Genomic DNA, 55,321 nt, shown 5'->3' on the forward strand with positions numbered 1-55,321 from the left:
GCTCACGGCGCCCGTGCAGCGTCCGCTCCAGGCGGTGTGGGGCAAGGCCCCGCTCGCGCTCCGCGACGCCTGGACGCGGCTGATCCTCGGGAAGGCGGCCCGCGAGGCGAGCGTCCTGGTGGGTCCGCACGACGACCTCGCCGCGCTCGGGCGCGAGGCGCTGGACCGCAAGATCGTCCTCACCTCGGCGGTGACGGACGAGGAGGTCGAGCGGCTCGGCGACCAGGGGGTGGACGTCGTCATCGACCGCACGCCGAAGCTGCTCGGGCGCGTCGTGGGCCTCAACGTGATCGAGGCCATGATCATCGCCGCGCTGGGCAGGCAGCACCGCGACGACGTCCTCCACGACGAGTACCTCGACATCTTCGGCGAGATGAAGCTCGCGCCGCGCATCCTGTTCCCCTCGGGCAAGCCCAGGCGCGTGAACCGGTTCGCCTTCGTCATCCACCCGCTGTCGCGCGAGTACCTGAAGGCGTCGAAGCCCGTCGAGCTGGCGTCGCGCATCGCCCCGTCGGTCGTGCTGCCGGTCGTCGAGAAGCTCATCGCGTACTCGCCGCCGTTCGTGTACTCGCGGGTCACCGGCATCCGGTCGCCGACCGGCACCGAGGCGGAGGGCTGGCTCATCACCGTGGGCGGCACGCCCAAGGAGCTCCTGGCGCACAGCCCGGAGTTCACGTACCGGCGGCTGCTCGCCGCCGCCAAGATCGCCGAGGGGCTCGGCGCCCAGATCATGGGCCTCGGCGCGTTCACCAAGGTGGTGGGCGACGCGGGCGTGACGGTCGCGAAGCGCGCCGGCATCCCCATCACCACCGGGAACAGCTACAGCGCGTCCGCGGCGCTCTGGGCCGCCGCGGACGCGGTGAAGCGCCTCGGGCTCCTCTCCCGGAGCGAGGACGGCAAGGTCGCCGGCAAGGCGATGGTGGTGGGGGCGACGGGCGCGATCGGCGCCGCGTGCGCGCGCCTGCTCGCGATGTCCTTCGACGACGTCTTCCTCGTGTCGCCGGAGATCGGGAAGCTGCTCACGTTGCGGGAGACGATCCTCGCGGACACGCCCGACGCGGTCCTGCACCTGTCGAGCAAGGCGGACGAGAACCTGCGCGACATGGACCTCGTGGTCACGGCCACCTCCGGCGCCGGCAAGAAGATCCTCGACATCATGAAGGTGAAGCCCGGCTGCGTGATCACCGACGTGGCGCGCCCGCTCGACCTGCCGCCGTCCGAGGTGGCGAAGCGGCCCGACGTGCTCGTCATCGAGTCGGGCGAGATCCAGCTGCCCGGCGGCGCGCGCATGCGCGACATCGGCCTCCCGGACGGCGTCGTGTACGCCTGCCTGGCCGAGACGATCGTCCTCGCGCTGGAGGGCCGGTTCGAGAGCTACACCGTCGGTCGGAACATCGAATGGGAGAAGGTGAAGGAGATCTACAAGCTCGGGCTCAAGCACGGCATGCGGCTGGCGGCCATCTCCGGGGTGAACGGGCCGTTCACCGACGAGGACATCGGCCGCGTTCGCGCGCTCGCGCTCGCGGCGCGGACGCGCTGGCCGGGCGGGGCGCCGTCGCGCGCGGCCGTGCGCGAGCCTGCGCGGCCGGCCGCGGAGCGCCCGGAGCAGCACGCGGGGGCCTGAGCCACCTTCCCCAGCCGGACGCGCGACCGGGAAGGGTCACCGGTCCGCGTGCACGACGTAGAAGCAGTTCTGGATGTCGTGCGGCAGCGTGTGAACCGAGACCTCGCCGAACCCAGCCTCGGCGAGCATCGCCCGCGCGCGCTCCTCGCCCCACATCGTCCCGAGCCCGGCCCCGCCCTGCGCGAGCGAGACGGTCATGCAGTGCATGACGGACACCGCGTACAGGAAGGGTGCGAGCGGATGTTCGACGTTCCGTTCGAGGGCGCTCGACGCGCGGATGTCCTGCATCAGGAAGATGCCGTCCGGCGCGAGGCGCTGGCGGATGCCGCGGAGCACGGCGGCCGGATCCGCCTGGTCGTGGATCGCGTCGAACGCGGTGATGAGGTCGTACCGCGCCTCGCCGACCGGACCGGCGGCGTCCCGCACGTCGAACTCGACGTTCGTGAGCCGGTGCTCGGCGGCGACGTTGCGCGCCGCGCGTATCGCCTCCTCGGAGAAGTCGTGCCCCGTGAACCGGCTTCGCGGGTAGGCGCGCGCGAGCGCGGTCAGCGCGCGCCCCGAGCCGCAGCCAACGTCGAGCACGGAGATCCCGTCCAGCAGGTCGTGCTCGAGCCCCGGCACGAGGGCGACGATCGCGTCGAGCGCCCCCACCACGCTCTGGCCACTGTCCTCCGCCATCACCTCGTGGAAGCGGTGGAACGCGGAGTACGGGACGCCGCTCCCGCTGCGGAAGCACTCGACGATCCGGTCCTCGACCGCCCCGAGCAGCGCGACGTACTGCGCGTAGACCGCGAAGTTGTTGGGCGTCGCGGCGCGCGTGAGGAGCGAGGCGTGGTGCGCGGGCAGGCGGTACTGGCCGCCGCGCGGGTCGTACTCGACGACCCTCGAGGTCGTCATCGCGCCGAGCCACTCACGCACGTAGCGCTCGTCGAGGCCCGCCTCGTGCGCGAGCTCCGCTGCCGTCGCGGGCGGCAGGCGCGCCATCGCGTCGAAGAGGCCCGTGCGGTGGCCGACCGAGATCATGAGCGCAGCCCCGGCCTCGTCGAGCATGCCGACCAGCCGGTTCCCGAACGCATCCACCGCGTCGGCGTTCGGAGCCGCTCGCGCGGGTTCCATCGCATGCGGGTGTTCCATGGTTCGCCCCCCTCGAAAACCAGGCTCTAGGCGCGGCGTGAGGCCGCGGCCACAACCTCTTGGATCCGCCGGATCTCACAGAGATATGCCCGGTGAGGCACGGACCCGCTGATCGGATCGATCGCGGCGTTCCCGATCAGGAGGTTGAAGTTCGCGCCGTCAGGGCCGAACGGATCGTAGCCGGGTGCTCCAACCTCCGGGCACGGCTGCCACCACCCGTGCTGCCCGGAGACCACGTCCGGCTGCAACGTGTCGTTCAGCCGCGCCCGCGCGCGCACGCTGCCGTCGGGCGTCTCGATGCGGACCCAGTCGCCCGTCGCGATGCCGCGTTCCGCCGCAGCCGCGGGGTGCAGCTCGACCTCGGGGTCCATCGCCTTCCGCCGCAGGCTGGGGAGCGCGCGGTGCTGGGTCTCGCAGAAGAGGGTGTGCTTCGTGCACGTGAGGACGAGCGGATAGCGCTCCGCGAGGTCGGGGCGGGAGACCGGACCGACGAGTGGCTCCTGGTACTCGGGCAGCGGCGGGTGGCCGTGGGCGAGCAGCGTCTCGGAGTACAGCTCGATCTTGCGCGTGGGCGTGTCGAAGCCTCGCGGGATCCCGCCGGCCTCCTCCGCGAACTTGCGGTAGCGCGTCTCGAGCGCGACGCGCGCACCCGCGGGGTGCTCGCGCAGCCACTCGAGCGAGAGCCCCGAGGGCCCGAGCTGGTGGCGATAGGCGGCGTCGACGTCCCCGTTCCAGAAGTGCTCCCCGAGCCCGAGCGCGACGGCGAGGCCGAAGACGAGCTCGGTGTCGGAGCGCGCCTCGCCAGGGGGCGCGGCCACGGGCCGCCGCAGCTGCACGAGCGACTGCGCCTCGGGGCTCACCTCGAAGCCGAGCTTGAGCGCCTCGCGCTCGAAGCCGCTCGCCACCGGCAGGACCAGGTCGGCGAGCTCCGCGGTGGGGTTCATGAAGAGGTCCGCGTGGACGTAGAAGTCGAGCGCGCGGAGCGCCTCGCGCCCGCGCGGGACGTCGCCGTGCGACAGCAGGAGGTTGGAGCCGAAGCCGACGAGACCGCGGACCGCGTACGGCCTTCGTTCGAGGATGGCGCGGTACAGCTCGTCGGTGGTCGCGAACCCCCACCGCGCCGGGCCGAGCGGACGGTCGGCGACGCCGAGCCCGACGGCGGAGTGCTCCGGCCGCGGTGGCACCTCGGTGCCGACGGCGGGGGAAGGGACCGAGGGGAAGAGCACGTTGCCGCCCCGTGCATCGAAGCTGCCCGTCAGCACGGAGAGCTGCGCGATCGCTCGCGCGATCTGCGTCGAGCTGGTCTGCATCTCGACCCCGCTCCACGCGTAGTAGGCGAGGGGCCTCGCCTCCCACAGGAGCCGCGCGGCGCGCTCGACCTCGCCCCGCGGGACGCCGGTGATCGCCTCCACGCGCTCCGGCGAGTACGCCCGGCAGCGCGCGGCGGCGAGCTCGAAGGCGGTCTGGCAGTGCACGCTTCCCTTCGGCGTCTCCAGCGTGTGCTCGCCGAACAGGGCGAGGTCGACCGCGCCGGTCTCGTACCGCACGCACCGGGGGTCGTAGAGCACGGGGCGGTCAGAGGTCCGGTCCCAGGCCACGAAGGATCCCGGGTCGCCGCCCTCGAGGTCCGCGCCCGTCAGGAGGCGGCCCGTGTCGGAGCGGACGAGCAGCGGGCCGTTCGTCCACTCACGCACGAACGGCTCGTCGAACCACCCGCGCTCGATCATCACGCCGGCGATCCCGAGCGCGAGCGCGCCGTCCGTCCCCGGGCGCACCCGCAGCCACGCGTCGGCGCGCCGGGCGGGCTCGGTGCGCCGGGGATCGACCACGACGAGGCGCGCCCCGCGCTTCTGCGCGGCGATCGTGGCGGTCGCGTGGGCGAGCCGCGCGTGGTTGGGGTTGTAGCCCCAGAACAGGATGCAGCCGGCGTGCTCGAGGTCGGGCAGGTAGCGTCCGGGAACCGGCGCACCGAAGGTGAACGTCGTCGCGAAGTGCCGTCCCCAGCCGCACAGCTCCATGGCGACGACGAGGTTCGGGCTGCCGAACGTGCGCGTCAGCCGCTCGACCCAGGCCATCGAGTCGTCCGAGGCCGAGGTGGACGGTGACACCAGGCTGAACGCGACGCTCTCGGGCCCGGACTCCGTGGCGAGCTGGCGGAGCCGCGACGCGGTGATCGACAGCGCTTCGTCCCAGCCGATCCGCTTCCAGCCGGGTTCGGGATCGCCCTTCGGGCGCGTGCGCAGCAACGGGAACTCGAGACGGCCAGGGTGGTAGACGAGCTCCGGCCCCGCCCGGCCCTTCGCGCAGAGCGCCTGGCCGGTGGGATGTGACGGGTCGGGATCGAGCCGGACGAACCGGCCATCCTCGATCGTCGCGATGGCGCCGCAGCGCGAGACGCACAGCGCGCAGTATATGGGGATGCGCTCCGAGGTCGCCTTGGCGGCCGGCATGCTCCGTGCCGTTGGGGCGCCATGGCGGCGGTGGCCGATCCATCTTGGGCCCGAGCCCCGAACGGATTGGGACGGACGTGCGGTCGCTCAATGGCCCGGCCCCTCCAGCATCGGCGGACCCGTCAGCTCGACCAGGTAGCCCACGAGCCAGACGTCCCAGCGCTCCTCGAAGCGGATGTTGAGGGGGTCGCGACCGTGGTGGTACCGCACGAACGGACCCCCGCTGCCGCCGTGCTCGAAGCGCGTGAGGTACGCGAGGTCGAAGGGGGCGTCGCCGTAAGGTGAGTGGCCTTGCCCGAGACCCAGGTGGACGGCGCCGGAGGCCGTGAGCCGGAGCCGCGCGTCGGAGGCCTCGCGGGCGCGGAAGGGGATGGCCCGGTGGTGGCCGGCGGCCAGGAGCTCTCCCGAGGCCAGCCATCGGATCGCGCTCTCTCCGTAGCGTCGACGCATCGCCGGCTCGATGCACCCGGAGAACGTGCAGGGCACGTTCCAGTCGACCCCGTGCTTGCCGGTGGCACCGCCACGGGATGCGCCGCCGTCCACCGGAAAGGAGAGCCAGCGGAGGAGGAGCTCGGCGCCGAGGAGGTGTTCCGTGAAGCTCCCGCTGTCGAGGTTCAGCTCGCCGGACCGCGGCACACCGGGTGGCCATCCGCAGTCGAAGTCCGACGTGGCGCCGGGCAGCAGCGCACCGTCGCGGAGCGCGCAGCCCTTCTGCCCGTTGGAGTGGTGCGCAGCCATCACCCCGAGCGAGACCAGCAGCCGATCGGCGTGGCTCGCGCTGCGCCAGGCGAGCGGGAGGACGTCGACGAGCTGCAGCCGCAGGCGCGGCAGGTATGACGGCGGCCGGATCGGCGTGGACTGCGAGGTCTCCATGCGCAGCGTGGCGATGAACGAGAAAGCCGGGGCCACGCCGAACCCGCCGTCGTTCATGAGCCGTGGATGCTCCAGACCGTCGTGGAGGAAGAAGTGCAGCGGCAGCTGCGCCTCGAACAGCTGATTCCTGGCGAACGGGACCCCGATGGTGATCGGCTCAAGATCGAGGGTCGGCTCCTCGACCCTCGGGAAGTGGGCTGCGCAGGCCGTGAGCGCGAGCAGAACGTTCAACGGCGCACGTCGCACGGCTGGCGTCCGCCAGCCGGCGGCTCGGCCGCTGCGCGATCGCGAGCGCGCCCGCCCGGCAGGTGCGAGGCTCCGATCCCGGATGGCGTTCACCCCCCTCGGACGAGACGTGTGGCTCACGCTCAGTGCAGCATCGCCGGGACTTGCGGGGCCACCCGACCGGCGGCGGTCCAAGGGGGCGAGCGTGCCTCGCGGCGGCGCTGCACGGATGGTATGATTCCTCGCGTGGGCCGCGCGAAGACCACCGTGCTCGTCCTCGGCATCTGCGCCGTCGTGACCGGCGCGATGATGCTGCCGTTCCCCGTCACCAACCCGAAGGTCTTCACGCAGAGCTTCTTCGCGCTGGTCGCGAGCACCGGCGCGTTCGCTCGGCCTGGCTTCGTCGTGATCCTGGGCGGCCTCGGCTGTCTCGCCGTCGCGGCGTTGCTGCCCTCGGACCGGTGGTGACCCGGCCGCCGGGCCTCGCAGCCCTACAGGTACCGCCCGGCCTCGATGTCCTGGATGAGCCCGGGGTGCGTCGGCCTCCAGCCCATTCGCTCTTGCGTCAGCGCGCTGGAGGCCGGCTGGTCGACGGCGACGAACCCGCCGAGCCAGCCGAAGTGGTCGCTCGCGGCCTCGGGAGCGACAGAGGCCACGGGGAGCTTCAGCTGCGTCGCGATGGCCTCGGCGATGGTGCGGAGGGTCACCGCCTCCTCCCCGACCGCGTGCAGGACGCTGCCGGCGGGCGCGCTCTCGAGAGCGAGGCGGAACAACCGGGCCGCGTCCAGCCGGTGGACCGCGTTCCAGCGGTTCGAGCCGTCGCCGGGGTACCCCGAAACGCCCTTCTCCCGGGCGATCTCGACGAGCCGCCTCACGAAGCCGTGGTCGCCCTCGCCGTGCACGCTGGGCGCGAGGCGCACCGCGGCGCTGCGGACGCCCCGGTCCTTCAGGCTCAGCGCGACGAGGGCGTTCGCGAGGCGGGGGTGTCCCTTCGCGTCGAAGGGGATCAGCTCGGTGGCCACGCGGCCCGGGGCGATGCCCAGCGTGCCCGAGGCGATCACGAGCGGCCGCCCCGAGCCCTCGAGCACGGCGCCCAGCGTCTCGATCGCGTTCCGGTCGGAGCGGATCGATGCGTCGAAGCGCTCGAAGTCGTGGATGAAGCCGAGGTGGATGACTCCGTCGGCTCCGTCGGCGCCCGCCCGCAGGCTGTCGGGATCCTCGAGGTCCCCCCGGTGGACCTCGGCGCCAGCCGCGGCGAGCGCTCGCGCCGAGGTGTCGGAGCGGGCGAGCCCCACGACCTGGTGGCCTGCCGCCAGGAGCTCGGGAACGACGGCAGAGCCGATGAAGCCGGACGCACCGGTGACGAACACGCGCATGGGATCCTCCTGGGCAAATGCCGTGATGTCAGGCACTGCCATCGCCTCGAATCTGGCCTCGATGTCAGTTACTGTCAAGGGCAGGATGTCAGAAGCTGACGTATGGTGGTCGCGATGGCCCGATGGGAACCCGACGCGCGCGGCAGGCTGGAGCGGGCCGCGATGGAGCTCTACCGCGAGCGCGGCTACGACCAGACGACAGTCGCGGAGATCGCCGCGCGCGCGGGGCTGACCGAGCGCACGTTCTTCCGGCACTTCGCCGACAAGCGCGAGGTCCTGTTCTGGGGCGCCGCGGGGCTGCAGCAGCTCATCACCGACGGCATCGCCGGCGCGCCGCCGCACGCTGCGCCGCTCGACGCGGTCGCCGCCGCGCTCGAGTCCACCGCGCCCGTGTTCGAGCAGCGCCGCGCGTTCGCGCGCCAGCGCCAGGCCCTCATCGCGGCCCACCCCGAGCTGCAGGAGCGGGAGGTGATGAAGCTCACGCTGCTCGCCGCGGCCGCCGCCGAGGCGCTGCGCGCGCGTGGCGTCCCCGAGCCGGCGGCGAGCCTGGCCGCGGAGGCCGGGATCGCGGTGTTCAAGGTCGCGTTCGAGGGCTGGATCCGCGACGAGAAGGGGCGGGGCCTGCCGCACCACCTCCGGGCGGCGCTGGGCGAGCTCGGTGCAGTCCTCGGGAGGAGGCCTGGCTCCGCAGCCCCGACGCGGGCGGCGAGGCCGAGACGCGGGTAGAGCCCCCGACAGCCCTGCTCGTCGGCCTCGCTCACCTCCAGGGTGCTGCCCGACCGTGCTTCAGGGCAGCCGGTACTCCTTCACGAAGTCCCAGATGACCTCGTGCGCGTCGATGTCGTCGGTCTGGTAGCCCCACCACCAGTTGACGTCCGGATCCATCTCGTACAGGTCGAAGTCTGAGCCCGGCCAGTTGTGACCGCCGCCGAACACCGTGCACAGCTCCGCCTTCGCGTCGGCCTTGCACGCCCGGTACTGCTCGCACAGCACGTCCGTGCTGGAGAACGTGACCTGCTTGTGGGTCTCCAGCGCGCAGCCGTTGTTGGCGGCCCAGAACACGACGGTCCCGGGAGCGCCGCGCGTGTAGTTGCCGAAGATGGGCCCGTAGCCTTCCGGGTAGGGGCTGAGCCAGTCGGCGTCGCCGTGGATCTCGATGACCGGCACGGGCCGGCCGGGCGCGCATTCCTCCTCACCCATGCCGCCCGCGATGGACCCGATGGCGGCGATCAGGTCGGGCCGCTCGCAGGCGAGGCGGTACGCCATCCCACCGCCGTTCGAGATGCCGCTGGCGTAGACGCGGGCGCGGTCGAGGCGGTGGTTGGCGGCGACGTCCTCGATGAGGTCGGCGATGAACTGGACGTCGTCGACGCCGGTGACGTTGGCCGGCGGGCAGCAGCCGTAGGCGTTCCAGGAGAGGCCGATGCCTTCCGGGACCACCAGGATGACGTGGTTCGCGAGCGCGAACGGCTCGAGGCCGACCGGCACCGTCGCCTCGGGCGAGAAGCTCCAGCCGTGCATCACGATCAGCATGGGGAGCTTGGGGTCGCCGTCCACCTCCGGCGCGAGGATCAGGTACCTGCGCTCGATCTCGCTCGAAACGAGCGTCCTCACCTCGATCTGCGGCGTCCCGCTCGACGAGATCGCCTGCGTCGCCGGGGCCGCGAGGCCCGATGCCGGGTCCGCGGTCGAGACGCCGCACGCGATCGACGCCGCCATGCCGAGCAATGCCACGCACCATGACAGTGATCGTCTCATCGCGTCCTCCCAGTGGCCGATGACGCGCTCGAGCCGCCGTCCGCGGGCGAGAGCGCGAGGCGATCGTTGGACGGCGAACGACGGGCGGTGTCCGGCAGGCCGGGGTGACGCGCAGGCGGTGACTCGCCGGGCCGTGCGCCCTCTCGCGATTCCCCGCGGTGTCGCGGCTGCCGCGCCCCGCGTTGGCGGGGCGCCGGCATCATGGGCTGAGGCCGCCGGGCGCACCACCTGCGCGCTACCGCTGCCGTCCCGCCGCGCCTCGGGCACTGGCGCCACGTTCACGAAGCGGCCGGGCCCGGTCGCCGCCCCAGGGTCGCGGGCCGAAGCGACGGAACCGCCGGGGTGGGCTGGGCGCGAGCCGCTCCCTGACGTCGGCTTCTTCCCGGCGTGCGTGCCGCTCGCCGGCAGCGCGAGCGCGCACGGTGTACCACGTCACTCGCCCATCAGCTCGTGCAGCCGCGCCGTGGTGTTCCAGTTCCGGATCGTCATCTGCTTGTAGACGGGCGTCCCGACGATGCGGCTCATGCGGCTCTGCGAGGCCTTCGGGATGAGCCGCGAGTAATAGAGGACCCCGGGGCCGGCGGTGACCTCGTCGACCTCCGGGTTCACCGGGACGCGCTCGAGCGCCTGGGCGGGCGACAGCGGGGGCTTCAGGAAGATGGCGTCGTAGCGGAAGCGCTCGGGCCGCGTCCCGAAGCCGTCGGGTGCGTGCTCCACCACCCGGCGCAGCTGCGCGCGGGAGAGCACGACGACGCTGGCGGCGTAGCCGAAGGCGTCCGAGAGCATCGCCTCGATGCGCGGGACGAGCGCGGGGCCACGCTCGGGGGAGGAGACGAGCACGTTGCCGCTCTGGATGTACGTCACGACGTCGTCGAAGCCCTGGGCCTCGAAGGCAGCCTTCAAGGCGGGCATGCCGATGAGGTTCTTGCCGCCGACGTTGATCCCGCGAAGCAGCACCAGATAACGGCTCATGCGCCTCCCCGTGCGGCCGTTCTCGTAGCGTGCGATCGCTTCAACCGCAAGGGCTTGGCGCGCCCCGGCGGAACCGGGGCGGCGGCGCGTGCAGGGGGAGCGGGCGGAACCGGTACCGCTCGAGCCCGGCCTCCGAGAACCAGAGCAGGACGATGCCCTTCGTCTCGCCGGCCTCGGCCGACGAGGTCCGCTCGGTGGACCCGGCATAGATGACGGGCGGCACACCGTCCGCGCGGAGGACCTGGTGCCGGTGCACGTGGCCGCAGAGGACCGCCGCGAAGCCGGTCGGCAGGGCAGAGCGCGGGATCACGTCGGGCCCGTCGCGGAAGGTGAAGTCGGTGGGCCCGACGGTGGCGCCCTCGACGCAGTGGTGGAGGCAGAGGACCCGCACGTCTCCGGACGGCGCCCCGGCGGTCGCCGCGTCGAGGAGGGCCGCGAAGCGGCCCCGCACCTCGCGCGCGTACGGGAACCCGGCGAACGCGACCCGAACGCCGCCGGCCTCCAGCACGACGGTGCGCGGGCGGTCGAACACGTGGAGGTTGCGGTGGCACGCGAGGAGCGGGTGGGGGAGCTGTCCGCGTTCGTGGTTGCCGGGGAGCAGCAGCACCGGGATCCCCGCGTCGGCGACGGCGCGGAGGGGCGCCAGCGCCGCGTCCGAGAGCCACGCCGGCACCCGGCTCCGGTACAGGAGGTCGCCGGCGTGCAGCACCGCATCCACCTCGCCGGCGCGGGCGGGCGCGAGCGCCGCCTCGAAGCTCTCGAAGAACTCGGCCCCGCGCCGCGGCCGCGACGTGCGGGGACGCGCGGGCAGGTCGTGGCCGAGGTGCGTGTCGGAGAGGAAGAGGAGTCGCATGGCCGCCGGCCTCGCGTGCGAGACGGAACGGATGTACAGGCTCCGTCTGACAGCCGAGGCGGGTCGGCGATCGCCGTGGCGCGCGTCAGCTGCCGCGCAACGGCCGGAAGCTCTCCCGGAGGTCCTGCACCAGCAGCTCGGGCTCCTCCAGCGCGGGGAAGTGGCCGCCGCGCGGCATGTTGGTCCAGCGGCGGACGTGGTAGCAGCGCTCCGCCCATTCGCGCGGGACGAGGAGGTCGCGCTCGCCGGGGAACATGGCGATGGAAGCGGGCGCCTCGATGCGCTCCCCGGGCCGCAGCGGCGGCTGCGGATCGTGGCGCACCTCGTAGTAGCGGCGCATCGAGGAGTTGATCGTCTGCGTCGCCCAGTACACGACGACGTTGGTGAGGAGCGTGTCCTTGGAGAACCGGCGCTCCACCTCGCCGCCGCAGTCGCTCCAGGCGCGGTACTTCTCCACGATCCAGGCCGCGAGCGCGGCGGGCGAGTCGTTGAGGCCGTACGCGGCGGTCTGCGGCGTGGTGGCCTGGAGCTCGCCGTACGCCCCCTGCTCCTTCTCCCAGCGCGCGCAGCGCGCCACGTAGTCCCGCTCCGCGGCGGTCATGCTCGCCGCGTCGGGCGGCGGGTCGGGCCACTCGAGATCCACGGAGCCGAGGTGGATCCCGCGCACCACGTCCGCCTGGAACCGCCCGAGCGCGCTCGTCACGCGCGCGCCGACGTCGGTCCCGTGCGCCACGAACCAGGGGTAGCCGAGGACCTGGGTCATCAGCTTGCGCCAGAGCCGGTCCACCCGGACGAACCCCCGGGCCGTGGGCCGATCGGAGAAACCGAAGCCGGGCATGGAGGGGATCACCACGTCGAACGCGTCGCGCGCATCGCCGCCGTGGCTGGCGGGGTCAGCGAGCGGGCCGGCGACGGCCTCGAGCTCGATGAACGAGCTCGGCCAGCCATGTGTGAGCACGAGCGGGATGGGGGCCGGTCCGCGCCCGCGGACGTGCACGAAGTGGATGCCGAGGCCGTCGACCCGCGCGCGGAACTGGGGGAGCTGGTTCAGGCGGCGCTCCTGCGCGCGCCAGTCGAACCGGTCGACCCAGTACGCCACCAGCTCCTGCATGTACGCGAGGTCCGCGCCGTAGTCCCAGCCGGCGCCCTCGACGGCGTCGGGCCAGCGCGTCGCGCGGAGCCTCTCGCGCAAGTCGTGCAGGACGGCCTCGGGAACGTCGATGGCGAAGGGCTCCACGCGGCCTCCAGGCTGCGCCCGCGGCTTCGCGCCGCCAGCGCATCGAGGCCCCTCTGGTAGTGCCGGCGCCGCCCTGCCGCATGCTACCGGTTCGGGTTCGGCCGATGTGAGCGGCATCTCACCGTTCGCGGCCGCGCGTCACGCCGCCGCTCCTCGTCGAGGCCGTGACCCTCGGCCCGATTGACGCGCCGGCGCCGTCGCGGGGGAATGGCTCCGCGCGCATGCGCGAGGAGGGCGCCATGGCGGGTTCGATCGCGGCGTCGCTGAGGGCGCACGGCAGGTTGCGGGCACAGGAGCTCCGCGTCGCTGGCCTGGTCCGTCCGGGCTTCGAGGCGGTGCGGCAGGCGTTCGAGGAGAACTTCGAGCGGCGCGGCGAGCTGGGCGCTGCCTGCGCGGTCTACCTGCGCGGCGAGAAGGTCGTGGACCTCTGGGGCGGCGTCCGCGACGCGGCGACCTGCGAGCCGTGGCGGGAGGACACCATGGCCCTGGTGTTCTCCGCGACGAAGGGCCTGGCGAGCCTCGCCATCGCGCTCGCCCATTCCCGCGGGCTGATCGACTTCGACGAGCGGGTGAGCACGTACTGGCCGGAGTTCGCGCAGGCGGGGAAGGGCGCCATCACGGTCCGGCAGCTGCTCGCGCACCAGGCCGGCCTGTTCGCGCTCGACGAGCGGCCGGACGCAAGGCTCGTCGCGGATCCGGAGCGGCTGGCCGCGGTCCTCGCCCGGCAGAAGCCGGCCTGGCCCGCCGGGACGCGGCAGGCGTACCACGCGATCACCGTGGGCCTCTACCAGGGCGAGCTGCTGCGCCGGGTCGACCCGGCGCGCCGGACGCTGGGCCGCTTCTTCCAGGAGGAGCTGGCGACGCCGCTCGGGCTCGAGTTCTACATCCGGCTCCCGCCGTCGATCCCGGACGCGAGGCTCGCGCCGCTGTTCCGATCCGGGCGCATGCCGCTCCGCATGCTCCTCACCATGCCCCCCGCGCTCGCGATCGCCGGCATGAACCCGCGCTCGCGCCTGCGCCGCGCGCTGCAGGGCTCCGAGCTGCCGGAGCAGTGCGCACGCGGCGTCTACGCGCGCGACCTGGAGATCCCGGCGGGCGGCGGGGTGGGGACGGCGCGCGCCATGGCGCGGGCGTACGGGGTGTTCGCGGCCGGCGGGAAGGAACTCGGCCTGCGAGAGGAGACGCTGCGGCAGCTCATGGCGCCCCCGGTGCGGCCGGTGCGCGGGTTCCGGGACGCGTGCCTGAAGGTGGAGATCGCCTACGCGCTGGGGTTCGCGAAGCCGAGCGCCGGGTACCCGTGGGGCCACCCGAGCGCGTTCGGCGCGCCGGGCGCGGGCGGGTCCTTCGGCTTCGCGGATCCGCACGCCGGGATCGGCTTCGGCTACGTCCCCAACCGGATGGGCATGCACCTCGACGATCCGAGGGCGGCCGCGCTGCGGCGCGCGGTGTACGGATCGATCGGCGTCGAGGACCCGTACCGCGGCTGAGGGGGCTCGAGGAAGCGCATGCGCACCGAGCTGGAGAAGATGCTGGCGGGGGAGTCGTACGCCCCGCCCGGCGTGAGGGTCGGCGCGAGGAGCGTCATCGGCGCGGCAGCGTGGTCACGCGGGACGTCCCCGAGGGTGGCGTCGCCGCCGGCAATCCCTGCCGCGTCATCCGGCCGATCGGCGCCTGAGGCCGCGCGTGGTCAACGTATCCGCGGGGGCCGCGTGACGAGGAGTCCGGACGGAGCGATGGCCGGGGCGCCACCAGGCGCCGTGCGGGCGCGGCTGCGCGCCGCCGGCGAGGCGCCGCGGCCGGTGGCGGGCTGGCAGCGCTGGGAGGAGATCCTGTTCCTGCACTGGTCCGTGGACCCGGCAGCCCTCCGGCCGCTCGTGGACGAGCGGCTGGAGCTCGACCTGGCGGACGGGCGCGCGTGGGTCTCCCTCACGCCGTTCACCATGCGTGACGCCCGCGTCCGCGGCCTCCCGCACCTGCCGCTCCTCACCACCTTCCACGAGGTGAACCTCCGCACCTACGTGCGCCTCGGCGGCGTGCCCGGCATCTGGTTCTTCAGCCTGGACGCGGCGAGCGCCCCGGCGGCCGCGCTCGCCCGCGCCACGCTCGGGCTGCCGTACGAGTGGGCGGACGTGGACCGCGGCCTGGAGGCCGGGCGCCGCTGGTACCGGAGCCGCCGCCGGGGGCTGGGCGGGCGCGCCGCGGTGCTCGAGGCCGGGTGGGGCGACGGCGACGCGATGCCGGATCCGCCGGGCGCGCTCGACGAGTTCCTCGCCGATCGCCACGCGCTCTACTCGACGCTCGCGGGCGCGCTGATCCGCGTGCGGGTCCGGCACGCGCCCTGGCGGCTGCGCCAGGTCCGGCTCGACGCGCTCGCGCAGACGGTCACGCGCGCCGCCGGCGTCGAGGTGGCGGAGCGGCCGGCCCTGGCGCGCGCCTCGGACGGCGTGGACGTGCAGGTGCTCGCGCCGGAGCTCGTCCTCGCGCGGCGCGCGGCCGCCCGGAGGACGCCGGCCGCCGCGCCGCGCTGAGAGCACGCGAACCCATCCCCTCCCGTCGCCGCGGCGGGCCGATCCGCGTCGCATCGCGTCGTTGCTCCTCCCTCACATGCCTCGGGGCATGCTCGGTCGTCGCGCCTCGCGCTGCTCGCGTCTCGACCGCCTGGCTCGGTCCGGGGATGGATTCACGCGCTCTGACCGCCGAGCAGGGCGCGGCCGCGCTCGGAATCGCGCCGCACTTGTCACTCCCTGCCGCCGGACCCCGCCGCCTACAGAAGGCGAGGCGCGGGGCGAGGTCCCCGGCGCGAGAGGAGCACGACAATGCCGGACATCATTCACAGGATCGCAATCCGGGCACCCGCCGCGAAGGTCTACGAGGCCCTCGCCACGGTGGAGGGGGTCGGGGGCTGGTGGACGCGGGACGCGAAGGGGCGCTCCGCGCCCGGCGGGACGCTGCAGTTCATGTTCCACCGGCCGGACGGGACCGAGCTCGGCGCGATGGAGTTCGAGGTGCTCGAGCTGAAGCCGGAGCGCGAGGTGCGCTGGCGCTGCACGGGCGGGCCGCCGGAGTGGATCGGCACGGAGGTGGCGTTCCGGCTCTCCCGCGAGGACGAGCAGACGGTGATCGCGTTCGGTCACCGGGGCTGGCGCGAGGTGTCGGAGTTCACGGCCCACTGCTCCATGAAGTGGGCCACGTTCCTGCTGAGCCTCAGGGCGTTCGTCGAGACCGGCAAGGGCAGGCCGGCCCCCGACGACCTCAAGATCGACACCTGGAACTGACGGCCGCGCCGAGGCCGTTCTCCCCGCCTCGACCCACCAGGACCGGTGGGCCGGGGCGGCCGCCTCGGCTACGGTGGCGCGTCCCGGGCGCTGACCGCGGACGGGAGGTCCAGGTGAGGCACGCATCCCGATGGCTCCTCCTCGCCGCCGCGGGCATCGCCGCCGCGTGCGGCGGGGGCGGCGGCGGCAACGACGGCGCGCCTCCGCCGGCGCGCAGCTTCCAGCTCCGGAGCCCGGACCAGGTGGTCGGCGCGGGGCAGGAGCTGGCGTCCTGCTGGTACTTCCGCACGCCGAACGCGCAGGATCTCGTGGTGCGCACGTTCACCTCGCGCCTGCCCGCGGGGGCGGTGAGCGTCGCGATGATGCTCACGCCCGACGACGTGCAGCCGCCGGGGACGCAGTCCTCCGCCGGCTGCGCCTGGGCGCCGGCGAGCGGCCCGGTGCCGGCGTACCTGGGATCTTCCGGCACCAGCTCGCTCTCGTTCCCGGCGGACGACGGGACCGGCAAGGCCATCGGCGTCCGCATCCCGGCGGGCCAGGCGGGCTACCTGCGCGTGCACTGGGCGAACGCCTCCGACCAGGCCATCACCGCGCACGTCGAGCTGGACGTGCAGGGGTGGCGGGACGGGACCGCGACCACGCTCGCGAGCCCGTACGTGTCGGTGGCGGGCTCGTTCAGCATCCCGGCGTCCGGGTCGGCGACGGCGGAGACCACCTGCGAGGTGCCGGCGGGCGTGCGCTTCGTGGCCCTGACCACGCGCACCTACAAACACTCGGTCGCGACCTCGATCGCGGACGGGGGCACGAACGTCTTCGAGAGCGCGGACTGGTCCGCGCCGGGCTTCGCGCGCCGGGACGCGCCGCCGTTCCTCGCCTTCGCGAGCGGGGCGCTCACCACGCGCTGCGAGTACCTGAACACGACCCCGAGCACCGTCCAGCCGGGCGACGACCCGGCGAACGACGAGCTCTGCGCGGGCATCGGCTGGTACTTCCCGGCCACGCGGGCGCGGCTCTGCTACGACGGCACGCTGCTGCCGTGAGCGCCGGGAGCGCGTCTGCCAGCGCGGGCGCGAGCGCTCCCCCGTCCGAGTGGTGCAAGGCCGGTCGATCCGTGCCAGAGGTGGCGCGAGCGCGGGCCCTCGGAGATCGAGCCCCGGCGCCGCAGGACCGCCGCCCGGCCGGGCGGCCCCTCGCCCCTTTCAAACGCCACGTGAGCCCAGCCGTGTTCGCCACCGTCGCACCCCTCGTCGTCGTCGCCGCCGCCGGAACCGTCATCGTCGTCCACAAGCTTCGCGAGCGGCGGCGCTGGGCCAACGTGAAGGCGTCGGGCGGGCGGAAGTCGCTCGTCCTGAACCTGTTCGACCGCCCGTAGCGGACGGACGGTCGCAGGCGGTCCCTCCGCCTTTCGGGGGGATGCGCCGAAAAAGCCTGCCACGAGCGAGGGTTCCGGGCGCACGCGCGGCCGGGCTGGGCGTCGGCTTGCATATCGACGCGGGTTTGTGCGAGGGTGCGCGCCGCTCGCGGCCGTGGATGTGGGTGGACGGCGCGGGCTTTGTCGCATCCGGGGCCGGCTCGCGTGAATGAACGCGCGCCGAAACGGGTTCGAGACAGCGGCTCCCAAGCTCCGCCGGCGGGACTGGCGAGCGACGCCGCGCAAACCGATTCGCCCATGCAGCTCGGTCCGCCCCCGCGGGTGGAGGTAAGACGTGTACACGGATTTCTCGAAGCTCCGGAACATCGGGATCTCGGCCCACATCGACAGCGGTAAGACCACGCTGACGGAGCGGATCCTCTTCTATACGAAGCGCATCCACGCCATCCACGAGGTGAAGGGCAAGGACGGCGTCGGCGCGACGATGGACTCGATGGAGCTCGAGCGCGAGCGCGGCATCACCATCGCCTCGGCCGCGACGCACTGCGAGTGGAAGGGGCTCCACCTCAACATCATCGACACCCCCGGCCACGTGGACTTCACCATCGAGGTGGAGCGGTCGCTGCGCGTCCTCGACGGCGCCATCCTCGTGCTCTGCTCGGTGGCCGGCGTCCAGAGCCAGTCGCTCACCGTGGACCGCCAGATGCGGCGCTACAACGTGCCGCGCCTCGCGTTCGTCAACAAGTGCGATCGCTCCGGCGCGAACCCGCTCCGCGTGAAGGATCAGCTCCGCGAGAAGCTCCAGCACAACCCGGTGCTGATGCAGCTCCCCATCGGCCTCGAGGACAAGTTCGAGGGCGTCGTCGACCTCGTGAAGATGAAGGCGTTCCGCTTCAGCGGCGACGACGGCGAGGTCATCACCGAGTCCGAGATCCCGGCCGACATGCAGGCCGACGCGGCCAAGGCGCGCGAGGAGCTGCTCGACGCGGCGTCGATGTTCTCCGACGAGCTCACCGAGGCGATCCTCGAGGAGCGCGTCACCGAGGACCTGATCAAGGCGGCCGTCCGCAAGGGCACGCTCTCGCTCAAGCTCACCCCGGTGTTCATGGGCTCGGCCTACAAGAACAAGGCCGTCCAGAAGCTGCTCGACGGCGTGGTGGACTACCTCCCGGATCCGACCGAGGTGGTGAACGAGGCCCACGACCTCACCAAGGACGAGGAGAAGGTCGCCCTCACCATCGACAACGGCAAGCCGACGGTCGCGCTGGCGTTCAAGCTCGAGGACGGGCGCTACGGCCAGCTCACCTACCTGCGCATCTACCAGGGCAAGCTCTCGCGCGACATGTTCATCACGAACATGCGCACCAAGAAGGACCACCGCATCGGCCGGCTGGTGCGCATGCACTCCGACCAGATGGAGGACATCGACGCCGCCGGCTCCGGCGACATCGTCGCGATGTTCGGCGTGGACTGCAACTCGGGCGACACGTTCACCGACGGCACGGTCAAGCTGAACATGACCTCGATGCACGTGCCCGAGCCGGTGATCGCGCTCTCCATCAAGCCGGTCGACTCGAAGAGCGAGACCAACATGGGCAAGGCGCTCCGGCGCTTCACCCGCGAGGACCCGACCTTCCGCGCCGGCCTGGACGAGGAGAGCGGCGAGACCATCATCCGCGGCATGGGCGAGCTGCACCTCGAGGTCTACATCGAGCGCATGAAGCGCGAGTACAACTGCATCGTCGAGGTGTCGCCGCCGCAGGTGGCGTACCGCGAGACGGTCAGCCAGCGCGCCGACTTCGCCTACACGCACAAGAAGCAGACCGGCGGCTCCGGCCAGTTCGGCCGCGTGTGCGGCTACATCGAGCCGTGCGAGCAGCAGTTCGAGTTCGTGGACGACGTGGTGGGCGGCGCGATCCCGCGCGAGTTCATCTCCGCGGTGGAGAAGGGCTTCCGCTCGATGCTCGCGAAGGGCCGCCTGCTCGGGTTCCCGGTGGTGAACACGCGCGTCGTCATCAACGACGGCGCCAGCCACGCCGTGGACTCGTCGGACATCGCGTTCCAGGAGGCCGCCCGCGGCGCCTGGCGCGAGGGCTTCGACCGCGCCAAGCCGCGCCTCCTCGAGCCCATCATGCGGGTGGTGTGCGAGGGCCCGGCGGAGTTCTCCGGCGGCATCCTGGGCACGCTCATGCAGCGGCGCGCCATGATCGTCGGCTCGCAGGACGACGGCGGTCTGGCCCGCATCGAGGCCGAGGTGCCGCTCGCCGAGATGTTCGGCTACTCGACGACCCTCCGGTCGGCGACGCAGGGCAAGGCCGAGTTCAGCATGGAGTTCTCGCGCTACCTGCCGGTCCCGGCGGCCATGGCCGAGGAGCTCATGTCGAAGGCGGCCAAGGCGAAGGCCGAGGGCGGGAAGAAGTAGCGATGCCTGCGGCGCCATGATCCGCCAGGAAGCGATCCTCCAGAGCCCGCTGCGGATCCTCGACCGGAGGCTCCACGGCGGCCTGGGGAGGGGTCGCCTCGGCGTGATCGTGGCGCCCGCCGGCGTCGGCAAGTCCGCGGTCCTGGTGCAGCTCGGGCTGGACGCGCTGCTGCGCGGCCGCCCGGTGCTGCACGTCGCGCTCGGGCAGTCGATCGAGCACGTCGCGGCCCGCTACGACGCGTTCTTCGAGGAGCTGGCGGATCGCGTGGACCTGGCGGATCGCCGGGGCGTCCACGAGATGGTCGCGCGCCAGCGCCTGATCTGGTCGTCGATGGACGGCGGCCCGGGCGTCCGCACGCTGGACGAGGCGCTCGCCGCGTTCGAGGCGCACCTCGGCCGGACCCCCGCAACCGTGCTCGTGGACGGCTTCCCCTGGACCGGGGCCGGCGTGAGCGCGACGCTCGCCGGCCTGAAGGCGAGCGCGGCGCGGGCGGGCGCCGAGCTGTGGATGACCGCCCGGTCCGCCCCGGGGTGCGCGCCGTGCGAGGCCGACCCGGACCAGGCGGCGCCGCCCGAGCGCTGCGGTGCGCAGGTGGACGTGATCCTCGCGCTCCTGGCGCAGGGGCGCGGCGCGCGGGTGCGGCTGGTGCGCGACCTGGACGGCTCGGACGAGGCCGACCTGCCGCTCGTGCTGGTGGGCGGCTCGCTGCGCTGGGCGGGCGGCGAGGACGAGGGCGGTGGCGACCCCCGCGGCCCGGAGGCGTTCACGCTGCTCGCGGGCGGGTTCGCCGGCGCCGAGGAGGCGTTCGGCGCGTTCGCGGAGCGCTGGGGCGTGCAGGAGGTGAACTTCACCTTCGCCGGCCGCCCCGGGCTGGCCCGGACCCGCGGGCTCATCGAGCTGACCGAGGCCGAGCTGCGCCTCGGCGAGGTCGGCGAGGCCTATCTGAAGGCGCACCTGCCCGGCGCGCTCGCGGCGTCGCCGGAGCTCCGGCGCGTGCTCCAGCTCATCTGGCACCAGGTCGGCACCGCGGGCGAGGTGTTCGCGGTCGGCGCGCTCAGCCCCGACGACAGCGCCCAGGGCGGCACGGGCTGGGCGGTCGAGCTGGCGCGGCACTGGGGGAAGCCGGTCCACCTCTTCGACCAGGACCGCGACGGCTGGTTCCGCTGGGACGGGCGGGCCTGGGCCCCCGAGGCGCCGCCCGCCGTCACGCACCCGCGCTTCGCCGGCGCCGGGACCCGCGCGCTCTCGGAGTCGGGGCGCGCCGCGATCCGCGCGCTCTTCGAGCGGTCCTTCGGGGCTGCGCCGGAGTAGCGCCGCCCGCGCGCGCGCGATGCGCGGTGCGTGAACCTGCACCGCGAGGCGTGGCGCCCGGCGAACCCGGGTCTGCTCGTGTTCCCTTGAGCGGGGGTTGACGCGGGGGCGCCGGCACGCGAAGGCTGGGCCCGATGCAGCCGCTCCTCGCGCTCCTCCTCGCCACGGTGCCGCTCCTCGAGCCCGCCGCCGGCGGCGCCGACGTCCTCGGCGTGCTCGGCACGCGGATCGTGAAGCAGGGCGACTCCCTCATCGAGCTCGCCCGCGCGCACGACGTGGGCTTCAACGCCATGGAGTCCGCGAACCCGGGGCTCGACGCCTACGTGCCGACGCCCGGCGCGGCGCTGGTGGTGCCGGCGGCCTGGATCCTGCCGCCGTCCGCGGCGCCCGGATCGATCGTGGTGAACCTCTCGGAGATGCGGCTCTACCTGCTCCCGGGCGGCGGCGCCGCGCCCGTCACCTACCCGGTGGGCATCGGCAAGGATCGCGCGAAGACGCCGCTGGGATCCTTCACCGTCATCGGCAAGACCGTCGCGCCCACCTGGTACCCGCCGGCGTCGATGCGCCGCGACGACCCCACGCTCCCGGATCGCGTCCCGCCCGGCCCGGACAATCCGCTCGGCACGCACGCGCTGCGCCTCTCGGCGGGCAGCATCCTCATCCACGGCACCGACGAGCCGTTCGGCATCGGCCGGAAGTTCAGCCACGGCTGCGTCCGGCTCTACCCCGAGGACATCCCGCGCCTGTTCGAGGTGGTGCCGCTGAAGACGCCGGTCCGGATGGTCCGCGAGCCGGTCAAGATCGGCGTGCGCGGGAGCCGCGTGGTCGTGGAGGCCCACGACGATCCGGACGCGCGGGTGGACCTCCGCGCCGAGGCGCAGCGCCAGCTCGAGCGGCGCGGCCTCGCGGCGCGCGTGGACGCGGGCAAGCTCGCGGCCGCGCTCGAGGCGCGGCGCGGCATCCCGGTGGACGTCTCGATCGACGTGTTCTGAGGCGCTACGGGATCGGGTCGGGGATGGGCAGCTCGGCCCGGATCCGCCAGCGCCCGTCCTTCCCGCGCCGCCACACGGCCAGGTAGCGTCCCGTCACCGTCATGGGCGCGCGGTCGCCCTGCTGTACGAGCAGGCGGTTCGTCCCCGCCTCCCAGGCGAGATCGCCCGAGACCTCGAGCTGCACGGTGGTGATGGTGGCCTCCAGATACCGGAGCGCCCGCACGCGCCGCGCGTCGTACGCCTCGAGCTCGCCGCGGCCGGAGACGAAGCCGCGCTGCATGGCGGGGATGACCAGGGCGTCCTCGGTGAACACGGCCGCCATCGCGCGCGCGTCGCCGGCGACGAGCGCGCGGACGAACGCGTCGTTCGCGGCGGCGATGGCGGCGCGGAGCTCCGCGTCGGGCTCGGCGCGGCCGCCCGGCGAGTGCGCGCAGGCGCTGGCCCCCAGCGCGGCGGCGACGAGGAGGGCACGGGCGAGGTTGGCCATCCGCGAAGGAGACCGCGCCTTCACGCGCGGCGCGCGCGGCATCCTGTCCGACGCGTCCGGGGTAGGGCGAGCGTGGCGCGGTGGCGTCGCGGCGGCCCGCGAGATCGCCCGCTCGGGGTTCGAGCGCCGCCGCGCCGTGCGCGATGATGGCGCGACACGCGAGGAGGTCCGGCCATGAACGCCGAGCACGCGGTGACGCTACAGGCACCGGCCGCCGACTGGGAGCGCTCGGAGCGCGAGGCGCGGCAGGCCGCGGCCTACGTCGCCGCGTTCGTCGGCGTCCCTGCCGTCGTCGCCGCGGCGGCCGCGCTCGCGCTGTTCGCCCTCACCGCGCTCGTGCTGCTCGCGCCGCTCGTCGCGTGCGTGCTGACCTGGGCGGCGTGGCGGTACGGCCGGCCCGAGCGCCGCGGCGCGCGCCGCGCCTGAGAGCCAGTCGGCGCGCGGCGCGCTTCACGCTCGCCCCACGCGTGGCGCACGAAACGTGAAGCAGGGCCCCGCGCATGTCTCGACGCTGCGCGTCACCCACACCCGCAGTCGATGCGTCACCTCGCGTGAAGGCCGTCAAGCCCCACTCAGGACGGAGACGACGACTATTCGTTCTCTTACAGCCCACGCGTGCCATCCAAGACCGCCCGCATCCTCCGGGCTCCTGAGAATTTCCTCACCCAAGAGCAGATCACCGAGGTCGCCGCCGGACGGCGGAGCTTCCTGCGGAGCGCGTTCCTCGCGGCGGGCGGGATCGCCGCCGGCGCGGTCGCCGTTCGCGCCGGCGCGGCCCCGGCTCCTCGCGGCGCTCCGGCCGGCGATCCGGCGATCCTCGAGCGCCAGCCGTGGAACACCTCGCTTGGCAAGCCCGTCGCCGCGCGGGGCTACGGCCTGCCGTCGCCGTACGAGGCGAACCTCCAGCGCCGCGAGAGCCCCGGCCTGACCCGCGTGAACGCGGCGTCGGTCTCGTTCGCGCCGCTGCAGGGGCTGTTCGGGATCATCACGCCGAGCGGCCTGCACTTCGAGCGCCACCACCAGGGCTGGCAGGACGTCGATCCCGCGAAGCACCGGCTGATGGTCCACGGGCTGGTGCGGACGGCCAAGGTCTACACGATGGACGACCTGATGCGCCTGCCGTCCGTCTCGCGCATCCACTTCATCGAGTGCGGCGCCAACACCGGCATGGAGTGGGGGAACGTGGCGGTGCCCACGGTCCAGTACACCCACGGCATGCTGTCCTGCAGCGAGTTCACCGGCGTCCGGCTGTCCACGCTGCTCGACGACTGCGGCTTCGACCGGGCGAAGGGCCGGTACGTGCTCGCCGAGGGCGCCGATGGCTCGGGCATGACCCGGACCGTCGCCATCGACCGCGCGCTCGACGACGTGCTCGTCGCGTGGGGCCAGAACGGCGAGATGCTGCGGCCCGAGAACGGCTACCCGCTCCGCCTGGTGGTGCCCGGCGTCCAGGGCGTCTCCTGGGTGAAGTGGCTCCGCCGCATCGAGGTGGGCGACCAGCCCTGGGCGGCGAAGGACGAGGCCATCCACTACGTGGACCTCATGCCGGACGGCCGTCACCGGCAGTACACGTCGATCCAGGAGGCGAAGTCGGTCATCACCACGCCCTCCGGCGGCCAGGTGCTGGTGCAGCAGGGCGCCTGCGAGGTGACCGGCCTGGCCTGGTCGGGCCGCGGGAAGATCAAGCGCGTGGACGTGTCGCTCGACGGCGGCCGGAGCTGGACGCCGGCGCGGCTGGAGACGCCGGTGCTCTCGAAGGCGCTGACCCGGTTCAGCCTGAGCTGGCGCTGGGACGGCCGCGCCGCGCTGCTGCAGAGCCGCGCGGTGGACGACACCGGCTACGTGCAGCCGACCACGCGGCTGCTGCGCGAGGTGCGCGGGACGAAGTCCATCTACCACAACAACGCGATCCAGACCTGGCGCGTCGACCCCAACGGCGAGGTGTCCAATGTACAGCTGGCGTGAGCCGCTCGTCCTCGCGGCGCTGCTCGCCGCCGGCGCCGCGCACGCGGGAGAGGGCGTCGGGCGCCCGGCGACGCCGGCCGAGGTCCGGGCCTGGGACATCGACGTGCGGCCCGACTTCCAGGGCCTGCCGCGCGGCTCCGGCTCGGTCCTGCGCGGGCAGGAGGTCTGGGACGCGAAGTGCGCCTCGTGCCACGGCACGTTCGGCGAGAGCAACGAGGTCTTCACGCCGCTGGTCGGCGGGACCACCGCCGAGGACCAGGCGCGCGGCCGCGTGGCGGCGCTCACCGGCAACGGCCACCCGCAGCGCACCACGCTCATGAAGGTGGCCACGGTCTCGACGCTGTTCGACTACATCCGCCGCGCCATGCCGTGGGACGCGCCGCGGACGCTCACCGACGACGACACCTACGCGGTGCTCGCATACCTCCTGAACCTCGGCGACGTCGTCCCGTCCGACTTCGTGCTCGACCAGGACTCGATCCGCGCGGTGCAGCAGCGCCTGCCCAACCGGAACGGCATGAACCGCGCGCACGGCCTGTGGGACGTGAAGGGCAGGCCGGACGTGCGCGCGATCGCGTGCATGAAGGACTGCGGGCCGGAGCCGCGCGTCGCCTCGACGCTCCCGGACTTCGCCCGCAACGCGCACGGGAACCTGGCCGAGCAGAACCGGACGTTCGGCCCGGTGCGCGGCGCGGACACCACCCGGCCCGCCGGCGCGGCCCCGACCGGCGCGCCCGCGGCGGCCCCGGCCGCGCCGAAGCTGGCCGCCGGGCTGGCGCTGGCGCGGGCCAACGGCTGCCTCGCCTGCCACGACGTCGAGGCGAAGCGGCTCGGCCCGAGCTTCCGCGACCTGAAGGCGCGGTACGCCGCCGACGCGGACGCGGCGGCGAAGCTGGCCGCCCGGGTGCGCGGCGGCAGCCAGGGCGCGTGGGGGCCGGTGCCGATGCCGCCCCAGCGCCAGGTGGCGGAGGGCGACGTGGACACGATCGTGAAGTGGGTGCTCGAGGGAGCACGCTGAGGCGCTCGCGGCGCGGCGACCGTCGCCGCGCGCGGCAGAACCCGTAGAGGAGAGCGGAATGAGAGAGGTAGAGCAGACGGGCATCGGGAGGCGGCGGTTCCTCGAGACGACCGGCGGGGCGACGCTCCTCGGCATGCTGGTCGCCGCGGGCATCCTGAAGCCGAGCTGGGGCCGCGCGGCCGACTGGAACAAGGCGGCGTTCGAGGCCCGGACCATGAAGGAGGCGCTGGACGCGCTCGGCGCCGGCGCGCCGGCCGACTCGAAGGACATCGCCGTCACCGCACCCGACATCGCCGAGAACGGCGCCGTGGTGCCCATCACCGCGACCAGCAACCTGCCCGACACCGAGTCGATCGCGTTCCTGGTCGAGGCCAACCCGAACATGCTCGCCGCGTCGTTCCTCCTGACCCCGGCCTCGCTGCCGGTCGTCTCCACGCGGGTCAAGATGGCCCGGACGTCGAACGTGTCGGTGCTGGTGAAGGCCGGCGGCAAGTTCTACGTGGCGACGAAGGAGATCAAGGTCACCCTGGGCGGTTGCGGCGGGTAGGGAGCGAGGAGACAGCCATGGCAGATCCGATGAAGATCCGCGCGAGCCTCCAGGGCGACGTCGTGGAGGTGAAGGTGCTGATGAGCCACGAGATGGAGACGGGCCAGCGCAAGGACGCGAGCGGCGCGCTCGTCCCGGCCCACTTCATCAGCTCGGTCCAGGCGGAGTGCAACGGCAAGGCCGTGCTCACCGCGCACTGGGGCCCGGCGGTGTCGAAGAACCCGTACCTCGCCTTCAAGTTCAAGGGCGCGGCCAAGGGCGACAAGGTCAAGGTGACCTGGGTGGACAACAAGGGCGAGACCCGCACCGACGAAGGGACCATCGCCTGAGCGCGCCGTCCGCCAGCCACGCGGCGCGGGCGGCGGGGAGGGGGGCCCGGTGGCTCCTCGTCCTCGCCGCCGGCCTCGCGGCCGCCCCGGCGGCCCGGGCCGCGCCGCCCTCCGCGCGCGCCGCCGCCCAGAAGGCGGCGCCGATCAAGGTCGTGTACCACCTGACCGAGGGGATCGAGGAGGCGGTGCGCGCCCTGCGCAACGTCCGCAACCACCTCGACGCGGATCCCACCGCGAGGATCGTGGTGGTGGCGAACGGCGCCGGCATCGACTTCCTGCTCGACGGCGCCATGGACAAGAACGGCAACCCGTTCGACGCCATCGTGCAGGACCTCGTCACCCGTCACGTCGAGTTCCGGGCGTGCCGCAACACGCTCGTCACCCGCAGCATCGATCCCTCGAAGCTCCTGCCGGAGGCGACGCTGGTCCAGTCCGGCGTGGCGGAGGCGGCGCGCCTCCAGGCGCGCGAGGGCTTCGCCTACCTCAGGCCCTGAGCTTCACGAACCGTTCCCTGGAAGGAGATTCGGATGACCCGTCGATCGATCGGGCCGGCGCTGCTCCTCGCGGCCGCGGCCCTGGCCCCGGCCGCCCACCGCGCGCAGGAGGAGGACGCCACCGCCGCCATCGCGCGCTACCGCGAGCTGCTCCAGGACGGCAACCCCGCCGACCTGTGGGAGGCGCGCGGCGAGGCGCTGTGGCAGGAGAAGCGCGGGCCGAAGGGCGCGTCGCTGGAGGCCTGCGACCTGGGCAAGGGGCCGGGCGTGGTGCAGGGCGCGTACGCCGAGCTGCCGCGGTACTTCGCCGACGGCGACCGCGTCATGGACCTGGAGACGCGCCTGGTGCACTGCATGGGCACGCTGCAGGGGATCGGCGCCGGGGAGGCCACGAAGCAGAAGTTCGGCGCGGGCGACAAGCGCTCCGACCTCGAGGCGCTCGCCGCCTGGATCGTGGCGCAGTCGCGCGGCATGCCGGTGCGGGTGGCGCTGAAGCACCCGAAGGAGAAGGCCGCCTACGCGCTGGGCGAGCGGATCTTCTTCTACCGCGGCGGGCCGCACGACTTCTCCTGCGCGACCTGCCACGCGCAGAGCGGCAAGCGCATCCGCCTGCAGGAGCTGCCCAACCTCACCACGCCCGCCGACGCGAAGCGCGCCTTCGCGACCTGGCCGGCCTACCGCGTCTCGCAGGGCGAGGTGCGCACCATGCAGTGGCGCATGAACGACTGCCTGCGCCAGCAGCGGTTCCCGGAGCTGGTGTTCGGCTCGGAGGGCTCGGTCGCCCTCATCACCTACCTGGCCCGCCAGGCCAACGGCGCGGGGATGGACGCCCCCGCCATCAAGCGCTGAGGAGAAGCCGATGCCGTTCGCTCGAACCGTAGCCGTCACGCTCGCCGGCCTCGCGCTCGCGGGCCTCGCGCAGGCCGCCCAGCCGCAGAAGGGCGCGAAGGACGAGGCGCGCGCCCGCGAGGTCATCCGCGCGTCCTTCAAGGAGAAGGGCCAGGCGGGCCTGGATCGCCTGGAGCAGGACGAGGTCCAGGCGGCCTGCAGCCGCGCCCCGGCCCAGGGGCCGCTGCCGGACGCCGCCGCGAAGAAGCTGGTCGCCGCGCAGCAGGCCACGCTCGTCTACCCGGCCGACGGCAAGCTCATGGGCGACTGGAAGAAGGGCGAGCAGATCGCGCAGAGCGGCGTCGGCAAGCAGTTCTCCGACGATCCCGCGAAGCCGTCCGGCGGCAACTGCTACGCGTGCCACCGCCTCTCGAAGCAGGAGGTGTCGTTCGGCACGCTCGGCCCGAGCCTGTACCAGTACGGCAAGGTGCGCGGGCAGGGCGAGGCCATGCAGCGCTACACCTACGCGAAAATCTTCAACCCGCAGGCGTTCACGGCGTGCTCCACCATGCCGCGCTTCGGGCACCACGCCATCCTCACCGAGGAGCAGATCAGGGATCTGGTCGCGCTGCTCCTCGATCCCGCCTCCCCGGTGAACCAGTAGCGCGGAGCGAGCGAGCCCATGGATCGCAGGGAGTTCATGCGGATGCTGGCGGCGGCCGCCGCCGGCGGGATGACCCTTCGCGCGCGCGCGGCGGGTCCGGAGGGCGCGGGGCTGTACGACCTGCCGCGCCACGGCAACGTGAGCCTGCTGCACTTCACCGACGTGCACGCGCAGCTCATGCCGCTCCACTACCGGGAGCCGGCGGTGAACCTGGGCGCCGGGCCGGCCCGGGGCCGCCCGCCGCACCTGGTCGGGAAGGCGCTCCTCTCGCACTTCGGGATCCGGCCCGGGACGCGCGAGGCGCACGCGCTCACGTTCCTCGACTTCGAGGCGGCGGCGCGGCGGTACGGCAAGGTCGGCGGCTTCGCGCACCTCGCCACGCTGGTGAAGCGCCTCCGGGCCAGCCGCCCCGGCGCGCTGCTGCTCGACGGCGGCGACACCTGGCAGGGCTCGGCCACGGCGCTGTGGACCGACGGCCAGGACATGATCGACGCGGCCAAGCTGCTCGGCGTGGACGTGATGACCGGCCACTGGGAGTTCACGCTCGGCGCCGACCGGGTGAAGCGCGCGGTCGAGAAGGACCTCGCCGGCAAGATCTCGTTCGTCGCCCAGAACGTGCACACCGCCGACTTCGGCGACCCGGTGTTCGAGCCCTGGGTGATGCGCGAGGTGAACGGCGTACCGGTGGCCGTGATCGGGCAGGCGTTCCCGTACACCCCCATCGCGAACCCGCGGTACCTCGTGCCCGACTGGACGTTCGGGATCGACGAGGAGAACCTCCAGCGCACCGTGGACGAGGCGCGGGCGAAGGGCGCGCGCGTGGTGGTGCTGCTCTCGCACGACGGCATGGACGTGGACCTGAAGCTCGCGTCCCGCGTGAGCGGCATCGACGCGATCCTGGGCGGCCACACGCACGACGGCGTCCCGCGCCCGGTCGCGGTGAAGAACCGCTCCGGCCAGACGCTGGTCACGAACGCGGGCTCGAACGGCAAGTTCCTGGGCGTGCTCGATCTGGACGTCCGCGGTGGGAAGGTGGCGAGCCACCGCTACCGGCTGCTCCCGGTGTTCTCGAACCTGCTCCCGGCCGACCCGGAGATGGCCGCGCACATCGAGCGCGTCCGCGCGCCGTTCCGCGAGAAGCTCGCCGCCCCGCTGGCGGTCACCGAGGGCGTGCTCTACCGGCGCGGCAACTTCAACGGAACGTACGATCAGCTCATCCTGGACGCGCTCATGGCCGAGAAGGACGCCGAGATCGCGTTCTCGCCCGGCTTCCGCTGGGGCGCCTCGCTCCTGCCCGGCGACACCATCACGCAGGAGGACCTGCTCGCGGCCACCGCCATCAGCTACCCGAACGTCGGCGTCAACGACATGACCGGCGCGACGGTGAGGGCGGTGCTCGAGGACGTCTGCGACAACATCTTCAACCCGGACCCCTACTACCAGCAGGGCGGCGACATGGTCCGGGTCGGCGGGCTCGAGTACGCGTGCCACCCCGGCGCGCGGAGCGGGGAGCGCATCCAGGACCTGCGCCTGCGCGGGAAGCCGCTGGAGGCGTCGAAGACGTACCGCGTCGCCACCTGGGCCTCGGTGAGCGAGGCGGCGCGCGACGCCGGCGGCGAGCCGGTCTGGGACGTGGTGGGCCGCTGGCTGCGCGCCCAGAAGACGATCACGCCGCGCACGCCGAACCTGCCGCGCCTGGTCGGCGTGGGCCGGGATCCGGGGATGTCCACCTGATGGCGCCCGCGCTCGCCACGCTGCTCGCGGCGCTCGCCGCGGCCGCCCCCGCGCCGGCCCGCGCGGCCGATCCCGTCCTCGAGCCGGTCCGGCTCGCGCCGCGGGTCTGGCTGGTGCAAGGCGACCCGGGCGTCGCCTCGGCGGCGAACCGCGGCTTCAACTCCAACGCGGCGTTCGTCGTGACCGGCGACGGCGTGGTGGTGATCGACGCCCTCGGCACGCCGGCGCTGGGCCGCGCGCTGGTGCGCGCCATCCGCAAGGTGACCCGCCAGCCGATCCGGCGGGTGATCCTGACGCACTACCACGCCGACCACGTCTACGGCCTCGGCGCGCTGAAGGCGGCGGGGGCCGAGGTCTGGGCGAGCGCGGAGGGCAGGGCGTACCTCGAGGGCGAGGAGGCGGCGAAGCGGCTCGAGCAGCGCCGGAAGGAGCTGGCGCCGTGGTTCGACGCCGGAAACCCGCTGCTCCCCGCGGACCGCTGGCTCGACGGGGACGCCGCCTTCGAGCTGGGGGGCGCGCGCTTCGAGGTGGTCCGGCTCGGACCGGCGCACTCGCCCGAGGACCTGATGGTGGTCCTGCCGGACGACGGCGTGGTCTTCTCCGGCGACGTCATCTTCGCCGGCCGCATCCCGTTCGTCGGCGAGGCCGACAGCCGCCGCTGGCTGGCGGCGATCGACCGGCTCCTGGAGCGCCGCCCGAAGCTGCTCGTCGCGGGCCACGGCCCCGCGTCGCGGGACCCGGCCACCCACCTCGCCCTGACCCGCGACTACCTCCGCCACCTCCGCGCGGTGATGGGGGCGGCGGTCCAGGACCTCGTCCCGTTCGAGGAGGCGTACGCCGCCGCCGACTGGAGCGCGTACGCGAAGCTCCCCGCGTTCGAGCCGGCGAACCGCATCAACGCCTACGGGACCTACCTCACCATGGAGCGCGAGATGCTCGAGGCGGGCCGGCAGTGAGCCGGCCGCGCGGAGAGCGCGACGCTCCCGTTCAACCCCGCAACCGGAGGAACCCCACATGAAGAAGTCGATCGCGATGTCCCTCGCCGCCGCCGCCATCCTCTCCGCCGCCGGCGCCCGCGCCGCCGGCCCGGCCCCGAAGAAGACCCCCGAGCTCGTCGCCAAGGGGAAGGCGTCCTACGCGACGAACTGCGCCGCCTGCCACGGCGACAAGGGCCTGGGCGACGGCGCCGCCGCGGCCGCGCTGGATCCCAAGCCGCGCAACCTGGTGACCGGCGCCTACCGGAACGGCACCACCGCCGACCAGGTGTTCGCGACGCTCGAGCAGGGCATCCCCGGCACCACCATGACCGCCTTCGGCCACCTGCCGGCCGAGGAGCGCTGGGCGCTCACCTACTACGTGCTCGACCTGCGCGGCGCCAAGTCCGCCAAGGCCAAGAAGTAGCGCCACCCTCGTCCCCTCCTCCCGTGACCTCCCTCCCGCGAACCCTCGCGCTCGCGGCGGCCGCCCTCGTCCTCGAGGCCGGCGCCGCCCGCGCGCAGACGCCCGAGCAGCTCCGCCGCGAGCTCGCCGCCATCGGCGTGGTGGAGCGGCTCGGCGCCGAGGTGCCCCGCGACCTCGCCTTCACCGGCGAGGACGGGCGCCCGGTGACGCTCCGGGCGCTGGCCGGCCGCCCGGTGCTGCTCTCGTTCAACTACACGAGCTGCGCGAAGCTCTGCAGCCTGCAGCTCGCCGGCCTCGCCCGGGCGCTCCGCGACGCGGGCTGGAAGGGCGAGGACTTCTCGGTCTTCACCCTGAGCATCGACCCCGCCGAGACCCTGCCGCAGATCCGCAAGTACGAGGAGACCTTCGTGCAGCAGGCCGGCGGCGGGGAGGGCGTCACCCGCGCCTGGCACTTCGCCACCGGCGCGAAGCCGGCCATCGACGCGCTCGCCGAGGCGGTGGGCTTCCGCTACCGCTACGATCCCAAGACCGGCGAGTTCGCGCACCAGGCCACGCTGGTGGTGCTCACCGGCGACGGCCGGGTCTCCGGCTACCTGCACGGCGTGAGCTACGAGCCGGACGCGCTGCGCACCGCCGTGCGCCGCGCCGCCGACGGGCGGGTGGCCACCGCCGCCGAGCAGAAGGCGCTCGGCGGGTTCCTCCTCTCCTGCATCGGGTTCTCCCCCGACGATCCGCTCCCGCTGGCGCTCAAGGTGATGCGCGCGGCGGGCGGGGTGGTCGGGCTCTTCCTCGTCTCCTTCGTCGGCGTCCACGTCGCGCGCGATCGTCGGCGCCGAATCAGGAACGCACCGTGACCGAGCTGCCCATCCGCACCCTCCACCTCCTCGCCGGGGCAGGCCCCGGCTACCTCCCCGCGCGCGCGTCCAGCGTGGCGGACGGGGTGGACCAGGTCTTCCTGTTCCTCTTCTGGGTGAGCGCCTTCTTCCTCGCGCTCATCATCCTCCTCACCATCGTCTTCGTGCTGCGGTACCGCCGCCGCCCGGCGCGGCTGCACCCGGAGCCCTCGCCGGCGCACAGCACGCGGCTCGAGCTGGTGTGGACCATCATCCCGCTGGCGCTCGTCATGGCGCTGTTCGTCATGTCCACCCGCACCTGGATCCAGATGACCTCGGCGGACCCCGGGGCGGATCCGGTGCGCGTGCAGGTGACCGGGCGCAAGTGGTCGTGGTGGTTCGACCACCCGGGTGGCAAGGGCGCGAACGAGCTGCACGTGGTGGCCGGGCGGCCGGTGGAGCTGGTCCTCTCCGCCACCGACGTGATCCACTCGCTGTACGTCCCGGAGTTCCGCCTGAAGCAGGACGCGGTCCCCGGGCGTTTCACCCGGCTCGCCTTCACGCCCACCGTGCCGGGCAGCTACCCCATCCTCTGCGCCGAGTACTGCGGCACCGACCACTCCCGCATGCTGTCCACCGTGGTGGTCCACGCCGACCAGGCCTCGTTCGACGCCTGGGCCAGGGAGGGCCTCCCGGCCGACGCCACGCTCGCCGACCTCGGCAAGCAGGTGTTCGCGGAGAAGGGCTGCGCCGCCTGCCACAGCGTGGACGGGGCGCGGGGCGTCGGCCCGTCGGTCCGCGGGCTGTGGAAGCGCCACGAGAAGCTGGCGGACGGCACCACCGCGCTGGTGGACGAGGAGTACCTGCGCGAGTCGCTGGTGAAGCCGGGCGCGAAGGTGGTCGCCGGATACCCGAACATCATGCCGCCCATGCCGCTGGAGGAGCGCGAGCTGAAGGCCGTCGCCGCGTACCTCGAGACGCTCGCCGTCGAGGGCGGCGCGCCGGCGAAGGGCGAGGAGACGAAGCGATGAGCAGCACCGCGGCAGTGGCCGTGCGCGCGCCGGCGCACGAGACCGGGAGCTACCTCGAGCACGGGCGCGGCGTCCGCTCCTGGCTCTTCACCCTGGACCACAAGCGCATCGGGATCATGTACCTGGTCGCGATCTCCGCCTGCCTGCTGCTGGGCGGCGTGTTCGCGCTGGCGCTCCGGATGCACCTCTGGAATCCGCAGGGCGCGCTGGTCTCGAACGACGCCTACAACAAGCTGTTCACGCTGCACGGCGCGGTGATGATCTTCCTGTTCATCATCCCCGGCATCCCCGCGGCGCTCGGCAACTTCGTGCTGCCGCTCCAGCTCGGCGCGAAGGACATGGCCTTCCCGCGCGTCAACCTGCTCAGCTTCTGGCTGTTCGTGGCGGGCGCGATCTTCTTCGTGGTGGTGCTGGTGGTGGGCGGGGTGGACACCGGCTGGACGCTGTACCCGCCCTACAGCCTGGAGAGCGCGCGCGGCCTCGGGATCCTGCTGGCGCTGTCGGCGGTGGTGCTCACCGGCTTCAGCTCGATCCTCACCGGCGTGAACTTCATCGCCACCATCCACCGCATGCGGCCGCCGGGGATGGGCTGGTTCGACATGCCGCTGTTCCTGTGGGCGCTCTACGCCACCGGCGTCATCCAGATCATCTCCACGCCGGTGCTGGGCATCACCGCGGCGATGGGCTTCCTGGAGCGGATCTTCCACCTCGGGCTGTTCATGCCGGAGTACGGCGGCGATCCCATCCTGTTCCAGCACTTCTTCTGGTTCTACTCGCACCCCGCCGTCTACATCATGATCCTGCCGGCCATGGGCGTGGTGTCGGAGGTGGTCTCGGTCTTCAGCCGCAAGCCCATCTTCGGCTACCGCTTCATCGCGGTGAGCTCGATGGCCATCGCGATCATCGGCTTCCTGGTGTGGGGGCACCACATGTTCGTCTCGGGCCAGTCGCGCTGGGCGAGCCTGGCCTTCAGCTTCCTCACCATGCTGGTGTCGATCCCGTCGGCCATCAAGACGTTCAACTGGATCGCCACCATGTACAAGGGCGCCATCGTCCTGAAGACGCCCATGGTGTACGTGCTCACGTTCTTCGCCATCTTCGGCGTGGGCGGGCTCACCGGCCTGTTCCTCGGCCTGCTCGCCACCGACATCCCGCTGCACGACACCTACTTCGTGGTGGCGCACTTCCACTTCGTGATGGTCGGCGCGGTGATGATCGCGTTCCTGGCCGGCCTGCACTACTGGTGGCCGAAGATGACCGGCCGCATGTACCACGAGGGCGTGGGCGTGACGTCTGCGTGGCTGGTGTTCCTCGGCTTCAACCTCACGTTCGTGCCGCAGTTCCTGGCCGGCGTGCTGGGCATGCCGCGCCGGTATGCCACGTACGCGCCGCAGTTCACCGCGCACAACCGGCTCTCCACCGTGGGCGCGTTCGTGCTCGCCCTCGGCCTGGCGCTGGCGCTCGCCGGGCTGCTCCACTCGCTGCGGCGCGGCCGCCGCGCGCCGCCCAACCCGTGGGGCGCGGCGTCGCTGGAGTGGACCGTCGCCTCGCCGCCCACCCACCACAACTTCGACGCAACGCCGCGCGCCCGCGGCCCGTACGACTACTCGGGGCTGCACGAGGTCTCCGAGGACGCGGGCTGGGTGCGCGAGGAGGGACGCTAGATGGACGCGACCGCCCAGCCCGCCGCCGCCCGCCCGGAGCGCGGCCGGTTCCTGGCCGTGCAGTTCGAGGACATGCCCGCCCAGCTCGCCACCGGCAAGCTCGGGATCTGGCTGTTCCTCGCGAACGAGGTGCTGTTCTTCTCGGCGCTGTTCGTCTCGTACGGCGTCTACCGCGCCCACCACCCGGAGCTGTTCCGGTACGCCAGCCAGTTCCTCGACTGGCGCATGGGCGCGACGAACACCCTCGTGCTCATCAGCAGCAGCCTCGCCGCGGCCTGGTCGGTGCGGGCGGCGCAGCTCGGGAACCAGCGCACGCTGATCCGGTCGCTGGTGCTGACGGTGGTGCTCGCCGCCACGTTCATGGTCGTGAAGTACTTCGAGTACAGCCACAAGCTGCACAACGGGGTGGGGTGGGGGACGGCGTGCAACCCGTCGCCGGAGCTGCTCGCGAGCCTGCCCGCCGCCGTCCGCGCGCTGCCCGTCCCCGAGCACCTCGGCACCTTCTTCAGCCTCTACTACCTGATGACCGGCCTGCACGGGATCCACGTGGTCATCGGCATCGGGCTGTACGTGTGGCTGATCGTGCGCGCGCGGCGGGGCCACTTCGGCCCCGGCTACTACGGGCCGGTGGACGCGGTGGCGCTCTACTGGCACCTCGTGGACCTGGTGTGGATCTTCCTCTTCCCGCTGCTCTACCTGATCTGAGGCCGGCTCCATGAACGTCGTCGAGAACGCGTCCTCCGACCGCGCGCACGGGGACGGCGCGCACGCCGGGCCGCACGTGCTCCCGCCCTCGGTGCTGCTCGGCACCGCCGCGGCGCTGGGCGTCCTCACCGTGCTGACGGTGGCCGTCGCCCGCGTCCACCTCGGGGCCGCGAACGTGCCGGTGGCCCTCGCCATCGCCACCGTGAAGGCCTCGCTGGTGGCGCTGTTCTTCATGCACCTCAAGTACGAGCACCGGTTCCACCTGGTGATCCTGGTGGGCGCGGTGCTGTTCGCGGTGCTGTTCGGCAGCTTCGTCATGTTCGACGCCTCCGAGTACCGGCCGGACGTGCGCGCGCACGAGCAGGCGGTGCGGGCGAAGGCCGCCGAGCCCGCGCGCTGAGGGGCGTGCCCCCGGCGCGGCGCGCCCGCGCCCGCCGGGGACGCGCCGCCGCGCCGGGGCGGTGCTATGGTCCGCGGCCCGGAGGCCGCACATGTCCGACGAAGCCAGGCTGGCGAGCACGACCGCGAACGCGATCCTCGGGATCGACACGCTCTGGGGAGGCGACGTGATGAGCGCCTCCGGGACCGGCCGGTACATCGCCGACTCGTGGTTCTCGGACGAGCCGCTGCCGCCGGCGTACGCGCTGCCCGCGGCGGCGCGGCTCCGCGCGATGGGCGGGGTGGCGGCGCCCGCTCCGGACCTCGCCGCCATCGACGCGTACCTCGCCGCCGTGGACGTCCCGGGCGCCATCGACGCGCTCGCCGCGCTCGGACGCGGGGTCGGCGGGATCCGCGGTGCCTACCTGGCGGCGCAGGGTGAGTCGCTGCGCGTCATGTGGGCGCTCGCCGAGGAGCTGCTCGGGCGCGGGCCGAAGGTTCCGTACGAGCGCTGCGTGGTCGCCTCGACCGGCCGGGCGCCGGAGCCGTCGCGACCGGAGGCGAAGCGCGAGCGCCTGGCCGAGCTGCTCGGGGTGCGCGCCGAGGCGGAGCCGCTGCTCGCGGCGGTGGACGCGTGGCGCGGCGAGCGGCTCGTCCCGCGCAAGGCCATCAAGCTGCTCGCGGACGCCTGCATCGCCCAGCTCGACGAGGGCACGCGCCGGCACGTGGTGCCGCACCTGCCGGCCTCGCTCCACGGGATCCCGCGCGCGAACATCGAGTTCCTGCCCATCGAGAACGCCTGGTTCTCCGGGTCGATGAACTACGTCGGGCGGGCCCGCGGGCCCGACGGCTCGCCGCGGTACGAGGCGACCTACGAGATCAACGCGGCCCTCCAGATCTCGGTCCCGGAGTTCCTCGACCTGGTGGCGCACGAGGTGGTCCCCGGGCACGTCACGAACTTCGCGCTCGCCCAGGCGCTCCACGTGCAGGGGCGGCTCGGGTTCGAGGGCACCGTCCTCACCATGAACACGCGCGGCGCGGCGCTCTCGGAGGGCCTCGCCAACAACGCCATGATGATGGCGCTCGGCGTCACCGAGGTGGAGCAGCTGCCCGACCCCGACCTGCAGATCGGGAAGCTCCTGGTGCTCCTGCAGGACGACGCGAAGAACCAGGCGTCCTGGCTCACCTGGGCCGAGGGCCGGCCGCAGGACGAGGTCGCCACGGCGCTGCGGCGCGAGTACCTGCTCTCCGAGGAGCGCGCCGCCAAGATCTCCGGCGCCTGGGCGCGCCACCCGCTGAACGGCCGCATGTACCTGCCGTGCTACCGGGCCGGCACCGAGAAGGTCGCCGAGCTGCTCCGGCGCCACGCGCCGGAGCAGGTCATCCCGGCGCTCTACCAGGTGCGCGGCCTGGTGGACGTCGTGACCATCGACCAGGTGCTGGAGGGCGTGGCGGCCGCCGGCGGCGCCGCCGGTCAGGCCGGGTAGAGGCCGCGCACGCGCGCGTGCAGCCGGGCCAGCCCGAGCAGCGTGTCGATGCGCGGCGTCGGCTCGCCGACCCGCGCGCCGATCTCCCGCACCGCCGACACGAGCGCGTCCAGCTCCACCGCCCGGCCCGCCTCCACGTCCTGCAGCATCGACGTCTTGAACGCGCCCAGCTTGCGCGTGACCGCCATGCGGTCCTCGCCGCTCTCGGAGATGGGGCACCCGATGGCCGCGCCGATGCGCGCCGCCTCGCCCATGACGTCCAGGCAGAAGCGGTACACCTGCGGATCGTCGAGGATCCGGTCGCAGGTGGCGCCGGTGATCGCCGAGACCGGGTTCATGGTCATGTTGCCCCAGAGCTTGTACCAGACGTCCGCCTGGATCCGCCGCGAGACGTCCACGTCGAACCCGGCGCCGCGGAGCGTCGCGGCGAGGCGCGCGAGGCGCTGCGACGCCTCGCCGCCGGGCTCGCCCACGATGAGGCGGTTGCCGGCCGTGTGGCACACGAACCCCGGCTCCGGCACCGCGCAGGCGAGGTGGACCACGCAGCCGACCACGTGCCGCGACGGGATGCCCGCCGCGATGGCGCCGCCGGGGTCCACCGAGTCGAGCCGGGTGCCGGCCCAGCGGCCGCCGAACCGGTCGAAGAACCACCAGGGCACGCCGTTCATGGCGGTGAGCACGACCGTGTCCGGCCCGAGCAGCGGGCCGATGTCCCGGGCCACGTGGACGAGCGCGGGCGCCTTCACCGCCACGACCACCAGCTCCTGCGGCCCGAGCTCGGCGGGATCGTCCGACGCCGGGAGCCGGACGCGCGCCTCCCCGCCGGCCGAGACGAGCCGCAGCCCGCGCGACCGCAGCGCGTCGAGCGTCGCGCCGCGCGCCACCGCGCTCACCTCGTGCCCGGCGCACGCCAGGCGGGCGGCCACGAGCCCGCCCACCGCGCCGGCGCCGTAGATCGCGATCCTCACCGCCACCACCTCCCCGCGGAGCCTCCGCGGAGGGGAGAGTACCGCAGGCGGGGCGGGCGCGGGGCGCGCCGCGCGACGCGGCCGGGCCGGGTTCACTCGTCGTGAGCGGGCAGGCGGGCGTGGCCGGCCCTCAGTCGCCGTGGGTGTGGCAGGCCCGGCAGAGCGGCATCGGGCTCACGTCGGCGCCGTCGTCGTCGTCCGGCGCCGCGCGCGCGTGGCTCCCGTACGTCGCCGGGTCACCGGGGACGACGCGCGGTCCCGCCGTCGCGTCGTCGGGGATGAGCAGGTGGTACCGCCAGCGCGAGCCCAGCGCGTGGCAGCTCCAGCAGTGCACCTTGCCCTCCGGCAGCGCCACGCCCCGGCGCTCGACCTCTGCGCGGGGCCGCAGCGAGGACCTCGGGCCCGGCTGGTAGGTCATGCCGACCGGGTGGTTGCCCTGCGGCATCAGCGCCTCCTCGTGGCAGGAGAGGCACGCGTCGACCGGTGCGTCGGCGAACGCTGCGTGGAGCTCCTCGAAGCGCGAGGGCGCGTCCCACTGCGCGGCCGCCGGGGGCGCGAGCGCGGCGAGGAGCAGGAGCACGGGACCGGCGGCGCGGTCGAGCGCGGCGATCGACCGCGCGGCGGCGGCGCGCCTCGCCTGCGAGCGTGATGGAATCATTCACCCTCCGTTGAGTGTCGGTGTCGGGGAAGGCGACTGCACCCGATGTGCCGCGGGCCCGGACGGCGCCGAGGCCTGGGCCCCGCGCGCGGGCGCGGGTCGGCGCGCGGGGTCGGGAGCCACCCCGAGGCGCCGGCGCGGCTCCGCGCTCGCGTGGCGTCAGGCGGCCGGCGTCGTGGGGATCGCGGACACCGGCGGCCCGCGCGCGCTACGCCCGGGTGATCACCGCCTCGAGGTACGTGGCCGGCACCGCGAGCGTGCCGTCGGTGGCGGTGTCGGCCTCCTCGAGCAGCGCGAGCAGGTCGCGCTCGAGCGCCGGCCGCGCTTCGGCGGCGAGCGCCGCGAACGCGCGGTGGATGGGGCCGTACCAGGTGCGGAACACCTCCACCCAGTGCGCCGCCGAGCGGTAGCGGAACACGAACTCGCGGCGCTGCGCGCGGATCTCGCGGGCGCCGGGGACGAACAGCTCGTGGAGGCGCGCCTCGGTGCCCCAGGCGGCCGGCGGTCGGAGGCCGGCGGGCGGCGGCACGTGGCGGCCCACCGCCTGGAACACCTTGCCGATGAAGCCGTCCGGCGTCCACGAGGCGAGCGCGATGCGGCCGCCCGGGCGGCACACCCGGAGCAGCTCGCCCGCGGCGCGCGCCTGGTCGGGCGTGAACATCACGCCGAACGTCGAGAGCACCACGTCGAACGCGCCGTCGTCGAACGGCAGCGCCTCGGCGTCGCCGCCGCGGAGCTCCACCGCGAGGCCGTCGGCCGCCGCGCGGGCGCTCGCCCGCTCGAGCAGCGCGGGGACGTAGTCGACCCCGGTCACGCGCGCGAAGCGGCGGGCCGCCGCGAGCGCGGCGTTGCCGTTGCCGCAGGCCACGTCGAGGACGCGCTCGCCGGCCGAGACCGCGGCCGCCTCGCAGAGCGTCTCGCCGACGATCTGCAGCGTGGTGCCGATCACCGCGTAGTCCCCCGAGCTCCAGGTGGACTGCTGCCGTGCCTTCACGGCGTCGAGGTCGAGGCCCGGGGGCGGCGCGGCGGGCGGGGTCATGGGGGTGGGGGAGCGGGAAGCGATGCCGTTCATCTGCGGTCTCCTTGCCTGCAGGTCAGGTGGCGTGGACGCCGGGCGGGATCTAGGAAACCCGGGCCGGTCCGGACCTGCTCGCCCCGCCGCGTTCGTTGCCCGTCCGTCCGCGACCTGAGCGGGGCCCACGGGCCCACGGAGCGTCACGGGGGAGGGCGAATGGGCGCGGATCCGCTGGCCGACGTGCTGACCTCGGTTCGCCTGACCGGCTCGGTGTTCTTCCGCGTCGCGGGCGCTCCGCCCTGGGCCGCCGAGGCGCCGCCCTCCCGCGCCATCGCGGCGCAGGTGATGCCCGGCGCCGACCACGTCATCGAGTTCCACGCGGTGGCGCGCGGGCGCTGCCTCGCAGGCATCGTGGGAGAGCCGCCGGTCGTGCTCGAGGCGGGGGACGTCGTCTGCTTCCCGCACGGCGACGCGCACGTCCTGTCGAGCGCGGCCGGCCTCCGCGGCGCCGCGCCGGACCTCGCGCCGTACGCGCTGGCGCGGGACGCGCCGCGGCCGTTCCTGGTGCGGGTCGGCGCCGGGCCCCCCGACACCGAGGTGCTGTGCGGCTTCTTCGGATGCGACGCGCGCCCGTTCAACCCGCTGCTCGCCTCGCTGCCGCGCCTGCTCCGCGCCAGCGATCGGGAGGGACCGCGCCGCGGGTGGCTGTCGCGGTTCCTCGAGGTGGCGGAGGCCGAGGCGAGCGCGCCGGGACCGGGAGGCGAGGGCGTGCTGAGCCGGCTCGCGGAGCTGATGTTCCTCGAGATGGTGCGTCGGCACCTCGAGGCCCTCCCGGCGGGCCGCGGCGGCTGGCTGGCGGGCCTCTCGGATCCGCACGTGGGCCGCGCGCTCGCGGCGCTCCACGCGCGCCCGGCGGATCCGTGGTCGCTGGAGCGGCTCGCCCGCGCCGCCGGCCTGGCCCGCTCGTCCCTGGCGGAGCGGTTCGCGACGCTCATCGGCGAGCCGCCCATGCAGTACCTCGCGCGCTGGCGCATGCAGGTCGCGGCCGGGCTGCTCGCCACCACGCGCGAGGGCGTGGCGTCGATCGCGGGCCAGGTGGGCTACGCCTCGGAGGCGGCGTTCAACCGGGCGTTCAAGAAGTGCGTGGGGGAGCCGCCCGCCACCTGGCGCCGCCGCCGCGCCGACAGGAGGCCCGAACGACGCGCTGGGCCGGCCGCGTAGCCGCCGCTCCGTCCGCGCTGCGTCCGTCCCCGCCCGTGCCACGCGCGAGATTCCGCGCGTACCGGCGCGGCACGCCCGTGGCATCTGCGCCCGTCCCCACCACGGAGGGTGCACATGCTCGTCGGAACCGCGTCCGCCTCGCAGCTCCCGATCTCCCGTCTCGCGCCGGAGGACGCAGCGCCGGGACCCGGCGCCTCCGGGCGTCCGCGCACCCGCGGCGCCGCGGGCGCTGCCGCCACCGCGCCCGTCCACGCGGCCGCGGCGGCGGCGCCCGATCCGGTCGCGCTCGCCGGCCTGCCCGCGGCCATCGAGGACGCGCGCGCCGCCGCCCTGTCCGGCGCCGGCGGCCCGCCCGATCCGGCCACCTTCGCGGCGCTGCGCGCGCGGCTCGCGAAGGCGTCGCCGGCCCTCCCGGCAGCGTACCGGCGCGCCGTGGCCGAGCCGCTCCTCCGGACCCTGGACCAGCTCGGCCCTGGGGGCTTCGCGCGCGTCCTCCGCGAGGACCCGGATCGCCAGGCCGGCGCGCGCCTGCTGCTCGACGTGGCCCAGGCGGTGTTGCAGCGCGGGGAGGGCCACCAGGCCCGCGCCACCGCCGCGTTCCAGGAGGTCGTGACCGATCTGTACGAGGGCTTCCTCTCCGCCGAGGACCGCCGCGGCGTGAAGCCGCCGGATCACGGCGTGGTCCCGCCGCTGGTCCGGTGGGGAAGCGCGGAGACGGGGCCGTACACCTGGCCCGCGACCGCCACCCGGGCGGTGGGCGTGAAGGCGGCGGTGGTGAGCCTGCCGGCCGCCAACGCCTCGGGCGGCCTGCTCGCCTGGCCCGCGCTCGCGCACGAGACCGCCGGGCACGACATCCTCGAGGCCGACGTCGGGCTCCGCGCCCAGCTCGCGGGGGCGGTGCGCGAGCGGCTGCTCGGCGCCGGCATGGTCCCGGAGGTCGCCGCCTACTGGGCCGAGCGGATCGACGAGACCGCGGCCGACGTCCTCGGCGTCCTGAACATGGGCCCGGCTGCGGCGGTGGGGCTGGTCGGCTACTTCCGCGCGATGAACGCGGCGGCGCACGGACGGCCGGCGCTCCGGAACGTGGGGCGGGCCGAGGATCCGCACCCGGCCGACATGGCGCGCGCGTACCTGGCTGCGGAGACCGTCCGGCTCCTGTCGTTCGAGGGCGCGGGCAAGTGGGCCGACCGCCTGGTGGCGGAGGCCGACCGGGATCTCGGGCGCGTGTGGCTGGGGAAGACCGAGGTGCCGCCCGCCGCGGTGAAGGCGTCCGCCGCGCTCGTCGCGCAGGCGATCGCGCGCACGCGGCTGCCGGCGCTGGAGGGGCGGGCGCTGCAGCAGATCCAGGACTGGCGCGACCGGGACGAGGCGGTGGTGGCGGACCTGCGCGAGGCGGTGTCGGGCCGCGCCGGGCGATCCGGCCCGGCCCGCGCCGGCCGGGCCTACGGCGAGGGCGCCTACGCCGCGCACGTGGTCGCGGCCGCGGTCTACGAGGCGGCGGGCGGTGGCTCCGACCCGGAGGCGGTCATGGACCGGATGATGGGAGTGCTCGCGGCGATGCACGCCCGGAACGCCGGGTGGCGGGACGCGGCCGCGGACGCCACGGCGCCGCCGCGGGTGGCCTGACGGGCGGCGCGGCGCCCGTGCGGGATGCCGGTGCGGGCGGCGGGAGCGACGCGCTCACGCTACGAGAAGGCCGCGCGGTGCGACCGCGGCCGGGCGCGCATCGCGTCCGCGAGGGGGAACGGCATGGCGTTCGAGGTGGAGACCCGTAGCCTGCAGGGGTGCGTCACGGCCGTCGGAAGCGCGGGCGGGCACACGGTCGTGATCGACCGGCCGGAGGCGGCAGGCGGGGGCGGGCTCGGATTCAACGGGGGGGAGCTGCTGCACCTCGCGGTGGCGGGGTGCGTCTCAAACGATCTGTTCCGCGAGGCGCTCGCGGCCGGGATCCGCCTGGAGTCGGTGCGGGTCCGGGTCCGGGGCGATTTCGCCGGCGAGCCGGCGGTGTCCACCGGCATCCGCTACGACGTCGAGATCGCGGGGGACGCGAGCGAGGAGCGGCTCGCGGAGCTGGTCGCGCGGGTGGATCGCATCGCGGAGATCCCGGGCACGCTGCGGCGCGGCGCCGCGGTCCAGCTCGGCGAGGCGAACGTGCGGCGCTCGACGCGCGCCTGAAGGCGCGGCGGAACGCGCGTGCGGCGGCGCGCGAGCCTCCTCGCGCCGCCGCTCCGGATCAGGCCGCCGTGTTGCCGCTGCGCGCCATCGGGCCGCGCGCGTCCACCGTGGACCAGGGGGTCGGCGAGGTGCGCACGAGCGCGACCAGCGCGGCGCCGGCCAGCGCGATCCCGCGGCAGATCGCCGCGGCGGCGAGGATGGGGATGAGGACGATGCCGAACAGCGGGACCAGCGTGGCGAGGACCGCCCACGCGAAGGTGCCCTTGACGGCCTGGGATGCGGTGAGGTGGTGCATGTGGCCTCCTTGGTGGTCGGCAACATGCCCGCGAACCCGGGACCGCGGAACGCGCAAGAACGGATGTGCCATCAGCGGAGATTATGGACTGGATCGTGCGGCGCGAAGCGAGCTGATGGTCACGGCGCGTGCCCGTACCCACCGTCCGGCCGGAACAGCCCGTTCAGCGCGGCGTACCCCGCCGCCTCGCCCAGCCGCTCGAACGTGCCGCGCTCGGCGATCTCGCGCGAGGCCTCGAGGAACGCGCCCCACGCCGCGCGCGCCAGCGCGGAGCCGAGGCTGACGCGGCGGACGCCGAGCGCGGCCAGCTCGGCGACGGTGAACGCCGGGCCGCCGGCGAGGACGTTCACCGGTCGTGGCGCCACCGCCTTCACCACCGCTGCGACCTGCTCGCGCGTGGTGAGGCCCGGCGCGTAGAGGCAGTCGGCACCCGCCTCCGCGTACGCCACCAGCCGCCGGATGGTCTCGGCGAGGTCGGGCCGCCCCACCACGAACCCCTCGGTCCGGCAGGTGAGCACCACCCCGCCGCCCGCCGCGTCGATGGCGCCTCGCGCCGCGCGCAGGCGCGCCGCGGCCTCGTCGGCCGGGTACAGCGGCGCCGCCGGATCGCCGGTGGCGTCCTCGATCGAGAGCCCGGCCACCCTGGCGTCCACGCACGCCCGCACGTTCGCCGCGACCTCGGCCGCGGTGGCGCCGTATCCGTCCTCCAGGTCGGCGTTCACGGGCAGCGAGGTGGCGCCGACGAGCTCGCGGACGTGCGCGAGCATGTCCGCGCCGGCCACCGCGCCGTCGGGCAGGCCGCGCGAGAACGCGAAGCCGGCGCTGGTGGTGGCGAGCGCCCGGAAGCCGGCGCGCTCGAGCGCGCGGGCGGTGCCGGCGTCCCACGGGTTGGGCAGCACGAAGCAGCCCTGCTGGTGGAGCGCGCGGAAGGCGGTGCGCCGCTCGTCGATCGAGGTCATGCCGCCAGCGTAGCGGGCGTCGCGGGCGGCGGCCCGGCCCCGGCGGAGCCTTGCGCGGCCCTCCCGCGCTTCGCTACTGCGAGACCGACTCGGAGGGAGCGCGGATGGACGGCAGCCCTGCACGCCCGGTCCCCCTCGCGCCGGGCGCGGCGCCCGCCGCCCCCGGCGGCGCGCGCCTCGCCGCGCTCACGGTCCTCACGCTCGCCTTCTTCGCGGCGAACTCGCTCCTGGCGCGTGCCGCGCTGCGCCCGGGGCTCGCCGACGCCGCGGCGTTCACCGCGATCCGGCTCGTCTCCGGCGCGGCCGCGCTCGGTGCCCTCGCGCTCGCGTCGCGCCGCGGGCGGCCGAGGGGCGGGAGCGCCGGGTCGGCGCTGGCGCTCTTCGCCTACGCCGCCGCGTTCTCGCTCGCCTACCGGCGGATCGACGCGGGCCCGGGCGCGTTCCTGCTGTTCTTCGCGGTGCAGGCCACCATGATCGGCTGGAGCGTGCTCCGCGGCGCCCGCCCGACCCGGCGGCAGTGGACGGGCCTGGCGGTGGCGCTCGCCGGCCTGGCCTGGCTCACGCTGCCGGGCGCGCACGCGCCGGACGCGCGCGGCGCGGCGCTCATGCTGGCGGCCGGCGTCGCCTGGGGCGCCTACACCTTGCGCGGGCGCGGCGTCCGGGATCCCGCCGGTGCCACCGCGGCGAACTTCGCGCTGGCGGTCCCGCTGGCGCTCGGCCTCGTGATTGCCTCGGCGGGGACCCTGCACCTGACCGCCCGGGGGGCCGCGCTCGCCGCCGCCTCCGGGGCCGTGGCCTCCGGCGTCGGCTACGTGCTCTGGTACACGGTCGTGCCGGCGCTCGGTGCCGCGCGCGCGGCGGCGGTGCAGCTCGCGGTCCCGGCGATGGTGCCGCTGGCCGCGGCCGCCCTGCTCGGCGAGGCGATCACCCCGCGGCTGCTGGCGGCCGGGACAGCCATCCTCGCCGGCGTGGCGCTGGCGATGGCGCCGGCGACGCCCCGCGGCGCGTGAGCCCGCCGGCGCGGCGCGCTCCGGCCGGACGCCGGGGCGGCCCCGGTCTCGCACGCGGCCCGCGACCCGTTCGGCGAGAACGGGCCCGCGTGCGCACTTTCCTCGCGCCCCGGGGCGGGTTAGAACCCGCGCCCCATGTCCCCGCGGCCCACCCACTACGCGATCGACTTCGGCACCAGCAACTCGCTGCTGGCCGCGGCCTGCGCCGATCGCACGTTCGATCCCGCGCCGCTCGACCCGGACGCGCCGGATCCGACCGTCCTGCGCAGCATCGTCTGCTTTCCGGACGAGGGGGGCGTCCACGTGGGGGTGGAGGCGATCCGGCAGTTCGTGGAGCACGGGGGCGAGGCCCGGCTCCTCCGCTCGATCAAGCACCACCTCGGCACGCGCTCGTTCCGCGGCACGGTCATCCGCGGCCGGATGCTCACCGCAGAGGAGCTGGTCGCGGCGGTGCTGCGCCGGATGCGCGAGCGCGCCGACGCGCACTACGGCGTCGAGGTACGGCGGGCGCTGCTGGGCCGCCCGGTGCACTTCGACGGCGAGGACGACGCGTTCGCGGAGGCGCGGCTGCGCCGGGCCGCGGAGCTGGCCGGCTTCGAGCACGTGAGCTTCCTGCCGGAGCCGGTGGCGGCGGCGCGCGCGTTCGGCGCGGCGGCGGAGCGCGAGGAGCTGGCGCTCATCGGCGACTTCGGCGGCGGCACCTCGGACTTCACCGTGCTCCGCGTGGGGCCGCGCGCCCTCGCCCGGGAGGACGTGCTCGCCGTGGGCGGGGTGGCGGTGGCCGGCGACGCGCTCGACGCGTCGATCATGCGCGAGAGCGTGGCGCGGCACTTCGGGGCGGAGGTCCTGTACCGGGTCCCGTTCGGCAAGAACGTGCTCCGCATGCCGCAGGGGATCGTGCAGCACCTCTGCTCGCCGGCGCACCTCTCGATCCTGCAGCGGCGCGACGTGGCGAGCTTCCTCGCCGACGTGCGCCGCTGGTCGCTCTCCGACGAGGACCGGCGGCGCATGGACCAGCTCACGGTCATGGTCGAGGAGACGCTCGGCTTCCAGGTGTTCGAGGCCATCGAGCGCGCCAAGCGCGAGCTGTCGGGCGCGACCCGCGCGCGGGTGGAGGTCTCGCACCCCGGCATCGAGGTGCGCGAGCCGGTGACCCGCGCCGGGTTCGAGAAGGCCTGCCGGCGCGAGGTGGACGCGATCCTGGCGTGCCTGGACGAGACGGTGCGCCGTGCCGGCGTCGCGCCCGAGGAGGTCGGCGTGGTCTGCTGCACGGGCGGCACCGCCCGCGTCCCGCGCCTCGCCGACGAGATCCGCCGCCGCTTCCCCGCCGCGCGCATGGAGCAGTTCAAGGGGTTCCACTCGGTGGTGGAGGGGCTCGCCCGCGAGGCGCAGGCGGTGGCGCGGGGCTGACCGGTCGGCGCCTCGACACCGCGAGCGGCCTCAGGCGTCCACGAGCTCCTTCGGCGCGCGCTTCCCCGCGGCCGCCTTCACCGCCGCGAGGAAGCGCGAGCGGAGCGCGTCGCCCATGAGCGCCTGCTTCACCGGCGGCAGCCGCAGGAACCCGCCCACCAGCGCCCGCAGGAACGCCTGGGACTTGCTGCCGGGGTCGTCGAAGAGCTGGTTCTGCAGCGTGCCGCGCTCCAGGCACTGCAGGATGAGCCGCTCGAACAGGTCCTCGGGGTGCAGCACGCGCTGGGTCCGGTGGTGGAGCTTCATCGCGCCCGGGTTGCACGTCAGCGTGCACACGCCGCACCCCAGGCAGCGCGCCTCGTCCACCTGCGGCCGGCCGTGCTTGCGGAACCTCGGGTCGGGATCCGGCACGCGCGGGATGGCGCCGACCGGGCAGCGCTTCGAGCACTTGCCGCAGCCCAGGCAGCGTTCCCGGTCCGAGGCGGCGACGTAGCTCGACGTCACCACCGCGTTCGGATACCCGTGGCGCGTGACGCCGAGCAGCATGTTGCAGCAGCAGCCGCAGCAGTGGCACATGAACGTCGCGCCGCGGCGCACGTTGTCGGCGTTGAGGACCAGGCCGAGCGCGCGGGAGCGGGCCAGGTTGTCCAGCATCTCGGCGCGCGACACCTCGCGGGCGAAGCCGTGGGCGATGAGGTAGTCGGCGCCGTGGTCGAACGAGGAGCAGGTGTCGAGCGGCGCGGCGCACCGCTGCTCGCCGAGGTGGGACTTCTCGTGCCGGCAGGAGCAGATGCCGATGGCGAGGCGGCGGGCCGACTCCACCATCGCGACCGCCTTCTCGTGGTCCAGCACCTCGACGTACTCCTCGGGCCGCACCGCGCCCTCGTGCGGGACCGCGCGCATGAGGGACACGCGCTGCCCGCCGGCGAAGTTGGCCCGGTAGAAGGCGCCGTCCTCCAGGTAGTCGTGGAACAGCCGCGCCCAGCGCGCGTGGTCGCCCTCGGTCGCGCCGGCGGTGCGCATCATCGTGTACTCGAAGATGCCGATGGCCATCGGCGACGGCGCGTACCAGGCGCGTCCCCGCACCTCGACGTCCATCACGAGGCCCCGCGGGCAGAGCGTGTCCAGCCGGCGCCGCACGTCGTCGGGGGCGAGGCCGGTCACCCGCGCGATCCGCTCCAGCGGCGCGAGGCCGTACGGCATCTTCACCACCAGCTCGGCCTCGGCCTCGGAGTAGAGCTCCTTCAGGATCGCGAACAGCGCCGCGTTCCAGGGCGCGCGGACGGTGAGCCCGTCCACCTTCGCGCCCAGGTGGCGGTACAGGTCCTTGCCGACGAGGTGTCCCATGGCGCGTTCCCCTGCGGCAGCATCGCACGGCGGCGCGGCCGGCAGCAGGGCCGACGGGGTCGCCCGAGGGGAGGGCCGGGTCGCCCGCCTCGCCTACGGCGCCGCCTCGAGCACCAGCCGGGCGAGCTTCGGGTAGTCGCGGTCGAAGTGGTGCGCGCCGGGCAGCACCACCCGGCGGACCTCCGGCCGGCCCTCGATCAGCGGGCAGGCGCTGTCCTTCTCCTCGACGCCCTGGACGCAGAGGATCCGCACCGAGCCGTCCAGCGCCTCGACCGCCTTCTGCGTGGAGGTGGCGGCGCCGCGGCGCACCGAGGTGAACAGGTCCACCACGTGGACCTCGAACTCGGCGAAGGACTCCGGGCCGAGCATCGCCACCAGCTTCACGGCGGCGCGCTCGGCGGGCGGCATGCGCGGCGGCAGGAACGGGACGATGTCCGCGCCGCGCGAGTAGCCGATGAGCAGCACCTCGTCGCGGCCCCACTTCGCGCGGTAGTGCGCGATGATGCGGGCCACGTCCGCGGCGGTCTGCTCCGGCGTCCTGGCGGTCCAGAAGTACTTGAGCGAGTCGAGGCCGGCCACCGGCACCCCGGCCGCGACCATCGCCTTGGCCAGCCCCTTGTCGAGCCCCACCCAGCCGCCGTCGCCGGTGAGCATGACGGCCATCCGGCGGCCCGATCCGGCGACCGGGTTCTCCACCACCGGCAGGTCCGAGACCGGCGGCGCGTTCGCCGGCGGAGGGGTGGGCGGGGGCGGGGCGGCGGCCGCGGCGGTGAGCTCGTGCGCGCGCGCCCGGGCGGTCACCGCCTCGGCCCGCGCCTCCGCGGTCGCGCCCGCGGGGACGGTCTCGAGCGTCGCGCCCGGGATCTGGCGCGCGAACTCCTGCACCTCGCCCGCCGGGCAGCCGGGACGCGCGGCCTCCTCCAGGATCGCGAGCGGCTGGTCGAGGTGCGGCGCGGGCGGGACGACCTCGCCGCCGCGCGTCGCCTCGGGCAGCGGGCCGGAGCCGTGGCACAGGTGGAGCGGCAGCGGGCGGGACGGGCAGAACCCGACGAGCGCCGCGCCGGAGAACGTCCCCGCGGGCGCCTCGGCGAGCGCGGCCCACGCGAGCGACGCGCCCATGCCGACGCCGACCGGCATGGGCCGCAGGTACGCGCCGAGGCCGGCGCGCTTCTGGAGCCGCTGGGCCAGCGTCTCGAGATCCGCCGCGGGGTAGGCGCAGCGCGCCTCCCGCACCGAGCGCAGGTACGCGCGGAGGTCGACCGTCGCCACCAGCGCGCCGCGCGCGGCGAGCGCGCGCGCCAGGTCGTCGAGCGCGGCGTCGCGACCGCCCGCGTCGGAGACCAGCAGGATCGCCCGCTGCGGCGCCCCGGGCGGCGCGGAGACGGGCACGGCCCCGAGGCCGGGGACGTCGAGGGTGGCGGGGACGGCGGCGAGGGCCAGCGCCAGCGCGGCAGGGATCATTTGGTCACCACGCCCTTCAGGCCGCGCGAGACGAGCGCGGCCAGGTTCGCGAGGATGGCGGGGAGGCGGAGCCCGCCGGGCGCGGCCAGCCAGCGCGGCCGCCACTCCGGCGCGAACTTCTCCTTGTACGCGCGGAGCCCCTGGAAGTTGTAGAAGTTCTCGCCGTGCCGGTAGAGCCGGGCGCCCATCCGCGTCCACAGGGGCGCGAGCTGGCGCGGCTCGAACCCGGAGAACGGGGCCATGCCGAGGTTGAACGCGCGGTAGCCCTCGGCCCTTCCCCAGAGCATGAGCGAGGTGAACAGGTAGTCCATGGTCGAGCGCGGCGCGGAGGGGTGGTAGCGCATGAGGTCCACCGACAGCTCCACGCGGGCCGCGCTGGCCCACACGTTCGCGAAGCCCACGATCTTGCCGTCGAGGCGCACCAGCGCGACCGGCCCCTCCGCCAGGTAGCGCGCGTCGAACGACCCGAGGGAGAAGCCCTTCTCGCGCACGCCCTTCTCGATCAGCCACGCGTCCGAGACGGCGGCGAGATCCGGGAGGAGCCCGGGCACGGCCGGGGCGGGCGCGACCTCGAAGGAGAGGCCGTCGCGCTCCGCACGGGCGTGCGCCTGGCGCAGCGCCCGGCGGGCGCTCCCGTCGAGCGAGAACCCGTCCAGCGGCACCACCGCCTCCTCGCCCAGCTTCAGCAGGGAGAGGCCCAGGTCGAGGTAGCGCGGCAGCGCGGCCGGCCCGACCTGGTAGAAGCAGGCCCAGCCGTCGTGCCGGTCCGACAGCTCCCGGAAGCGCCAGGCCAGCTCGGTCGCGGCCGGGTCCGGGCCGACCGGATCGCCCATGGCGATCCAGCTCCGGCCCTCGACCGCGTACATCAGGAACGCGGCGTCGGCCTCCGCGAACAGCAGGCACTTGTCGCCGGTGAGCGCGAGGTGCGCGTAGGACTCCGGCGCGCGGTCCACCAGCGGGCGCACCCGGTCCAGCTCCGCCTGGCCCGTGCGCGGGGGCTCGGGCGGCGCAGGCCGGAGCAGCGTCGCCACCCCGAACAGCACCAGGAGCGACACGCCGGCCACCGAGGCGCGCAGGAACCGCGGCGCGTCCCCGTGGAACGCGAACGTGAACCACAGGTCCCGCGACCACTCCACGTGCCGGTACGAGAGCACGCCGATCACGATCGAGCCGGCCACCAGCAGCGCCACCCCGAGCGCCCAGCCGGCGGAGGGGACGCCCTCGAGCATCGAGCTGCGCCGGTAGAACTGGCGGTGGAACGGCGCGATGGCCGCGAGCAGCGCGACGAGCAGCGTCGCCTCCTCCCAGTCGAGCCCCTTCGCGAGCGAGGCCACCGCGCCCGCCGCGAGCAGCCCGATGGCGACCGCCCAGGCCGCGTCGATGCGGCGGACCAGCGCGCGGGCGAGGAGGAGCAGCGCCGTCCCGACCAGGCTCCCGACCAGGTGCGACGCCTCCAGCACCGGCAGCGGCACGGCGCGGCGCAGCAGGTGGAGCCGCTCGGCCTCCGCCGGCGTGGCGCCCGAGACGAGCAGCACCGCGCCGGCGAGCAGCGCGGCGCCGCCGGCCAGCCACGGCACCACCGGGGCGAAGGAGGCGTGCGCGCCGCGCAGGACCCGCCCCAGCCAGGCGCGCCGCAGCAGCAGCTCGTGCGTCGCGAGCAGGGCGAACGCGGCCAGGAACGGGGCCACGTAGTAGACGAGCCGGAACGCCACCAGGCTCGACACCACCGCCGGCGCCGGCACCGCGGGCGTCAGCGCCGCGAGCACGATCGACTCGAACACGCCCAGGCCGCCCGGCACCTGCGAGGCCAGGCCCACCACCTGCGCGGCCACGAACAGCCCGAGCAGCTGCACGAAGCCGAGGGGCGAGGCGGGCGGGAGCAGCACGTGGAGCACCAGCGCCGCCAGCGCCCAGTCTGCGGCGGACACGACGATCTGCGCGAGCGTCAGCGGCAGCGAGGGCAGCGAGAAGCGGACGCCCTTCACCGAGAGCGTCGTGCCGCGGGCGGCGGCGACCACGTAGGCCGCGGTCACCGCCAGCGCGGCGGCGCCCAGCGCCCGGGCCGCCCAGCCCGGGAGCGGCACCGGCAGCCCGGACAGCAGCGCCACCCCGGCGATGGGCAGGAGGCCGGCCCAGAGCTGCGCGGCGGTGAACGCGACCACCCGCGTGATCTCGAGCGCGGAGAGGCCCCACTGCGAGTAGAGGCGGAACCGCACCGAGCCGGAGGACAGCAGCGCGAACCCGACGTTGTTCCCGAACGCGTAGGAGACGAACGAGGTGAAGACCACCCGCGAGTACGGGAGGCGGCGCCCGGCGTAGCGGAGCGCCAGCACGTCGTAGGCGGAGAGCAGCAGGTAGTCGAGCGCGGTGAGCCCGGCGGCGAGCGCGAGCAGGGCCGCCGGCAGCGCCGACAGCTCGCGCTCCACCTGGTGCAGGTGGAGGCCGCGCAGCTCCACGTGGAGCGTCCAGGCGGCCGCGCCGAGCAGGGCGACGGGGAGGAGCACCAGCGCGGCGCGGCGGAGCCATGTCACCCTCGAATGAGAGTCCCGAACCCGGGCCGCGGTCCACTTCCGCGACGGGGCGTGCGGCGCGGCACCGTTGCCGGAGGTTCACGCACCGTCGACCCCGGGCCGGCGCAGGTCGGGCGCGGCGGCGCCCGGTCTCAGCTCCCGGAGCAGGTCGCGTCGCAACCGGCGCCCGGCGCGCCCAGGACGTGCAGCGACGTCCGCGGAGCTCCTTCGGGCGGGCAACACTCCTCCTGCACCACCGGGAGCCGGCCGGCGATGTGGAGCGCCAGCGCGTCCGCCACCCGGCCCGAGGGCGTCCGGAGCACCGCGATGCGGCGGCGGGCGCGGATCCGCTCCAGCGCGTGCGTGCCGATCCCGCCGACCAGGAACACGTCGATGTCCTCGTTCGCCAGCGCGCGGCAGGCATCGCACGGTCGCTCGGTGGGCGCGTTCGGGAGGATCCGGTACGCCAGCGTGGCGGCGTTCACGAGCATGAACGCCGGCGCGCGCCCGAAGTGGCGCGACACCGGGCTGAGGAGGCCGCGGTTCTCTTCGATGGGGATGCAGAGCGTGGCGGACATGCGTTCTCCCTGCGTGCGGCGCGCCACCTCCCATCGGTCGGCCGCCCGATGCTGGCCGCCACCCGCGAGTCCGGCGCGCCGCGCGGACCGACGGGACCCTGAGGCATATGAGCGCGTCCAGCCCCTGGCGGGTTCGTCGGAATGTGCTTCGCGACAACGTGCCGCGGGCGGACGCCGGCGAATCGTGCGTGGACCGATCCGGTCCACCATCCCGGCACGGCCGGCGTCCGGGCCCGGTTACGGCTCGTCCAGGAACGCCTCGATCATCGGGCCGAGCCACTCCACGCGGCGTTGCACCACGCCGTCGTGGTCGGTGGCGGGGAGCACCGCCAGCCGTGCGTCCGGGAGCATGCGGGTCAGCGCCACCGCGTGCTCGGGCAGCACGGCGTCGCGGTCCCCGGCCACGACGAGCACCGGGACCGTGATCGACCGCACCTCGGCGTCCGGCCAGTCGCGGAACTCGAGCATGCGGCGCGCCGACTTCGCGTGGAAGGACGCGAGCTGGTCGGGGTGCGGCGCGACCGCGAGGTACGCCTGCCGCAGCTCGACCGGCATGTCCTCCAGGCGCCCGCGCCGGATCGCCTCCCACGCCTGCGGCGCCAGGCCGTCGCGGCGCACCATCGCCGACGCCACCACCAGCCGCCGCACCAGCGCGGGGTGACGGACGGCGACCTGCAGGGCGATGGTCCCGCCGTTGCTGAAGCCGAGGAGGTCGGCGCGCGCTACGCCCAGGTGCCGGAGCAGGGCCGCGGTGTCGTCGGCCGACTGCTCGAACGTGAACGGGCGGTCGGGGAGGTCGGCGGTGCGGCCGTGGCCCTGCTGGTCGAACGCGATCACGCGGCGGTGGCGCGCGAGCGCGGGGAGCAGGCTCGCGAAGGAGGTGTCGATGCTCGAGCCGCCGCCGTGGAGCAGCACGAGCGGCGGCCCCTTCGCGCCGGCGGGGCCGTGGAGCTCGTAGTAGATGCGAAGGCCGTTCACCGGCGCGTAGCCGCGCTGCACCGGGTCGGCGGGCGCGCGCGCCGGGGCGTTCGGCGCGGCGGGGCTGGCCGCGAGCAGCGCGGCGGCGAGGGCGGCGGGGAGGAGCGCGGTCATGGGCGGGATCCCTCTCACCAGTAGCGGTAGCCGTTGATGCGGTAGGGGAGGCCGAGCTCGCCGCACACCTCGGCGATGACGCCCGGCGTGTAGAAGTAGTTGCGCACACGCGAGAGCCGGTCGCCCGAGGTCTCGAGCCGGGTGAGCGCGCGGACCGCCTCGCCGTCGGCGTGCGCGTACCAGTGCACGATGACCGGCTCGCCCCGGTGCAGCCGCACCTCGCAGCGGGGGCGGTCGGGGAGGGCGCCGAGGCGGTAGCGCGGGTCGATGCCGGTGGTCTGGCCGTCCACGCCGGCCAGCCGCCGGCTGCCGTACATCATGCCCTGGAACACGCCCTTGCGCGCGGCGTCGCGGCCGTACTCGGCGTGCACGCGCACCACCTCCACGCTGGCGGTGTCGAGCAGGAGCGCCACCAGCCGCTCGAGGTCCCCGGCGTTGAACGCCGCGCAGAACGCGTCGAGCACCGGCGCGCTCGGGGACGCCGTGACCGCCTCGTCCGGCCCGGCCAGCTTCCCGCGGCCGCGGTGGAGCGCCGCCTTCACCGCCCCGACGCTGGTGGCGAGCGCCTCGGCGATCTCCTCGAGCGAGAGGTCGAACGCCTCCTTCAGCACCACCGCGGCGCGCTCCTGTGGCGACAGCCGGCCGATGAGCGTGCCGGCCGCCTCGCGCGACGCCCTCGGCTCGGGCGCGGTCGCGCCCTCCGGCACGTCCCCGGCGTCCTCGCGCGTCCGCCGGAGCCGGTCGATCCACAGGTTCGACGCCACCCGGAACAGCCAGGCCCGCGGGTTCTCCGGCGGGCCGTCCATGCAGCCGAGCGTCACGAACGCCCGCGCCATCGCGTCCTGCACCAGGTCGTCCGCGTCCCAGGGGCTGCGCGCCAGGCTGCGGCAGTACCGGTACAGCTCCGGGCGCAGCGGCTCGTAGGTGTCGAGGAAGCGGTGCCAGGACGCCTGGACGGCGCCGGCGAGGGAAGGGGTCGGCTCTGGAGGCGTGGTCATGCGGTGGAGACGGATGGATGCCGCCGCGGGATACGGGCGGCACGCTCCTGCGTCACGGGCGCTCCAACCGGGTGCCGAAACGCGCCCAGGCGGACGGGTGGCGGGGCGTCCGGGCACCGCCCGCGCCGGAAGGGCGCGCGGGCGGTGCCGCGGTGCGGCTCACTTCGCGGCGCCGGTGGCCTTC

General features: G+C 74.5%; 54 protein-coding genes (2 of these 54 cut by a window edge). 33 read left to right on the forward strand and 21 right to left on the reverse strand.

The features are described from left to right. Positions 1-1,624, forward strand: partial view of a dehydrogenase gene (locus A2CP1_RS08260; protein ID WP_012632915.1) — the 3' portion only. The gene continues 500 nt to the left of window position 1, outside the view; the window shows 1,624 of its 2,124 coding nt (coding positions 501-2,124); the start codon falls outside the window, past its left edge; it ends in the stop codon at positions 1,622-1,624. Between the two features lie 36 nt (positions 1,625-1,660). Here the strand turns inward: A2CP1_RS08260 and A2CP1_RS08265 are convergent, their stop codons facing one another. The 3 genes from A2CP1_RS08265 to A2CP1_RS08275 all read right to left on the reverse strand — a co-directional run bounded on the left by A2CP1_RS08265 (position 1,661) and on the right by A2CP1_RS08275 (position 6,312). Next, the gene (locus A2CP1_RS08265) at positions 1,661-2,740 is read right to left on the reverse strand and encodes a class I SAM-dependent methyltransferase (protein ID WP_041450471.1); all 1,080 of its coding nucleotides are present in this window, start codon (positions 2,738-2,740) and stop codon (positions 1,661-1,663) included. Positions 2,741-2,784: 44 nt separating this feature from the next. Further along, the gene (locus tag A2CP1_RS08270; protein WP_012632917.1) at positions 2,785-5,208 is read right to left on the reverse strand and encodes a molybdopterin-containing oxidoreductase family protein; all 2,424 of its coding nucleotides are present in this window, start codon (positions 5,206-5,208) and stop codon (positions 2,785-2,787) included. An 87-nt stretch (positions 5,209-5,295) separates the two neighbouring features. Continuing rightward, positions 5,296-6,312: a hypothetical protein gene (locus A2CP1_RS08275; RefSeq protein ID WP_245530016.1), complete on the reverse strand. Its 1,017-nt coding sequence runs from the start codon at positions 6,310-6,312 to the stop codon at positions 5,296-5,298. A 240-nt stretch (positions 6,313-6,552) separates the two neighbouring features. Here A2CP1_RS08275 and A2CP1_RS08280 point away from each other — a divergent pair, with 240 nt between their 5' ends. After that, the gene (locus A2CP1_RS08280; protein ID WP_150106331.1) at positions 6,553-6,774 is read left to right on the forward strand and encodes a hypothetical protein; all 222 of its coding nucleotides are present in this window, start codon (positions 6,553-6,555) and stop codon (positions 6,772-6,774) included. Positions 6,775-6,797: 23 nt separating this feature from the next. On the opposite strand, the gene A2CP1_RS08285 is transcribed toward A2CP1_RS08280, so the two are convergent. Continuing rightward, the gene (locus A2CP1_RS08285) at positions 6,798-7,682 is read right to left on the reverse strand and encodes an SDR family oxidoreductase (RefSeq protein WP_012632920.1); all 885 of its coding nucleotides are present in this window, start codon (positions 7,680-7,682) and stop codon (positions 6,798-6,800) included. Positions 7,683-7,796: 114 nt separating this feature from the next. Between A2CP1_RS08285 and A2CP1_RS08290 the strand changes: the two genes are divergently transcribed. Then, a complete protein-coding gene (locus A2CP1_RS08290) occupies positions 7,797-8,408 on the forward strand; it encodes a TetR/AcrR family transcriptional regulator (protein ID WP_012632921.1) in 612 nt (203 codons plus the stop codon). Between the two features lie 60 nt (positions 8,409-8,468). On the opposite strand, the gene A2CP1_RS08295 is transcribed toward A2CP1_RS08290, so the two are convergent. The 4 genes from A2CP1_RS08295 to A2CP1_RS08310 form a co-directional block, all read right to left on the reverse strand. Further along, the gene (locus A2CP1_RS08295; protein WP_012632922.1) at positions 8,469-9,440 is read right to left on the reverse strand and encodes a CE1 family esterase; all 972 of its coding nucleotides are present in this window, start codon (positions 9,438-9,440) and stop codon (positions 8,469-8,471) included. Positions 9,441-9,872: 432 nt separating this feature from the next. After that, the gene (locus tag A2CP1_RS08300) at positions 9,873-10,412 is read right to left on the reverse strand and encodes a DUF1697 domain-containing protein (protein WP_012632923.1); all 540 of its coding nucleotides are present in this window, start codon (positions 10,410-10,412) and stop codon (positions 9,873-9,875) included. A 40-nt stretch (positions 10,413-10,452) separates the two neighbouring features. Further along, complete coding sequence (locus A2CP1_RS08305; RefSeq protein ID WP_012632924.1) at positions 10,453-11,265, reverse strand: metallophosphoesterase family protein; 813 nt, start codon at positions 11,263-11,265, stop codon at positions 10,453-10,455. Positions 11,266-11,350: 85 nt separating this feature from the next. After that, complete coding sequence (locus A2CP1_RS08310) at positions 11,351-12,502, reverse strand: epoxide hydrolase family protein (RefSeq protein WP_012632925.1); 1,152 nt, start codon at positions 12,500-12,502, stop codon at positions 11,351-11,353. Between the two features lie 239 nt (positions 12,503-12,741). On the opposite strand from A2CP1_RS08310, the gene A2CP1_RS08315 reads away from it, so the two are divergent. The 8 genes from A2CP1_RS08315 to A2CP1_RS08345 all read left to right on the forward strand — a co-directional run bounded on the left by A2CP1_RS08315 (position 12,742) and on the right by A2CP1_RS08345 (position 21,875). Then, complete coding sequence (locus A2CP1_RS08315) at positions 12,742-13,989, forward strand: EstA family serine hydrolase (RefSeq protein WP_012632926.1); 1,248 nt, start codon at positions 12,742-12,744, stop codon at positions 13,987-13,989. 222 nt (positions 13,990-14,211) lie between these two features. Then, on the forward strand, positions 14,212-15,030 hold the full coding sequence (locus A2CP1_RS08320; RefSeq protein ID WP_168165119.1) for a YqjF family protein: 819 nt from the start codon (positions 14,212-14,214) through the stop codon (positions 15,028-15,030). A gap of 288 nt (positions 15,031-15,318) precedes the next feature. Next, on the forward strand, positions 15,319-15,777 hold the full coding sequence (locus tag A2CP1_RS08325) for an SRPBCC family protein (protein ID WP_012632928.1): 459 nt from the start codon (positions 15,319-15,321) through the stop codon (positions 15,775-15,777). Between the two features lie 113 nt (positions 15,778-15,890). Beyond that, positions 15,891-16,817, forward strand: a complete 927-nt coding sequence (locus A2CP1_RS08330; RefSeq protein WP_012632929.1) for a hypothetical protein — start codon at positions 15,891-15,893, stop codon at positions 16,815-16,817. 170 nt (positions 16,818-16,987) lie between these two features. Further along, positions 16,988-17,149 carry a hypothetical protein gene (locus tag A2CP1_RS23450; protein ID WP_168165107.1) on the forward strand — a complete coding sequence of 54 codons (162 nt, stop codon included), beginning with the start codon at positions 16,988-16,990 and terminating at the stop codon, positions 17,147-17,149. 334 nt (positions 17,150-17,483) lie between these two features. Beyond that, entirely contained in the window at positions 17,484-19,571 is a 2,088-nt protein-coding gene (gene fusA, locus A2CP1_RS08335) for an elongation factor G (protein ID WP_012632931.1), read from the forward strand. A 16-nt stretch (positions 19,572-19,587) separates the two neighbouring features. Next, positions 19,588-20,883, forward strand: a complete 1,296-nt coding sequence (locus A2CP1_RS08340; protein WP_012632932.1) for an AAA family ATPase — start codon at positions 19,588-19,590, stop codon at positions 20,881-20,883. A 134-nt stretch (positions 20,884-21,017) separates the two neighbouring features. Then, positions 21,018-21,875, forward strand: coding sequence for a L,D-transpeptidase family protein (locus A2CP1_RS08345; RefSeq protein ID WP_012632933.1), 858 nt, complete (start codon positions 21,018-21,020; stop codon positions 21,873-21,875). A gap of 4 nt (positions 21,876-21,879) precedes the next feature. On the opposite strand, the gene A2CP1_RS08350 is transcribed toward A2CP1_RS08345, so the two are convergent. After that, a complete protein-coding gene (locus tag A2CP1_RS08350; RefSeq protein ID WP_012632934.1) occupies positions 21,880-22,362 on the reverse strand; it encodes a YybH family protein in 483 nt (160 codons plus the stop codon). Positions 22,363-22,536: 174 nt separating this feature from the next. On the opposite strand from A2CP1_RS08350, the gene A2CP1_RS08355 reads away from it, so the two are divergent. The 17 genes from A2CP1_RS08355 (at position 22,537) to A2CP1_RS08435 (ending at position 37,440) form a co-directional block, all read left to right on the forward strand. Beyond that, positions 22,537-22,788: a hypothetical protein gene (locus A2CP1_RS08355; RefSeq protein WP_012632935.1), complete on the forward strand. Its 252-nt coding sequence runs from the start codon at positions 22,537-22,539 to the stop codon at positions 22,786-22,788. A gap of 189 nt (positions 22,789-22,977) precedes the next feature. Beyond that, positions 22,978-24,327, forward strand: coding sequence for a sulfite dehydrogenase (gene soxC / locus A2CP1_RS08360; RefSeq protein WP_012632936.1), 1,350 nt, complete (start codon positions 22,978-22,980; stop codon positions 24,325-24,327). Next, positions 24,311-25,345: a c-type cytochrome gene (locus tag A2CP1_RS08365; RefSeq protein WP_012632937.1), complete on the forward strand. Its 1,035-nt coding sequence runs from the start codon at positions 24,311-24,313 to the stop codon at positions 25,343-25,345. The genes soxC and A2CP1_RS08365 overlap by 17 nt, the downstream gene beginning before the upstream one ends. A 58-nt stretch (positions 25,346-25,403) precedes the next feature. Further along, complete coding sequence (gene soxY / locus A2CP1_RS08370) at positions 25,404-25,892, forward strand: thiosulfate oxidation carrier protein SoxY (RefSeq protein WP_011421336.1); 489 nt, start codon at positions 25,404-25,406, stop codon at positions 25,890-25,892. Positions 25,893-25,909: 17 nt separating this feature from the next. Continuing rightward, positions 25,910-26,221, forward strand: coding sequence for a thiosulfate oxidation carrier complex protein SoxZ (gene soxZ / locus A2CP1_RS08375; protein ID WP_012632938.1), 312 nt, complete (start codon positions 25,910-25,912; stop codon positions 26,219-26,221). A 152-nt stretch (positions 26,222-26,373) separates the two neighbouring features. Further along, entirely contained in the window at positions 26,374-26,715 is a 342-nt protein-coding gene (locus A2CP1_RS08380; RefSeq protein ID WP_012632939.1) for a DsrE family protein, read from the forward strand. Positions 26,716-26,748: 33 nt separating this feature from the next. After that, the gene (gene soxA, locus A2CP1_RS08385; RefSeq protein ID WP_012632940.1) at positions 26,749-27,564 is read left to right on the forward strand and encodes a sulfur oxidation c-type cytochrome SoxA; all 816 of its coding nucleotides are present in this window, start codon (positions 26,749-26,751) and stop codon (positions 27,562-27,564) included. A gap of 10 nt (positions 27,565-27,574) precedes the next feature. After that, complete coding sequence (soxX, locus tag A2CP1_RS08390; RefSeq protein ID WP_012632941.1) at positions 27,575-28,207, forward strand: sulfur oxidation c-type cytochrome SoxX; 633 nt, start codon at positions 27,575-27,577, stop codon at positions 28,205-28,207. Positions 28,208-28,225: 18 nt separating this feature from the next. After that, positions 28,226-29,941: a thiosulfohydrolase SoxB gene (gene soxB, locus A2CP1_RS08395; protein ID WP_012632942.1), complete on the forward strand. Its 1,716-nt coding sequence runs from the start codon at positions 28,226-28,228 to the stop codon at positions 29,939-29,941. Next, entirely contained in the window at positions 29,941-30,897 is a 957-nt protein-coding gene (locus tag A2CP1_RS08400) for an MBL fold metallo-hydrolase (protein ID WP_012632943.1), read from the forward strand. The genes soxB and A2CP1_RS08400 overlap by 1 nt, the downstream gene beginning before the upstream one ends. Before the next feature lie 58 nt (positions 30,898-30,955). Then, positions 30,956-31,342 (forward strand): c-type cytochrome, encoded by a 387-nt coding sequence (locus A2CP1_RS08405; RefSeq protein ID WP_012632944.1) that lies wholly within the window; start codon positions 30,956-30,958, stop codon positions 31,340-31,342. Between the two features lie 23 nt (positions 31,343-31,365). After that, the gene (locus tag A2CP1_RS08410) at positions 31,366-32,196 is read left to right on the forward strand and encodes an SCO family protein (protein WP_012632945.1); all 831 of its coding nucleotides are present in this window, start codon (positions 31,366-31,368) and stop codon (positions 32,194-32,196) included. After that, a complete protein-coding gene (gene coxB, locus A2CP1_RS08415) occupies positions 32,193-33,206 on the forward strand; it encodes a cytochrome c oxidase subunit II (RefSeq protein ID WP_012632946.1) in 1,014 nt (337 codons plus the stop codon). Before A2CP1_RS08410 ends, coxB begins: the two co-directional genes overlap by 4 nt. Then, positions 33,203-34,870, forward strand: coding sequence for a cytochrome c oxidase subunit I (gene ctaD / locus A2CP1_RS08420; protein WP_012632947.1), 1,668 nt, complete (start codon positions 33,203-33,205; stop codon positions 34,868-34,870). Before coxB ends, ctaD begins: the two co-directional genes overlap by 4 nt. Then, positions 34,871-35,575 (forward strand): cytochrome c oxidase subunit 3 family protein, encoded by a 705-nt coding sequence (locus A2CP1_RS08425; RefSeq protein ID WP_012632948.1) that lies wholly within the window; start codon positions 34,871-34,873, stop codon positions 35,573-35,575. 10 nt (positions 35,576-35,585) lie between these two features. Further along, positions 35,586-35,975: a cytochrome C oxidase subunit IV family protein gene (locus tag A2CP1_RS08430; RefSeq protein WP_012632949.1), complete on the forward strand. Its 390-nt coding sequence runs from the start codon at positions 35,586-35,588 to the stop codon at positions 35,973-35,975. A 91-nt stretch (positions 35,976-36,066) separates the two neighbouring features. Continuing rightward, positions 36,067-37,440 carry a hypothetical protein gene (locus tag A2CP1_RS08435; protein WP_012632950.1) on the forward strand — a complete coding sequence of 458 codons (1,374 nt, stop codon included), beginning with the start codon at positions 36,067-36,069 and terminating at the stop codon, positions 37,438-37,440. Here A2CP1_RS08435 and A2CP1_RS08440 read toward each other — a convergent pair. From A2CP1_RS08440 to A2CP1_RS08450, 3 genes are all read right to left on the reverse strand, one after another. Then, complete coding sequence (locus tag A2CP1_RS08440) at positions 37,428-38,408, reverse strand: 2-dehydropantoate 2-reductase (protein ID WP_012632951.1); 981 nt, start codon at positions 38,406-38,408, stop codon at positions 37,428-37,430. The two genes, A2CP1_RS08435 and A2CP1_RS08440, sit on opposite strands and share 13 nt — an antisense overlap. A 130-nt stretch (positions 38,409-38,538) precedes the next feature. Further along, positions 38,539-39,066, reverse strand: coding sequence for a hypothetical protein (locus tag A2CP1_RS08445; RefSeq protein ID WP_012632952.1), 528 nt, complete (start codon positions 39,064-39,066; stop codon positions 38,539-38,541). Positions 39,067-39,274: 208 nt separating this feature from the next. After that, complete coding sequence (locus tag A2CP1_RS08450; protein WP_012632953.1) at positions 39,275-40,138, reverse strand: class I SAM-dependent methyltransferase; 864 nt, start codon at positions 40,136-40,138, stop codon at positions 39,275-39,277. A gap of 159 nt (positions 40,139-40,297) precedes the next feature. Here A2CP1_RS08450 and A2CP1_RS08455 point away from each other — a divergent pair, with 159 nt between their 5' ends. From A2CP1_RS08455 to A2CP1_RS08465, 3 genes are all read left to right on the forward strand, one after another. Next, entirely contained in the window at positions 40,298-41,302 is a 1,005-nt protein-coding gene (locus A2CP1_RS08455) for an AraC family transcriptional regulator (protein WP_012632954.1), read from the forward strand. A 114-nt stretch (positions 41,303-41,416) separates the two neighbouring features. Next, positions 41,417-42,928, forward strand: a complete 1,512-nt coding sequence (locus A2CP1_RS08460; RefSeq protein WP_012632955.1) for a hypothetical protein — start codon at positions 41,417-41,419, stop codon at positions 42,926-42,928. Positions 42,929-43,051: 123 nt separating this feature from the next. After that, positions 43,052-43,477 (forward strand): OsmC family protein, encoded by a 426-nt coding sequence (locus A2CP1_RS08465; RefSeq protein ID WP_012632956.1) that lies wholly within the window; start codon positions 43,052-43,054, stop codon positions 43,475-43,477. A gap of 58 nt (positions 43,478-43,535) precedes the next feature. Here the strand turns inward: A2CP1_RS08465 and A2CP1_RS08470 are convergent, their stop codons facing one another. Both A2CP1_RS08470 and A2CP1_RS08475 read right to left on the reverse strand, forming a co-directional pair. Then, positions 43,536-43,772 (reverse strand): hypothetical protein, encoded by a 237-nt coding sequence (locus A2CP1_RS08470; RefSeq protein WP_012632957.1) that lies wholly within the window; start codon positions 43,770-43,772, stop codon positions 43,536-43,538. A 119-nt stretch (positions 43,773-43,891) separates the two neighbouring features. Next, positions 43,892-44,731: an isocitrate lyase/PEP mutase family protein gene (locus A2CP1_RS08475; protein ID WP_012632958.1), complete on the reverse strand. Its 840-nt coding sequence runs from the start codon at positions 44,729-44,731 to the stop codon at positions 43,892-43,894. Positions 44,732-44,835: 104 nt separating this feature from the next. On the opposite strand from A2CP1_RS08475, the gene A2CP1_RS08480 reads away from it, so the two are divergent. Next, complete coding sequence (locus A2CP1_RS08480; RefSeq protein WP_012632959.1) at positions 44,836-45,741, forward strand: DMT family transporter; 906 nt, start codon at positions 44,836-44,838, stop codon at positions 45,739-45,741. Between the two features lie 135 nt (positions 45,742-45,876). After that, complete coding sequence (locus tag A2CP1_RS08485; protein ID WP_012632960.1) at positions 45,877-47,151, forward strand: Hsp70 family protein; 1,275 nt, start codon at positions 45,877-45,879, stop codon at positions 47,149-47,151. A gap of 30 nt (positions 47,152-47,181) precedes the next feature. Here the strand turns inward: A2CP1_RS08485 and A2CP1_RS08490 are convergent, their stop codons facing one another. From A2CP1_RS08490 to A2CP1_RS08520, 7 genes are all read right to left on the reverse strand, one after another. Continuing rightward, complete coding sequence (locus A2CP1_RS08490) at positions 47,182-48,498, reverse strand: ATP-binding protein (protein ID WP_012632961.1); 1,317 nt, start codon at positions 48,496-48,498, stop codon at positions 47,182-47,184. A gap of 93 nt (positions 48,499-48,591) precedes the next feature. Continuing rightward, entirely contained in the window at positions 48,592-49,959 is a 1,368-nt protein-coding gene (locus A2CP1_RS08495) for a virulence factor family protein (protein ID WP_012632962.1), read from the reverse strand. After that, positions 49,956-52,490, reverse strand: coding sequence for a bifunctional lysylphosphatidylglycerol flippase/synthetase MprF (gene mprF / locus A2CP1_RS08500; RefSeq protein WP_012632963.1), 2,535 nt, complete (start codon positions 52,488-52,490; stop codon positions 49,956-49,958). Before mprF ends, A2CP1_RS08495 begins: the two co-directional genes overlap by 4 nt. A 131-nt stretch (positions 52,491-52,621) precedes the next feature. Then, a complete protein-coding gene (locus A2CP1_RS08505; protein WP_012632964.1) occupies positions 52,622-53,047 on the reverse strand; it encodes a NifB/NifX family molybdenum-iron cluster-binding protein in 426 nt (141 codons plus the stop codon). 237 nt (positions 53,048-53,284) lie between these two features. Beyond that, positions 53,285-54,139: an alpha/beta fold hydrolase gene (locus A2CP1_RS08510; protein ID WP_012632965.1), complete on the reverse strand. Its 855-nt coding sequence runs from the start codon at positions 54,137-54,139 to the stop codon at positions 53,285-53,287. A gap of 14 nt (positions 54,140-54,153) precedes the next feature. Next, positions 54,154-55,137: an RNA polymerase sigma factor gene (locus A2CP1_RS08515; protein WP_012632966.1), complete on the reverse strand. Its 984-nt coding sequence runs from the start codon at positions 55,135-55,137 to the stop codon at positions 54,154-54,156. A gap of 159 nt (positions 55,138-55,296) precedes the next feature. Beyond that, a protein-coding gene (locus A2CP1_RS08520; RefSeq protein WP_245530017.1) for a tripartite tricarboxylate transporter substrate binding protein BugD crosses the window boundary here: on the reverse strand, positions 55,297-55,321 show its final stretch. It continues 956 nt past the right edge of the window; 25 of the gene's 981 nt are visible here — the last part of the coding sequence; its start codon lies off the right edge, out of view; the stop codon is at positions 55,297-55,299.

The sequence above is a fragment of the Anaeromyxobacter dehalogenans 2CP-1 genome (assembly GCF_000022145.1).
GTDB classification, from domain to species: Bacteria; Myxococcota; Myxococcia; order Myxococcales; family Anaeromyxobacteraceae; genus Anaeromyxobacter; species Anaeromyxobacter dehalogenans.

Excerpts from the sequence above, each read along its gene's own strand:
- A2CP1_RS08455 (WP_012632954.1), top strand. The coding sequence starts at position 40,298 with ATGGGCGCGGATCCGCTGGCCGACGTGCTGACCTCGGTTCGCCTGACC.
- A2CP1_RS08425 (WP_012632948.1), top strand. The coding sequence starts at position 34,871 with ATGGACGCGACCGCCCAGCCCGCCGCCGCCCGCCCGGAGCGCGGCCGG.
- A2CP1_RS08345 (WP_012632933.1), top strand. The coding sequence starts at position 21,018 with ATGCAGCCGCTCCTCGCGCTCCTCCTCGCCACGGTGCCGCTCCTCGAG.
- A2CP1_RS08490 (WP_012632961.1), bottom strand. The coding sequence starts at position 48,498 with ATGGGACACCTCGTCGGCAAGGACCTGTACCGCCACCTGGGCGCGAAG.
- A2CP1_RS08510 (WP_012632965.1), bottom strand. The coding sequence starts at position 54,139 with ATGACCGCGCTCCTCCCCGCCGCCCTCGCCGCCGCGCTGCTCGCGGCC.
- A2CP1_RS08285 (WP_012632920.1), bottom strand. The coding sequence starts at position 7,682 with ATGCGCGTGTTCGTCACCGGTGCGTCCGGCTTCATCGGCTCTGCCGTC.
- A2CP1_RS08430 (WP_012632949.1), top strand. The coding sequence starts at position 35,586 with ATGAACGTCGTCGAGAACGCGTCCTCCGACCGCGCGCACGGGGACGGC.
- A2CP1_RS08295 (WP_012632922.1), bottom strand. The coding sequence starts at position 9,440 with ATGAGACGATCACTGTCATGGTGCGTGGCATTGCTCGGCATGGCGGCG.
- soxB (WP_012632942.1), top strand. The coding sequence starts at position 28,226 with ATGGATCGCAGGGAGTTCATGCGGATGCTGGCGGCGGCCGCCGCCGGC.
- A2CP1_RS08400 (WP_012632943.1), top strand. The coding sequence starts at position 29,941 with ATGGCGCCCGCGCTCGCCACGCTGCTCGCGGCGCTCGCCGCGGCCGCC.
- A2CP1_RS08315 (WP_012632926.1), top strand. The coding sequence starts at position 12,742 with ATGGCGGGTTCGATCGCGGCGTCGCTGAGGGCGCACGGCAGGTTGCGG.
- soxZ (WP_012632938.1), top strand. The coding sequence starts at position 25,910 with ATGGCAGATCCGATGAAGATCCGCGCGAGCCTCCAGGGCGACGTCGTG.
- A2CP1_RS08305 (WP_012632924.1), bottom strand. The coding sequence starts at position 11,265 with ATGCGACTCCTCTTCCTCTCCGACACGCACCTCGGCCACGACCTGCCC.
- A2CP1_RS08340 (WP_012632932.1), top strand. The coding sequence starts at position 19,588 with ATGATCCGCCAGGAAGCGATCCTCCAGAGCCCGCTGCGGATCCTCGAC.
- A2CP1_RS08485 (WP_012632960.1), top strand. The coding sequence starts at position 45,877 with ATGTCCCCGCGGCCCACCCACTACGCGATCGACTTCGGCACCAGCAAC.
- A2CP1_RS08450 (WP_012632953.1), bottom strand. The coding sequence starts at position 40,138 with ATGAACGGCATCGCTTCCCGCTCCCCCACCCCCATGACCCCGCCCGCC.
- A2CP1_RS08290 (WP_012632921.1), top strand. The coding sequence starts at position 7,797 with ATGGCCCGATGGGAACCCGACGCGCGCGGCAGGCTGGAGCGGGCCGCG.
- A2CP1_RS08470 (WP_012632957.1), bottom strand. The coding sequence starts at position 43,772 with ATGCACCACCTCACCGCATCCCAGGCCGTCAAGGGCACCTTCGCGTGG.
- A2CP1_RS08405 (WP_012632944.1), top strand. The coding sequence starts at position 30,956 with ATGAAGAAGTCGATCGCGATGTCCCTCGCCGCCGCCGCCATCCTCTCC.
- A2CP1_RS08365 (WP_012632937.1), top strand. The coding sequence starts at position 24,311 with ATGTACAGCTGGCGTGAGCCGCTCGTCCTCGCGGCGCTGCTCGCCGCC.
- soxX (WP_012632941.1), top strand. The coding sequence starts at position 27,575 with ATGCCGTTCGCTCGAACCGTAGCCGTCACGCTCGCCGGCCTCGCGCTC.
- A2CP1_RS08325 (WP_012632928.1), top strand. The coding sequence starts at position 15,319 with ATGCCGGACATCATTCACAGGATCGCAATCCGGGCACCCGCCGCGAAG.
- A2CP1_RS08270 (WP_012632917.1), bottom strand. The coding sequence starts at position 5,208 with ATGCCGGCCGCCAAGGCGACCTCGGAGCGCATCCCCATATACTGCGCG.
- A2CP1_RS08465 (WP_012632956.1), top strand. The coding sequence starts at position 43,052 with ATGGCGTTCGAGGTGGAGACCCGTAGCCTGCAGGGGTGCGTCACGGCC.
- soxY (WP_011421336.1), top strand. The coding sequence starts at position 25,404 with ATGAGAGAGGTAGAGCAGACGGGCATCGGGAGGCGGCGGTTCCTCGAG.
- ctaD (WP_012632947.1), top strand. The coding sequence starts at position 33,203 with ATGAGCAGCACCGCGGCAGTGGCCGTGCGCGCGCCGGCGCACGAGACC.
- A2CP1_RS08505 (WP_012632964.1), bottom strand. The coding sequence starts at position 53,047 with ATGTCCGCCACGCTCTGCATCCCCATCGAAGAGAACCGCGGCCTCCTC.
- A2CP1_RS08475 (WP_012632958.1), bottom strand. The coding sequence starts at position 44,731 with ATGACCTCGATCGACGAGCGGCGCACCGCCTTCCGCGCGCTCCACCAG.
- A2CP1_RS08350 (WP_012632934.1), bottom strand. The coding sequence starts at position 22,362 with ATGGCCAACCTCGCCCGTGCCCTCCTCGTCGCCGCCGCGCTGGGGGCC.
- A2CP1_RS08460 (WP_012632955.1), top strand. The coding sequence starts at position 41,417 with ATGCTCGTCGGAACCGCGTCCGCCTCGCAGCTCCCGATCTCCCGTCTC.
- A2CP1_RS08435 (WP_012632950.1), top strand. The coding sequence starts at position 36,067 with ATGTCCGACGAAGCCAGGCTGGCGAGCACGACCGCGAACGCGATCCTC.
- A2CP1_RS08355 (WP_012632935.1), top strand. The coding sequence starts at position 22,537 with ATGAACGCCGAGCACGCGGTGACGCTACAGGCACCGGCCGCCGACTGG.
- A2CP1_RS08480 (WP_012632959.1), top strand. The coding sequence starts at position 44,836 with ATGGACGGCAGCCCTGCACGCCCGGTCCCCCTCGCGCCGGGCGCGGCG.
- A2CP1_RS08445 (WP_012632952.1), bottom strand. The coding sequence starts at position 39,066 with ATGATTCCATCACGCTCGCAGGCGAGGCGCGCCGCCGCCGCGCGGTCG.
- A2CP1_RS08515 (WP_012632966.1), bottom strand. The coding sequence starts at position 55,137 with ATGACCACGCCTCCAGAGCCGACCCCTTCCCTCGCCGGCGCCGTCCAG.
- A2CP1_RS08495 (WP_012632962.1), bottom strand. The coding sequence starts at position 49,959 with ATGATCCCTGCCGCGCTGGCGCTGGCCCTCGCCGCCGTCCCCGCCACC.
- A2CP1_RS08300 (WP_012632923.1), bottom strand. The coding sequence starts at position 10,412 with ATGAGCCGTTATCTGGTGCTGCTTCGCGGGATCAACGTCGGCGGCAAG.
- A2CP1_RS08265 (WP_041450471.1), bottom strand. The coding sequence starts at position 2,740 with ATGGAACCCGCGCGAGCGGCTCCGAACGCCGACGCGGTGGATGCGTTC.
- soxA (WP_012632940.1), top strand. The coding sequence starts at position 26,749 with ATGACCCGTCGATCGATCGGGCCGGCGCTGCTCCTCGCGGCCGCGGCC.